The sequence below is a fragment of the Massilia psychrophila genome (assembly GCF_002760665.1).
Taxonomy (GTDB): domain Bacteria; phylum Pseudomonadota; class Gammaproteobacteria; order Burkholderiales; family Burkholderiaceae_D; genus JAFCUW01.
On record NZ_PDOB01000026.1, the window covers coordinates 1 to 55,667 of the forward strand.

At 62.9% G+C, this 55,667-nt stretch carries 55 protein-coding genes, 10 tRNA genes and 1 pseudogene (1 of these 66 running past the window's edge); 13 read left to right on the plus strand and 53 right to left on the minus strand.

What is annotated here, in order from left to right; translation table 11 throughout:
* Nucleotides 1-282 precede the first annotated feature (282 nt).
* Nucleotides 283-630: pseudogene (locus CR103_RS15250) on the plus strand (transposase); the annotation flags it as partial.
* A gap of 212 nt (nt 631-842) precedes the next feature.
* Here the strand turns inward: CR103_RS15250 and CR103_RS15255 are convergent.
* From CR103_RS15255 to CR103_RS15390, 28 genes are all read right to left on the minus strand, one after another.
* Complete coding sequence (locus tag CR103_RS15255; protein WP_143752638.1) at nt 843-1,085, minus strand: hypothetical protein; 243 nt, start codon at nt 1,083-1,085, stop codon at nt 843-845.
* Between the two features lie 354 nt (nt 1,086-1,439).
* A tRNA-Cys gene (locus CR103_RS15260) sits at nt 1,440-1,513 on the minus strand.
* Between the two features lie 93 nt (nt 1,514-1,606).
* Nucleotides 1,607-1,682 (minus strand) — tRNA-Gly (locus CR103_RS15265).
* Between the two features lie 46 nt (nt 1,683-1,728).
* A tRNA-Gly gene (locus CR103_RS15270) sits at nt 1,729-1,804 on the minus strand.
* Nucleotides 1,805-1,875: 71 nt separating this feature from the next.
* Nucleotides 1,876-1,951 (minus strand) — tRNA-Gly (locus CR103_RS15275).
* A gap of 70 nt (nt 1,952-2,021) precedes the next feature.
* The gene (gene pgsA, locus CR103_RS15280) at nt 2,022-2,606 is read right to left on the minus strand and encodes a CDP-diacylglycerol--glycerol-3-phosphate 3-phosphatidyltransferase (protein WP_099916825.1); all 585 of its coding nucleotides are present in this window, start codon (nt 2,604-2,606) and stop codon (nt 2,022-2,024) included.
* A 137-nt stretch (nt 2,607-2,743) separates the two neighbouring features.
* Nucleotides 2,744-4,633 carry an excinuclease ABC subunit UvrC gene (gene uvrC / locus CR103_RS15285; RefSeq protein ID WP_099916826.1) on the minus strand — a complete coding sequence of 630 codons (1,890 nt, stop codon included), beginning with the start codon at nt 4,631-4,633 and terminating at the stop codon, nt 2,744-2,746.
* An 18-nt stretch (nt 4,634-4,651) separates the two neighbouring features.
* Nucleotides 4,652-5,044, minus strand: coding sequence for a holo-ACP synthase (gene acpS, locus CR103_RS15290; protein ID WP_099916827.1), 393 nt, complete (start codon nt 5,042-5,044; stop codon nt 4,652-4,654).
* Complete coding sequence (gene pdxJ / locus CR103_RS15295) at nt 5,041-5,817, minus strand: pyridoxine 5'-phosphate synthase (RefSeq protein ID WP_099916828.1); 777 nt, start codon at nt 5,815-5,817, stop codon at nt 5,041-5,043. Before pdxJ ends, acpS begins: the two co-directional genes overlap by 4 nt.
* A gap of 18 nt (nt 5,818-5,835) precedes the next feature.
* Nucleotides 5,836-6,639, minus strand: coding sequence for a DNA repair protein RecO (gene recO / locus CR103_RS15300; protein WP_099916829.1), 804 nt, complete (start codon nt 6,637-6,639; stop codon nt 5,836-5,838).
* Nucleotides 6,640-6,667: 28 nt separating this feature from the next.
* Nucleotides 6,668-7,573 (minus strand): GTPase Era, encoded by a 906-nt coding sequence (era, locus tag CR103_RS15305; protein WP_099916830.1) that lies wholly within the window; start codon nt 7,571-7,573, stop codon nt 6,668-6,670.
* The gene (rnc, locus tag CR103_RS15310; RefSeq protein ID WP_229443158.1) at nt 7,570-8,433 is read right to left on the minus strand and encodes a ribonuclease III; all 864 of its coding nucleotides are present in this window, start codon (nt 8,431-8,433) and stop codon (nt 7,570-7,572) included. The genes era and rnc overlap by 4 nt, the downstream gene beginning before the upstream one ends.
* A 26-nt stretch (nt 8,434-8,459) precedes the next feature.
* Nucleotides 8,460-8,867 (minus strand): DUF4845 domain-containing protein, encoded by a 408-nt coding sequence (locus CR103_RS15315; RefSeq protein WP_099916831.1) that lies wholly within the window; start codon nt 8,865-8,867, stop codon nt 8,460-8,462.
* Between the two features lie 19 nt (nt 8,868-8,886).
* Nucleotides 8,887-9,801 (minus strand): signal peptidase I, encoded by a 915-nt coding sequence (gene lepB, locus CR103_RS15320; RefSeq protein WP_099916832.1) that lies wholly within the window; start codon nt 9,799-9,801, stop codon nt 8,887-8,889.
* Nucleotides 9,802-11,592 carry a translation elongation factor 4 gene (gene lepA, locus CR103_RS15325; RefSeq protein ID WP_099916833.1) on the minus strand — a complete coding sequence of 597 codons (1,791 nt, stop codon included), beginning with the start codon at nt 11,590-11,592 and terminating at the stop codon, nt 9,802-9,804.
* 307 nt (nt 11,593-11,899) lie between these two features.
* Nucleotides 11,900-12,259, minus strand: a complete 360-nt coding sequence (locus tag CR103_RS15330; protein ID WP_099916834.1) for a glutaredoxin family protein — start codon at nt 12,257-12,259, stop codon at nt 11,900-11,902.
* On the minus strand, nt 12,256-13,746 hold the full coding sequence (locus tag CR103_RS15335) for a DegQ family serine endoprotease (protein WP_099916835.1): 1,491 nt from the start codon (nt 13,744-13,746) through the stop codon (nt 12,256-12,258). Before CR103_RS15335 ends, CR103_RS15330 begins: the two co-directional genes overlap by 4 nt.
* A gap of 216 nt (nt 13,747-13,962) precedes the next feature.
* The gene (locus CR103_RS15340) at nt 13,963-14,292 is read right to left on the minus strand and encodes a sigma-E factor negative regulatory protein (protein ID WP_099916836.1); all 330 of its coding nucleotides are present in this window, start codon (nt 14,290-14,292) and stop codon (nt 13,963-13,965) included.
* A 56-nt stretch (nt 14,293-14,348) separates the two neighbouring features.
* Nucleotides 14,349-14,957: an RNA polymerase sigma factor RpoE gene (gene rpoE / locus CR103_RS15345; RefSeq protein ID WP_099916837.1), complete on the minus strand. Its 609-nt coding sequence runs from the start codon at nt 14,955-14,957 to the stop codon at nt 14,349-14,351.
* A 97-nt stretch (nt 14,958-15,054) separates the two neighbouring features.
* Entirely contained in the window at nt 15,055-15,654 is a 600-nt protein-coding gene (locus tag CR103_RS23490) for a protein YgfX (protein ID WP_229443160.1), read from the minus strand.
* A 44-nt stretch (nt 15,655-15,698) separates the two neighbouring features.
* Nucleotides 15,699-16,946 (minus strand): beta-ketoacyl-ACP synthase II, encoded by a 1,248-nt coding sequence (gene fabF / locus CR103_RS15355; RefSeq protein WP_099916838.1) that lies wholly within the window; start codon nt 16,944-16,946, stop codon nt 15,699-15,701.
* A gap of 28 nt (nt 16,947-16,974) precedes the next feature.
* Nucleotides 16,975-17,214 carry an acyl carrier protein gene (acpP, locus tag CR103_RS15360; RefSeq protein ID WP_018059410.1) on the minus strand — a complete coding sequence of 80 codons (240 nt, stop codon included), beginning with the start codon at nt 17,212-17,214 and terminating at the stop codon, nt 16,975-16,977.
* A 185-nt stretch (nt 17,215-17,399) separates the two neighbouring features.
* Nucleotides 17,400-18,137: a 3-oxoacyl-ACP reductase FabG gene (fabG, locus tag CR103_RS15365; protein WP_099916839.1), complete on the minus strand. Its 738-nt coding sequence runs from the start codon at nt 18,135-18,137 to the stop codon at nt 17,400-17,402.
* 35 nt (nt 18,138-18,172) lie between these two features.
* The gene (gene fabD, locus CR103_RS15370) at nt 18,173-19,129 is read right to left on the minus strand and encodes an ACP S-malonyltransferase (protein ID WP_099916840.1); all 957 of its coding nucleotides are present in this window, start codon (nt 19,127-19,129) and stop codon (nt 18,173-18,175) included.
* Nucleotides 19,130-19,181: 52 nt separating this feature from the next.
* Nucleotides 19,182-20,168 (minus strand): beta-ketoacyl-ACP synthase III, encoded by a 987-nt coding sequence (locus CR103_RS15375; RefSeq protein WP_099916841.1) that lies wholly within the window; start codon nt 20,166-20,168, stop codon nt 19,182-19,184.
* A 14-nt stretch (nt 20,169-20,182) separates the two neighbouring features.
* A complete protein-coding gene (plsX, locus tag CR103_RS15380; RefSeq protein ID WP_099916842.1) occupies nt 20,183-21,256 on the minus strand; it encodes a phosphate acyltransferase PlsX in 1,074 nt (357 codons plus the stop codon).
* A 187-nt stretch (nt 21,257-21,443) separates the two neighbouring features.
* On the minus strand, nt 21,444-21,626 hold the full coding sequence (gene rpmF / locus CR103_RS15385; protein ID WP_008449924.1) for a 50S ribosomal protein L32: 183 nt from the start codon (nt 21,624-21,626) through the stop codon (nt 21,444-21,446).
* A gap of 185 nt (nt 21,627-21,811) precedes the next feature.
* Nucleotides 21,812-22,309 (minus strand): YceD family protein, encoded by a 498-nt coding sequence (locus CR103_RS15390; protein WP_099916843.1) that lies wholly within the window; start codon nt 22,307-22,309, stop codon nt 21,812-21,814.
* Between the two features lie 198 nt (nt 22,310-22,507).
* Between CR103_RS15390 and CR103_RS15395 the strand changes: the two genes are divergently transcribed.
* Nucleotides 22,508-23,122 carry a Maf family nucleotide pyrophosphatase gene (locus tag CR103_RS15395; protein WP_099916844.1) on the plus strand — a complete coding sequence of 205 codons (615 nt, stop codon included), beginning with the start codon at nt 22,508-22,510 and terminating at the stop codon, nt 23,120-23,122.
* A 112-nt stretch (nt 23,123-23,234) separates the two neighbouring features.
* The gene (locus CR103_RS15400; RefSeq protein ID WP_099916845.1) at nt 23,235-23,981 is read left to right on the plus strand and encodes an SAM-dependent methyltransferase; all 747 of its coding nucleotides are present in this window, start codon (nt 23,235-23,237) and stop codon (nt 23,979-23,981) included.
* Nucleotides 23,982-23,995: 14 nt separating this feature from the next.
* On the opposite strand, the gene CR103_RS15405 is transcribed toward CR103_RS15400, so the two are convergent.
* From CR103_RS15405 to CR103_RS15450, 10 genes are all read right to left on the minus strand, one after another.
* Complete coding sequence (locus tag CR103_RS15405; protein ID WP_099916846.1) at nt 23,996-25,264, minus strand: EAL and HDOD domain-containing protein; 1,269 nt, start codon at nt 25,262-25,264, stop codon at nt 23,996-23,998.
* 141 nt (nt 25,265-25,405) lie between these two features.
* Entirely contained in the window at nt 25,406-26,554 is a 1,149-nt protein-coding gene (locus CR103_RS15410) for a 23S rRNA (adenine(2030)-N(6))-methyltransferase RlmJ (RefSeq protein ID WP_099916847.1), read from the minus strand.
* A 217-nt stretch (nt 26,555-26,771) separates the two neighbouring features.
* Nucleotides 26,772-28,070: an isocitrate lyase gene (gene aceA / locus CR103_RS15415; protein ID WP_099916848.1), complete on the minus strand. Its 1,299-nt coding sequence runs from the start codon at nt 28,068-28,070 to the stop codon at nt 26,772-26,774.
* Between the two features lie 380 nt (nt 28,071-28,450).
* The gene (rraA, locus tag CR103_RS15420; RefSeq protein ID WP_099916849.1) at nt 28,451-28,945 is read right to left on the minus strand and encodes a ribonuclease E activity regulator RraA; all 495 of its coding nucleotides are present in this window, start codon (nt 28,943-28,945) and stop codon (nt 28,451-28,453) included.
* Nucleotides 28,946-28,973: 28 nt separating this feature from the next.
* Nucleotides 28,974-30,182, minus strand: coding sequence for an MFS transporter (locus CR103_RS15425; protein WP_099916850.1), 1,209 nt, complete (start codon nt 30,180-30,182; stop codon nt 28,974-28,976).
* A gap of 88 nt (nt 30,183-30,270) precedes the next feature.
* Nucleotides 30,271-32,889: an ATP-dependent chaperone ClpB gene (clpB, locus tag CR103_RS15430; protein WP_099916851.1), complete on the minus strand. Its 2,619-nt coding sequence runs from the start codon at nt 32,887-32,889 to the stop codon at nt 30,271-30,273.
* A 95-nt stretch (nt 32,890-32,984) separates the two neighbouring features.
* Nucleotides 32,985-33,359, minus strand: a complete 375-nt coding sequence (gene crcB, locus CR103_RS15435; RefSeq protein WP_099916852.1) for a fluoride efflux transporter CrcB — start codon at nt 33,357-33,359, stop codon at nt 32,985-32,987.
* On the minus strand, nt 33,356-33,859 hold the full coding sequence (locus CR103_RS15440) for a molybdenum cofactor biosynthesis protein MoaE (protein WP_099916853.1): 504 nt from the start codon (nt 33,857-33,859) through the stop codon (nt 33,356-33,358). The genes crcB and CR103_RS15440 overlap by 4 nt, the downstream gene beginning before the upstream one ends.
* On the minus strand, nt 33,856-36,489 hold the full coding sequence (locus tag CR103_RS15445) for a DUF349 domain-containing protein (RefSeq protein ID WP_099916854.1): 2,634 nt from the start codon (nt 36,487-36,489) through the stop codon (nt 33,856-33,858). The genes CR103_RS15440 and CR103_RS15445 overlap by 4 nt, the downstream gene beginning before the upstream one ends.
* 218 nt (nt 36,490-36,707) lie before the next feature.
* A complete protein-coding gene (locus tag CR103_RS15450) occupies nt 36,708-37,307 on the minus strand; it encodes a hemerythrin domain-containing protein (RefSeq protein ID WP_143752639.1) in 600 nt (199 codons plus the stop codon).
* Between the two features lie 312 nt (nt 37,308-37,619).
* Here CR103_RS15450 and CR103_RS15455 point away from each other — a divergent pair, with 312 nt between their 5' ends.
* From CR103_RS15455 to CR103_RS15500, 10 genes are all read left to right on the plus strand, one after another.
* The gene (locus tag CR103_RS15455; protein WP_099916856.1) at nt 37,620-37,832 is read left to right on the plus strand and encodes a hypothetical protein; all 213 of its coding nucleotides are present in this window, start codon (nt 37,620-37,622) and stop codon (nt 37,830-37,832) included.
* Nucleotides 37,833-38,035: 203 nt separating this feature from the next.
* Entirely contained in the window at nt 38,036-38,614 is a 579-nt protein-coding gene (locus tag CR103_RS15460; RefSeq protein ID WP_099916857.1) for a hypothetical protein, read from the plus strand.
* Nucleotides 38,615-38,633: 19 nt separating this feature from the next.
* Nucleotides 38,634-39,821: a 50S ribosomal protein L11 methyltransferase gene (locus tag CR103_RS15465; protein WP_099916858.1), complete on the plus strand. Its 1,188-nt coding sequence runs from the start codon at nt 38,634-38,636 to the stop codon at nt 39,819-39,821.
* A 68-nt stretch (nt 39,822-39,889) separates the two neighbouring features.
* Nucleotides 39,890-39,966, plus strand: a tRNA-Met gene (locus CR103_RS15470).
* A gap of 101 nt (nt 39,967-40,067) precedes the next feature.
* Complete coding sequence (locus CR103_RS15475) at nt 40,068-40,304, plus strand: hypothetical protein (protein ID WP_099916859.1); 237 nt, start codon at nt 40,068-40,070, stop codon at nt 40,302-40,304.
* Nucleotides 40,305-40,400: 96 nt separating this feature from the next.
* Entirely contained in the window at nt 40,401-41,810 is a 1,410-nt protein-coding gene (gene dbpA / locus CR103_RS15480; protein WP_099916860.1) for an ATP-dependent RNA helicase DbpA, read from the plus strand.
* 102 nt (nt 41,811-41,912) lie between these two features.
* Complete coding sequence (tagH, locus tag CR103_RS15485) at nt 41,913-42,572, plus strand: type VI secretion system-associated FHA domain protein TagH (protein WP_099916877.1); 660 nt, start codon at nt 41,913-41,915, stop codon at nt 42,570-42,572.
* Nucleotides 42,565-43,356: a PP2C family protein-serine/threonine phosphatase gene (locus tag CR103_RS15490; protein ID WP_180279411.1), complete on the plus strand. Its 792-nt coding sequence runs from the start codon at nt 42,565-42,567 to the stop codon at nt 43,354-43,356. The genes tagH and CR103_RS15490 overlap by 8 nt, the downstream gene beginning before the upstream one ends.
* Nucleotides 43,353-44,981 carry a serine/threonine protein kinase gene (locus CR103_RS15495; RefSeq protein ID WP_099916862.1) on the plus strand — a complete coding sequence of 543 codons (1,629 nt, stop codon included), beginning with the start codon at nt 43,353-43,355 and terminating at the stop codon, nt 44,979-44,981. The genes CR103_RS15490 and CR103_RS15495 overlap by 4 nt, the downstream gene beginning before the upstream one ends.
* A gap of 16 nt (nt 44,982-44,997) precedes the next feature.
* The gene (locus CR103_RS15500; protein WP_099916863.1) at nt 44,998-45,411 is read left to right on the plus strand and encodes a TssQ family T6SS-associated lipoprotein; all 414 of its coding nucleotides are present in this window, start codon (nt 44,998-45,000) and stop codon (nt 45,409-45,411) included.
* 75 nt (nt 45,412-45,486) lie between these two features.
* Here the strand turns inward: CR103_RS15500 and CR103_RS15505 are convergent, their stop codons facing one another.
* The 15 genes from CR103_RS15505 to CR103_RS15575 form a co-directional block, all read right to left on the minus strand.
* Entirely contained in the window at nt 45,487-47,106 is a 1,620-nt protein-coding gene (locus CR103_RS15505; protein ID WP_099916864.1) for an amidase, read from the minus strand.
* 128 nt (nt 47,107-47,234) lie between these two features.
* Nucleotides 47,235-47,810, minus strand: coding sequence for an elongation factor P (locus tag CR103_RS15510; protein WP_099916865.1), 576 nt, complete (start codon nt 47,808-47,810; stop codon nt 47,235-47,237).
* Nucleotides 47,811-47,917: 107 nt separating this feature from the next.
* Entirely contained in the window at nt 47,918-49,108 is a 1,191-nt protein-coding gene (gene earP / locus CR103_RS15515; protein WP_099916866.1) for an elongation factor P maturation arginine rhamnosyltransferase EarP, read from the minus strand.
* 269 nt (nt 49,109-49,377) lie between these two features.
* Nucleotides 49,378-49,453, minus strand: a tRNA-Glu gene (locus tag CR103_RS15520).
* A 55-nt stretch (nt 49,454-49,508) separates the two neighbouring features.
* Nucleotides 49,509-49,584: transfer RNA gene (locus tag CR103_RS15525), tRNA-Glu, on the minus strand.
* A gap of 24 nt (nt 49,585-49,608) precedes the next feature.
* Nucleotides 49,609-49,684 (minus strand) — tRNA-Ala (locus tag CR103_RS15530).
* A gap of 83 nt (nt 49,685-49,767) precedes the next feature.
* Nucleotides 49,768-49,843, minus strand: a tRNA-Glu gene (locus tag CR103_RS15535).
* A gap of 55 nt (nt 49,844-49,898) precedes the next feature.
* Nucleotides 49,899-49,974 (minus strand) — tRNA-Ala (locus tag CR103_RS15540).
* 64 nt (nt 49,975-50,038) lie between these two features.
* Entirely contained in the window at nt 50,039-51,433 is a 1,395-nt protein-coding gene (gene gltX / locus CR103_RS15545; protein WP_099916867.1) for a glutamate--tRNA ligase, read from the minus strand.
* Nucleotides 51,434-51,585: 152 nt separating this feature from the next.
* A complete protein-coding gene (locus tag CR103_RS15550) occupies nt 51,586-53,265 on the minus strand; it encodes a 4Fe-4S binding protein (RefSeq protein WP_099916868.1) in 1,680 nt (559 codons plus the stop codon).
* The gene (locus CR103_RS15555) at nt 53,262-53,756 is read right to left on the minus strand and encodes a DUF3306 domain-containing protein (RefSeq protein WP_099916869.1); all 495 of its coding nucleotides are present in this window, start codon (nt 53,754-53,756) and stop codon (nt 53,262-53,264) included. The genes CR103_RS15550 and CR103_RS15555 overlap by 4 nt, the downstream gene beginning before the upstream one ends.
* A gap of 16 nt (nt 53,757-53,772) precedes the next feature.
* Nucleotides 53,773-54,216 (minus strand): DUF3305 domain-containing protein, encoded by a 444-nt coding sequence (locus CR103_RS15560; protein WP_099916878.1) that lies wholly within the window; start codon nt 54,214-54,216, stop codon nt 53,773-53,775.
* 14 nt (nt 54,217-54,230) lie between these two features.
* Nucleotides 54,231-54,710, minus strand: coding sequence for a hypothetical protein (locus tag CR103_RS15565; RefSeq protein WP_143752640.1), 480 nt, complete (start codon nt 54,708-54,710; stop codon nt 54,231-54,233).
* A 12-nt stretch (nt 54,711-54,722) separates the two neighbouring features.
* Entirely contained in the window at nt 54,723-55,070 is a 348-nt protein-coding gene (locus tag CR103_RS15570) for a hypothetical protein (protein WP_180279412.1), read from the minus strand.
* Nucleotides 55,067-55,667, minus strand: partial view of a formate dehydrogenase subunit gamma gene (locus CR103_RS15575; protein ID WP_099916872.1) — the 3' portion only. Its footprint extends 503 nt past the window's final position; only the last 601 of its 1,104 coding nucleotides appear in the window; its start codon lies off the right edge, out of view; its stop codon occupies nt 55,067-55,069. Before CR103_RS15575 ends, CR103_RS15570 begins: the two co-directional genes overlap by 4 nt.

Here is a 55,667-nt window from a genome sequence, read left to right on the forward strand (position 1 = left end):
GATTGCCGCGCTGGTCAAACAATACAAGGATCGCGTGATCGTCCATTTGTCGTCGTCATGCACCGTCAAGCATCTGCTGTGGACCGTCACCGAGCGCCTGCTCGTCGGCACAGCACGACGCGCGCCAAATACCTCCTGAGCACTCCACGTCCGGCCAGTCGAGAACGCGCCACCCACCCATTTTAATTACTGCTTAACAGGCTGTTGAAAAATCCCGCCGCCCTGTCAACTGGACGGCGGGGGTATACGTTGTACGAAGAGAACAACTTTTCACTTCGACCCATGCGCAAAACCGACGTCACCCGGCACGCCATGTTCAGCTACCGATCGCTGGAGGAGCGCATTCCTGAGACGCATCCGCTGCGCAGATTGCGCATTCTGGTCGACGGAATCTTGCAGAGCATGAGCGCCGAGTTTGCGCCGCCGTACTCGCGCCGTGGCAGACCGTCGATTGCGCCGGAACGCTTGCTCAGGGCCAGCCTGATCCAGACGTTGTTCACGATCCGCTCCGGGCGCCAACTGGTCCAGCACATTGAATACAACCTACTCTATCGCTGGTTTGTCGGCATGAATATTGACGAAGCGGTATGGAACCACTCGACCTTCAGCGCCAACCGCGACCGCCTGTTCGGCGGGCGTTCAATGAGTAGGTATCAAACCGGTAGGCGCCCAGAACGGGGACCAGGCCTGCCTGTTTGATTTCGTCGATCGGCGAGGTTTTTCCAGATCCGTTCGGGCCCGCGAATACCACCACGTGGAGTCCAAGCACCTTGTCTTTTTTTCGTCGGACATATAAAAAACGCAGTCAATACCGCGTTTTCAAATTGGGGGAGAAAGAAAGATTATTTGGCGCTGGCCAGGCGCTTACCGGCGCAACTGGCCAGGTCGAACGTGATGGCCTTGGAAGCATCGCGCTTGGGGCCGTTGCCCATCGCGCGCAGCTTGAACTCGGCAAGCGTCTTGTCCATGTTGCCAGTAATTGCTTTGTCCCATTGCTGGACGGTAGCGGCGAGAAACAGGGCATCGCCCTTCAATATTGTCGGGAAACTGAAGCTGCACGAGTTAATACGGACTTTGAATTTCATGATGGGTGTCGCTTCAACTGCCGGATGAGACCAGTTATAGTCCCATAGCGCCCGTTCACTTGAGAATGCGCCATGGCTTTCAACGGACTAACCGGCACATCATTGTTGCGGATGTATGCAGCGGGACGGTCCCTACCCGGAACGATTCCCTGGGCTTGCTATCTAGATTGTAGGTAACCCTGATCTGGGAGCTGCCGGAGCAAGTTTTTTTGATCGACGCCAAACTCCCATCGTCGTAACGGGACAGCGTGAAGATGATGGCCTGTTGGCCGTTTGGGGTGTGGCGCACCACACTTTTCGTGTGGTACGAACCCTGTTCAGACCAGCTGAAATTTCGCTAAGTCTTTGATTTTATGGAGGCGAGGATGGGAATCGAACCCATCTAAACGGCTTTGCAGGCCGCTGCATAACCTCTTTGCTACCTCGCCAGAGGAACTGCTGGTGCCAGACTGCCCTGGTGTGGGCTGCGCTGACAAACTTAAACTAACAAAAAGGGAAGCCAGGCTTCCCTTTTAAAATTCTGGAGCGGGAGAAGAGTCTCGAACTCTCGACCTCAACCTTGGCAAGGTTGCGCTCTACCAACTGAGCTACTCCCGCATTGGAGCCCCACATTTTACTACTTTCGCAAACCCCAGTGCAGCACTGGAGCGGAAGAAGAGTCTCGAACTCTCGACCTCAACCTTGGCAAGGTTGCGCTCTACCAACTGAGCTACTTCCGCATTTGCAAGACAATGATTATCGCAGAAAAGGTGCTCATTTTCAAGGATAACCTCACGACGTTTTCCATTTCTGGAGCGGAAGAAGAGTCTCGAACTCTCGACCTCAACCTTGGCAAGGTTGCGCTCTACCAACTGAGCTACTTCCGCATTCGTGTCACAACAGGCACGCATTATAGATCATCTGACCGGGTTGTCAAGGCGACGGGCTGACGATTTATCAATCGAATGCGGCGGCCTTTTCCTTGATCATCGGCCAGGCGCGGCGCATGTAATAAAACATCGACCAGACGGTCAGGACGGCGGCGATATACAGGAAGGCCTCGCCCAATAATTGCGTGTCGATGACGCCGAACAGGACGTCGTGAAACAGCAGCATCGGGATCGCCAGCATCTGGGCGACGGTCTTGATCTTGCCGAGCGAGCTGACGGCGACCGAACGCGAGGCGCCGATCTGCGCCATCCATTCGCGCAGCGCCGAAATGGCGATCTCGCGGCCGATGATGATGAAGGCGACGAAGTGGTCGACCCGGTCGAGGTGCACCAGCACCAGCAGCGCGCCGGCCACCATCAGCTTGTCGGCGACCGGATCGAGGAAGGCGCCGAATGCCGACGTCTGGTTCCAGCGCCGCGCCAGAAAGCCATCGAACCAGTCGGTGATGGCGGCGATGATGAAAACGAGGGTGGCGGCAAGGTCCTGGTCGGAGCGCGGCAGCCAGTGCAGCGGAAGATAATAGACGCCGACGACGAGCGGAATTAGCGCGACGCGCAGCCAGGTCAGGAGAATGGGTATGTTAATTGGCATAAAACAAGGACATAGGGTGTGGCATGGGGCGCTTGGGCTGGACTACCGTTAAAAATGATTGCGGCGCTAGTCTACCGCGCTATTGCTCATTAAACCAGTTAGCTTGAATGGAAGCGGGCGCGGCGCTGCGGCGGGAATCAATGCAGCTGCTTGTAGATTTCTTCGGCCAGCTGGGTGGAGATGCCTTCGACCGACATCAGGTCTTCGACGCTGGCGTCGACCACGCCGCGCAGGCCGCCAAAGCGCGCCAGCAGGCGCTGGCGGCGTTTGGCGCCGATACCCTCGATCTCTTCCAGGCGCGAGGTCTGGCGCGTCTTGGCGCGCTTGGCACGCATGCCGGTAATGGCGAAGCGGTGGGCTTCATCGCGGATCAGGGCGACCAGCATCAGGGCCGCCGATTCCTTGCCCAATTCCTGTTGCGCGCGGCCGTCGACGAACATCAGCGTCTCGAGGCCGACCTTGCGCCCTTCCCCCTTGGCGACGCCGACGATCAGGCCGGTGTCGAGCCCGAGTTCGGCGAACACCTGGCGTGCCATCTCGATCTGACCCTTGCCGCCGTCGATCAGCACGATGTCGGGCATCACGCCGTCGCCGTTGGCGACCTTTTCGTAACGGCGCATCAAGACCTGGCGCATTGCCGCGTAATCGTCGCCCGGCGTGATGCCGTTGATGTTGTAGCGGCGGTACTCGCTGTTTTGCATCGCGTGGTGATGAAACACCACGCACGAGGCCTGGGTCGCCTCGCCCATCGTGTGGCTGATGTCGAAGCACTCCACCCGCAGCGCCTCGAGGTCTTGCGGGTCTTCCATATTGAGCGCGAGCGCTTCGGCCAGCGCGCGCGTGCGCGACTGCTGCGAACCCTGTTCGGAGAGCAGCCGCGCCAGCGACAGCTCGGCGCCCTTCTGGGCCATCTCGAGCCACGCGCGGCGCGGCTCCTGCGGCTGGAAAATCAAATTGATGCGGTGGCCGCACTGCTCGGTGAGGGCACTGACCAGCGCCGGCTGATCGAATTCGATATTCAGGATCAACGTGCCGGGGATGAATTTGCCGCCGTAGTGCTGGGCCAGGAAGGCGGCCAGCACTTCGACTTCGATCGACGCTTCGGCAATCGCTTCGGCGACCTGGCTGGGAAAATAGGCACGGTCGCCAAGGTGGCGCCCGCCGCGCACCATCGCCAGGTTGACGCAGGCGCGCCCGCCCTGCACCACCACGGCGATGATGTCGACGTCGGCGTCGCCGGTCGTTTCCATGTTTTGCTGGTGCAGCACTTTTGCCAGCGACTGGATCTGGTTACGCACCGCGGCGGCCTGTTCGAACTTGAGCTGCTCGGCAAAGCCGTGCATTTTCCTTTCGAGTTCGGCCATCACTTCGGTCTGGCGCCCGCGCAAAAATTTGCCGGCGTTCTCGACGTCGATGCGGTAGTCCTCGCGCGTGATGGCCGACACGCACGGTGCGCTGCAGCGGCCGATCTGGTGCAGCAGGCAGGGACGCGTGCGGTTCGCGTAGACGCTGTCTTCGCAGGTGCGCAGCATGAACACCTTCTGCAGGATCTGCATCGACTCCTTGACCGCCCACGCGCTGGGGAACGGGCCGAAATACTGGCTCTTCTTGTCGAGCGCGCCGCGGTAATAGGCCATGCGCGGCACGTCCTGGCCGCTGATCTTCAGGTAGGGATACGATTTGTCGTCGCGAAACAGGATGTTGAAGCGCGGCTTGAGCGTCTTGATCAGGTTGTTTTCCAGGATCAGCGCTTCGGCCTCGCTGTTGGTGACGGTGGTCTCGAGGCGCGCGATGCGCTCGACCATCATGGCGATGCGCGGGCTCGACAAATTTTTCTGGAAATAGCTCGACACCCGCTTTTTCAGGTCACGCGCCTTGCCGACGTAGAGCACGCCGTCATTGGCGTCGAAATAACGGTACACGCCCGGCAGGTTGGGCAGCTTGGCGACCGTGTCATGCACCTGGGCGCGCGGCTCCAGCCCAGCGATGGCGGGTTCGGCGGGAACGACGGGGATGACTTCAGACATTGTTCTACCTTGTGTAACTCAGACGTCGCGGGTGACGATCACGAAGGCGACGCCGTAGTCGGCCTCGTCGCTGATGGTCACCTGCGCACCGAGCTTATTATCGCGCATGAACTGGTCGAGCGCGCCGCTGCAGACGATTTCCGGCTTGCCGCCGGGGGCATTGAGCATCTGTGCCGAACGCCAGGTCATCGGCATGCGCATGCCGAGCCCGATCGCTTTCGAGAACGCCTCTTTGGCCGCGAAGCGGGTGGCGAGGAAGCGCAGGCCGCGCACGGCGTTCTTGTCGCTGCGGGCACGGAAAATTTCCAGCTCCCGGGACCCTAAAATTTTTTCGGCGAAGCGCTCGTGGCGCGCCAGCGCCGCTTCGACCCGCGAGATCTGGACGATGTCGGTGCCGATCCCGTAGATCACTGGCGGTCCAGCGCAATCCCGAGGCGGGCGTCGACCATGATCGCCTTCATCTGGCGCACGGCGTGCTCGAAACCGATGAAGACGGCCTGGGCGACAATGGCGTGGCCGATATTGAGTTCGCCAATGTCGTCAAGCGCGGCGATGGCCTGCACGTTGGTGTAGTGCAGGCCGTGGCCGGCATTGACCCGCATGCCGCGCTCGACGCCGAAACGGGCGCTTGCGCGAATGCGTTCGAGTTCATGCGCCAGCGCCGCGTCGTCCCCTTCGGCTTCGGCATAACGGCCGGTATGCAGTTCGATCACCGGAGCGCCTACCTCAAACGAGGCGGCGATCTGCTGCTCGTCGGGATCGATGAACAAGCTCACGCGGATGCCTTCGCGCTGGAGCTGCCGGACGGCCGTCTCGACCTGCTTGAAGTAGCGGATCACGTCGAGGCCGCCTTCGGTGGTGACTTCCTCGCGCCGTTCCGGCACCAGGCAGACGTCCTGCGGCCGCACGCTGCAGGCAAAGTCGATCATCTCCTGCGTCACCGCCGCCTCCAGGTTCATGCGCGTCACCAGCAGCGGGCGCAGCGCAATCACGTCGGCGTCGCGGATGTGGCGACGGTCTTCGCGCAGGTGCAGCGTGATGGCGTCGGCGCCGGCCTGCTCGGCCAGCATGGCAGCGTGCAGCGGGTCCGGATAGACGGTACCGCGCGCATTGCGCAAGGTCGCCACGTGGTCGATATTGACGCCCAGGTCGATGACCGGGCCGGAGGGTTGCAGGAAGCTCATGATGGTCGAGGGGTCCGGTTATAACTGCAGCAGGTCGATCAGGATCTGGCGCGTGTTGAGTGGCACGCCGCCGAGCTGGTGCGCCAGCAAAAACCGCATCAGCTGCTTGCTTTGCAGCTGGGTCAGCGGGTCCGCATAGTCGCCACGCTCCATGTCGAGCAGGGTCTGGCCGTCGACGGCGGGCCAGGTGTCGGACCCGCGCGCCACGCGCGGGCCGCGCTCGGGATCGACGACGTATTCGACGCCCGGCTCGACCGGGTCGCCAGCACTGCCGCCCGACCCCGCACACCGGCCCAGGTCGGCGGCAACACCTGTCTCCTTAAGTAAGGCCTTTTCGAATTTTCTCAAGACGATTTGTGCCGGTTCGTTGTGCGCCAGCTGGTTGAGGGTGGCGACATACTGGTCGAACAATAGCGGATGCGGGTCGTCGCGCGCGATCAGCTTGACCAGCAGTTCGTTCAGGTAAAAGCCGCACAGCAGCGCGGTGCGTTCCAGCGGCAGCATGCCGCCGACCCACTCGGCATCGATCAGGGTGCGCAGTTCGGCGCGCCCGCTCCAGGACGAGGCCAGCGGCTGGAAGGTCTGCAGCACGCCGCGCAGCTGCGAATGGGGCCGCTTGGCGCCCTTGGCCACCAGACCGATGCGACCGAACTCGCGGGTAAACATGTCGACGATCAGGCTGGTTTCCTTGTAGGGATAGCTGTGCAGCACGAACGACGGCTGGCCATTGATGCGGTCGCGCGGCAGCGCGCGGCTACGCCGCGGCGCCGCCACGCTGGGCGCCGGCGGGGCGATGACGAGGTCGGCGTCGATGGTCGGCATGACAGCTGGCGGGAAGGCAGCGCCTTGCCTACTCGTAACCGTAAGCGCGCAGCCCGGCTTCGTTGTCGGCCCAGCCGGATTTGACCTTGATCCAGATTTCGAGGTAGACGGGACCACCAAACAGCTTTTCCATGTCGAGCCGGGATTGGGTGGAAATCTCTTTGAGGCGCGCGCCCTTGTTACCGATCAACATCGACTTGTGGGTGTCGCGCTCGACCAGCACGGCGGCGAAGATGCGGCGCAGGTCGCCTTCCTGTTCGAATTGCTCGATCAGTACGGTACTGGTGTAAGGCAGCTCGTCGCCGACCAGGCGGAACACTTTTTCACGGACGATTTCGGCGGCAAGGAATTTCTCGCTGCGGTCGGTGATGTCGTCCGGGCCGAAGATCGGCGCGTTTTCCGGCAGGTATTTCTTGATCTCGGCCTGCAGCGCATCGACCTGGAAGCGCAGCTTGGCCGACACCGGCACGATGGCGGTAAAATTGTGCTTGGCGGCGATCTGCTGGGCGAACGGCATCAGCGCGGCCTTGTCCTTGACCCGATCCGACTTGTTGATCACCAGGATCACCGGCACTTCTTTCGGCAGCAGGTCGACGACCTGCTGGTCGGCTGGCCCGAAGGTGCCCGCTTCGACCAGGAACAGGATGACGTCGGCCGAAACGAGCGTGTTGGTGACGGTCTTGTTGAGCGTCTTGTTGAGCGCGTTCGAATGGCGGGTTTGGAAGCCCGGCGTGTCGACGTAGATGAACTGGGCGTCCTCGACCGTCTGGATGCCGGTGATGCGGTGGCGCGTGGTCTGGGCCTTGCGCGAAGTGATCGACACCTTGGCGCCGATCAGCACGTTCATCAAGGTCGATTTGCCGACGTTCGGGCGACCAACGATGGCGATATAGCCACAGCGGAAATTTTCGGTGGTGTTGTTGGTGGTATTCATGCTGACTTTGTTTCCGGGTGCGTTTGTTTGGGGGCTTCGGCCTCGGCCTTGGCCCTGGGCTTGACGACAGGCGCGGCGACGGCCGCTTCAGCCTCGCCGCTGTCGTCGCTTTGGATGGTGGCGATGCCGGCCAGCTTGAGCTGGGCGGCGCGCGGCTTGGATTTGCGGGTGCCCGATGGCGTCTTCAGCAGCGCCTGTTCGGCCACGTCGAGCGCCAGCTTGGCAGCAGCCTGTTCGCCGGCGCGCCGGCTGCCGCCGCGGCCATAGACCTGGATGCCGAGCTTCGGCACCAGGCACTCAATTTCGAATTCCTGGCTGTGCGCAGCCCCATGGGTCGCCACGACGTTATAGGTTGGCAGCGAAATTTTCTTACTTTGCAAAAACTCCTGCAGCAAGGTCTTGGCGTCCTTGCCAAGGGTGCGCGGGTCGACCGAGTCGAGGATCGGGATGTAGAAGGCGCGAATGACGTCACGCGCGGCATTGAAGCCGGCATCGAGGAAGATCGCGCCGAGCAGCGCCTCAAGGGTATCGGCCAAAATCGACGGCCGGCGAAAGCCCCCTGACTTGAGCTCGCCTTCGCCAAGGCGCAAAAACTGCGACAGTTCGAGCTTCTGGGCGATCTCGTAAAGCGACTGCTGCTTGACCAGGTTGGCACGCAGGCGCGACAGGTCGCCTTCGTCGATGCTGGCGAAGCGCTCGTACAGCACCGAGGCGACGACGCAGTTAAGGATCGAATCGCCGAGGAACTCGAGCCGTTCATTATGCAGGCTGCTGTGGCTACGGTGCGTCAAGGCTTGCTGCAACAGGCCAGCGTCCTGGAACGTGTAACCTAGGCGAGACTGCAATAACGATAAATTCATGGGTTCAAAATGTCGGTTGTCCTGACTTACTTGGCCGCAGTGTCCGGCTTGAGCGCCACTACGCCGTCTTTGGCGGTGGTGCCGGCATAATCGATCAGCAGGCTGACGTTGCCGGCCATCGGGATGGTTTTTTGGTAGGCGAAGCTGATGTCGGTTTCGCCATTATCGCTGGTGAACACCAAATCTTTGCCGCTGATCGCGTCGATCCGGTTGATGTCGGCGTTCTTCAAAAAGGATTGCTGCATTTCCCGGATCGTGCCGCCGGTCGCCTTGGCGGCGGCGATGGCGTCTTTGGCGGCGCGGTATTCGATAAAAGTGGGGAACACTTTCAGTGCAAACACCGCCGCTATGCCGATTGCCGCCAGCACAAAGATGAGGCCGGAGAGCGAGACGCCGCTTTCGACGTTCGGGAAATATTGCTTTGATCCTTGCATGTGACTATCCCTTGGAGACTTAGTGTATGCCACCGATACGCTTCCAGTTACCCAAATTCATCCAGACAAAAAATGCCTTGCCGACGATGTTCTTATTGGGCACAAAACCCCAGTAGCGGCTATCCGCGCTGTTGTCGCGGTTGTCGCCCATCATAAAGTAATTGCCTTCCGGTACGATACAAGTAAATTTCTCGTACGAATAAACACATGCTTCGCGGTGAGGAAAGTTGTCGACCGAGCCCAAGTCGAGGGCGCGCTTGTTCTTGCTGTTAAGGATGCGGTGGGAGGAATCGGGCAGGTTTTCCGTGAACTGCTGATGGTATTCCAGGCTATCGTCCTCCAGGTAATCGTCCATCGAGGTGTACTGCACCGGCTTGTCGTTGACCGTCAAGCGCTTGTTTTCATACGTGATTTTATCACCCGGCACGCCGATCACGCGTTTGATGTAATCCTGCGCCAGGTCTTTCGGATATTTGAACACCATGACGTCGCCACGCTGCGGATCGCCGACTTCGATGATTTTCTTGTTCAGAATCGGCAGGCGCACGCCGTAGGTGAATTTGTTCACCAGGATCAGGTCGCCGATCACCAAGGTCGGCACCATCGACGACGATGGAATCTTGAACGGCTCGTACAGAAAAGAGCGCAGGACAAATACCAGTGCGATCACCGGAAAGAAACTGCCGGAATATTCGATCCAGGTCGGCTGGCGCAGCAGCGCTGCTTCGATCGCGTGGCGGCTGGCATTGTCGGTCTTGATGCCGTCGGCGGCCAGCGTGGCGTTGCGGTGGTCGAAGGCGACCAGCGCGGTGTCGGCCGCCAGGCGACGCTGCCTGGCAAAATAAAAGATATCGAGGAACCAGATGACCCCGGTGAGCACCATCGCCACGAACAGGATCAATGCAAAATTACTCAAAATGACTTGCAGGTTCATTTAACCGTCCACTTGTAAGATTGCCAGGAAAGCCTCTTGCGGGATTTCCACCGAGCCGACTTGCTTCATGCGCTTTTTACCGGCCTTCTGCTTTTCAAGCAGTTTCTTCTTGCGGCTGATGTCGCCGCCGTAACACTTCGCCAACACGTTCTTGCGCAAGGCCTTGACGTTCTCGCGCGAGATGACGTTGACGCCGATGGCGGCCTGGATCGCGACGTCGAACATCTGGCGCGGAATCAGTTCGCGCATCTTGGCGGCGACCTGGCGTCCGCGGTAAGTGGCGTTCGAGCGGTGTACGATAATGGCGAGCGCATCGACTTTTTCGCTGTTGATCAGCATGTCGACCTTGACCACGTCGGCCGAGCGGTATTCCTTGAACTCGTAATCCATCGAGGCATAGCCGCGCGACGTCGATTTGAGCTTGTCGAAAAAGTCGAGGACGATTTCGGCCATCGGCATTTCGTAGACCAGCTTGACCTGGCGGCCGTGGTAACTCATGTCCATCTGCATGCCGCGCTTGCCGACGCACAGCGTGATCACCGAGCCAACGTATTCTTGCGGCATGTACAGGTTGACCGTGACGATCGGCTCGCGCACTTCCGTGATCTTGGTCGTTTCCGGCATCTTCGACGGGTTGTCGACCTTGACGATGCTGCCATCGCGCATTTCAACCTCGTACACCACCGTCGGCGCCGTGGTGATCAGGTCCATGTCGAATTCGCGCTCGAGGCGTTCCTGCACGATTTCCATGTGCAACAGGCCGAGGAAGCCGCAACGGAAGCCGAAGCCGAGCGCCTGCGATACTTCGGGCTCGTACATCAAGGCGGCGTCGTTGAGTTTCAATTTTTCGAGCGAATCGCGCAAGGCCTCATACTGGTTGGCCTCGACCGGGAACAGGCCGGCGAACACCTGCGGCTGGACTTCCTTGAAGCCTGGCAACGGCGTACTGGCCGGCCTGGCGGCGTGGGTGACGGTGTCGCCGACCTTGGCGGCTTTCAATTCCTTGATGCCGGCAATGACGAAGCCGACCTGGCCGGCCGACAAAGCCGGCAGCGACTGCGAACGCGGGCTGAACACACCGACGCTCTCGACCAGCTGGGTCGACTCGGACGCCATCAGCAGGACTTTTTCCTTCGGCTTCAAGGTGCCGTTAATCACCCGCACCAGCATGACGACGCCGACATAGTTATCGAACCAGGAGTCAACGATCAAGGCCTGCAGCGGCGCGTCCGGATCGCCTTTGGGGGGCGGCACGCGCGCGATCAGGCGCTCGATCACGTCTTCGACGCCCAGGCCGCTTTTGGCCGAGCACTGCACCGCGTCGGTGGCGTCGATGCCGATAACGTCTTCGATTTCCTTGATCGCATTGGCCGGATCGGCGTGCGGCAAATCGATCTTGTTAAGCACCGGCACCACCTCGACGCCGAGGTCGAGCGCGGTGTAGCAATTGGCCACCGTCTGCGCTTCGACGCCCTGGGACGCATCGACCACCAGCAGCGCGCCTTCGCACGCCGACAGCGAGCGCGACACTTCGTAGCTGAAGTCGACGTGGCCGGGCGTGTCGATCAGGTTCAGGTTGTACACCTGGCCGTCGCGCGCCTTGTAATGCAGCGCGGCGGTCTGGGCTTTGATGGTAATGCCGCGCTCGCGCTCCAGGTCCATCGAATCGAGCACTTGCGCTTCCATGTCGCGGTCGGACAGGCCGCCGCAGATCTGGATGATACGGTCGGCCAGGGTCGATTTACCGTGATCGATGTGGGCGATGATGGAGAAGTTACGTATGTTGTTCATTAACACTCAAGACCAAGATGAAAAAGGCGACGTGGAAGTCGCGGCTCGCGGTGCGCACAAATGAAATGCCGGCGCAATAGAAAAAAGCGCTCCGAGGGGATAAAAGCAATCCCCAGATGAGCGCCCGATCAAGCGAGAGAAGCTGTTTGCCGGGACAGAAGCTTTTTCCGACAGTCGCATTTTACCGGATTTCAGGGTAGAAAGCCCGGTTTATGCTGTGCTGCGGCGGCGGGGATGTCCAAGTGCTGCCCGGTTTCGGCAGCGCGACACCGAAAAGCATTTTAAGTTTTGCATAAAAACAACATACTCAAGCGGTCAGGCCCCGATTTCCCCGCTCTGCGGGCGCCACCTCAAGCGGGGAACTTGGCGTCCTTGGCTCAGCGCCCGCGTCAGACCCTGTGCAAGCAAAACCGGGGTCTGACCCGAGGTAGGCGCGCACGACGTCGGGGTCAAGAAAATAATGGCACAGCTCGGGCGCTGCCAGGTCGGCGCCGAACAGCACCGGCACCAGCTCGTCGAAGCGCGCCACCAGCGCCGGGTCGGCGTCGATATCGATGACGTCGACCGTCAACGGCTGCGCGCCAGCCATCGCCTGCAAGCCGGCCAGCATGTCGTCGCAAAGGTGGCAGTAGCTGCGGGAATACAAAGTGAACTGCGGGGACCTCATTGTTGGCGCGGCCGGATCACCAGGTACTGGGCGGCGGCGGCGCCGTTCGCATTGTCGCGGCGCACCAGCAGGGCCACGGATTTTTTCGGGTCGAGCTTGGCGACCATGTCGTTGAACTGCCTGGCATCCTTGACCTCGACATTGTTGACCTGCAAGATCAGGTCGCCGGGCCGCACGCCGGTGCGGGCGGCAGCGCCTTCGCTGGCCTCGACTAGCACGCCATTGGCCTTGAGCTCCTTGCGCTGGGCATCGGACAAGTCGGTTACGTGCAGCCCGACAGCGTTCGGCGTAACGTCCGGTTTGGGCTTTTTCGGCACCGGTTTTACTGCGGCGGTCTTTTCCTCTTCCAGCGCGGCGATGCCGACCGTGATGTCCTGCTGCGCGCCGCGGCGCCAGACCGTGACGGCAGCGCGGCTGCCGATCGGCGTGGCGCCGACCAGGCGCGGCAGGTCGGCGCTGCGCTCGATTACGGTGCCATTGAACTTGAGAATGATATCGCCGACCTTGATGCCGGCTTTCTCGGCCGGGCCGCCCGGCTCCACCAGCGACACTTCGGCGCCGCGCTCCTTGCCCAGGCCAAGCGACTCGGCCACATCCTTGCTGACGTCACCGATCTGCACCCCAAGACGGCCGCGGGTGACCTTGCCGGTCTTGCGCAACTGGTCGGCAACGCGAATCGCCTCGTCGATCGGCACGGCGAAGGAAATGCCGTTGTAACCGCCGGACAAGGTGGCGATCTGGGAGTTGATGCCGACGACTTCGCCCTGCATGTTGATCAGGGGCCCGCCTGAATTGCCCGGGTTGACGGCAACGTCGGTCTGGATCAGCGGCAAATAGTCGCCGGTATCGCGCGCCTTGGCCGAGATGATGCCGGCCGACACCGAGTTCTCGAGGTTGAAAGGCGAACCGATGGCGATGACCCATTCGCCGACCCGGATCCGGCTTGAATTGCCGGTTTTCAGGAACGGCAGGTTGACCGCATCGACCTTCAGCACGGCGACGTCGGAGCGCTTGTCGGAACCGAGCACCCTGGCTTTGAATTCGCGGCGGTCGGTCAGCGTGACGGTGACCTCGTCGGCGCCCTCGACGACGTGGGCGTTGGTCAGCACGAAGCCATCGCTCGAGGTAATGAAACCGGAACCGACCCCGCGCTGGACTTCTTCATCCTGCGGCTGCGCGGGATTGCGCCTGCCGCGCGGCGACGGGCCGCGCGGCGCTTGCTGGCCGAAGAAGCGGCGCAGGAACTCCTGCATCTCCTCGTCACCCGGTGCGCCCTGCCCCAGCTTGACCTTTTCGGTGGTGCGGATATTGACCACCGCCGGCCCAACTTTTTCGATCAGGTCGGTAAAATCCGGCAGGTTGGTGACGACCGGGGCGGCAACCTGGCCGCCCGCGGCTGCCGGTGCCGCAGAGGCGGGCAAAACCCAGGCGCCGGCGAGCAACGCGGCGGACAAAACGAAACGGCCAGCAAATTGTGGAGTGGTCATGGGATCGGAATGGTCAGGTCGGCTATTGACGCAATGGTAAGCGAAAATCGGCGCGTTGTCGCGGGCTCGACGTCTTGCGCAACCGGCTGCGGCTTTGTAAGCCATGCTAGGCCGCGCAGCGCAATCGCTGCCTGGTGTAATGGGCCATACGCCGCGCTCGACACGCTCGACATGCTCACCGACGCCCCGGATGATTCGGGCGCGGTCAGCCTGTGCTCACGAGGTAGAAGTGGCAACCTTTTTCGTCTCGGCGCCAGACGCCGACGCCGACGGTGCCTGGGCTCTGGCTGCCGGCGCCGGCGATGGCGCGCGCCGGACGTGTGACGGTTCCGCGGCCAGCCGCGCGGCGAGGCGCGCGTTGAACTCGTCGGACAGGTCGGGGGTCGCCTCGGCGCGCAAGACGTCGCCGATGCGGTTATAGGTACTCCAGGCCTGCTCGCCGTCAGGGGCGCGCAATGCGGCAAACGCCAGCTCGAGGTCGGAAGCGGCCAGTTCGCCATCGCTCAGGGCAGAAATATGTTCGCGAATTTTTTTGTGTGTGTCCATCAGTCGTTACATCGCCATCTGTGTGATCAAACCATCACCACCTGTTACCATCATTGCTACGGCTGACGCCGCTTGTCAACCGGAAAATCAAGCAAAGGCCTCAGTTTCTCTGCAATCACTTCACGCGCCCGAAAGATCCGGCTCCGCACTGTCCCTATCGGGCAAGCCATGACTTCGGAAATTTCCTCGTAACTCAGGCCTTCAATCTCGCGCAGCACAATCGCCGTTCTCAGCTCGAGCGGCAACGCTTCCATTGCGGCGTTGACGGTGTAAGCGATCTGTTTGCTTGCCAATACCGATTCGGGCGTGTTGATGTCTCTCAGGCTGTCGGCATCGTCAAAGGCCTCGGCACGTTCAGCGTCGGCCTCGGTCGATGTCGGTGCGCGCCGGCCTTGCGTCACCAGAAAATTTTTCGCCGTGTTTATTCCTATCCTGTACAGCCACGTATAAAACGCGGAATCACCGCGGAAATGTCGCAGCGCCCGGTACGCCTTGATAAACGTTTCCTGAACAACATCTTCCGCTTCGGCGGGATCGTGCACCAACCGTGCGACCAAGCGCATCAACCTGCGTTGATACTTCGACACAAGCAGGTTGAATGCCTGCCTGTCGCCGGCTTGCACGCGCTCAACCAATAACTGATCACACTCTCGTTCTGTCGTCACTGAACCATATCCCGTTGATGGCAGCGGCGTTATCTCGTTACGTATAAGAGTTGGCGCGCTGCAATAAGTTCAAAGTTTTTTATTGATTTTCGAATATTTATTTTTTCCGAGCTGCAATATCGCGGATTGCCACAGATAAACGCCGAAACTGTCCAGGTTCCACGCTGTCCGGCAGCAACGCCAGCGCGCCGATGACACCGTCTGCGCGCCGCAGGCGCAACACCATGAGTGCTGGCCATACGGTCGAGCCGCGCAACAGCTCTGCGAGGTCGGTGCGCGTGTCATTCGAGCCGATCTCTTGTTGTACCGTCACGCGTAGCTGGCCGAGTCCAGAAATATCAATCCGGCGCACTTTTCGGCCGCGGGCCAGGGAAGCGCCGAGCGCCACGGCCGCCAGCAGGCACGCGCACGCTCCCGCCAGCGGCAGACGAAACGGGCCGGCCAGGCCGCTGCCGAGCGCTGCCGCCGCGCCGAGATTGGCCGCAGCGAAGCAAGCCGTCGCAAAGCGCAGCAGGCGTGACGGAATAATAACGGCGGACACCGCAATCGACATGACGACGACAATTTTCTGCAGGGGCGCCAACCGCGCGGGCCGGGCAAGGGAAGAGGCTGAAAGTCGAACGCCCATCCTTGAGACAAGGATGGGCGTGCTTAGTTCTGGTGCTTGGTTGACGTTCAGCGTGGCCGGTTCAACCACGCGTTCGCTTAGTTGCGAACGCTACTGATTGAAGGCGTTGCGCTTTAGCCCCTGCCGAACACCAGCGTGCCGTTGGTGCCGCCAAAGCCGAACGAGTTCTTCACCGCGATATCGATCTTCATTTCACGCGCCGTGTTGGCGCAAAAATCCAGGTCGCACAGCGGATCCTGGTTGAAGATGTTGATCGTCGGCGGCGATACCTGGTGATGCATCGCCAGCACCGTGAAGACTGCCTCGAGGCCGCCGGCGCCGCCCAGCAGGTGGCCGGTCATCGACTTGGTGGAATTGACCACCAGGCTCGACGCGTGCGCGCCGAAGGTCTTCTTGATGCCCTGTACCTCGGCCAGGTCGCCCTGCGGCGTTGAAGTGCCGTGCGCGTTGACGTAGTCGACCTGGTCGACGTTGATGCCGGCGTTGCTCAATGCCGAGACCATGCAGCGACTGGCGCCGGCGCCATCTTCGACTGGCGAGGTCATGTGATAGGCGTCGGCGCTCATGCCGAAGCCGAGCAGCTCGGCGTAGATTGTCGCGCCGCGTGCTTTCGCATGCTCGTACTCTTCCAGCACCATGACGCCAGCACCCTCGCCCAGCACGAAGCCGTCGCGGTCGCGGTCCCACGGCCGCGAGGCGGTGGCCGGATCGTCGTTGCGCGACGACAGCGCCCTGGCCGAGGCAAAACCGCCAAGCCCGAGCGGCGAGATGGTCGATTCGGCACCGCCGGCGATCATCACGTCGGCGTCGCCGTATTCGATCAGGCGGCCAGCTGCACCGATGCTGTGCAAACCGGTGGTGCAGGCAGTGACGATGGCCAGGTTCGGTCCACGCAAGCCATACTTGATCGACAGGTTGCCAGAAATCATGTTGATGATCGACGCCGGCACGAAAAATGGCGAAATGCGGCGCGGGCCGCGCTTGGCGTACTCTTCCTTGGTCTCTTCGATCAGCGGCAGGCCGCCAATGCCGGAACCAATGATGACACCGATGCGGTCGGCATTTTCTTCGGTAACCACCAGGCCGCTATCTTGCAGTGCCTGGATGCCCGCCGCCATGCCGAAATGGATAAACGTATCCATGTGGCGCGCTTCTTTGGCGGGGATGTATTGCTCGATATCGAAACCGGTGACTTCGCCCGCGAACCGGGTCGAAAACGCTGTTGCATCGAACTTGGTGATATTGGTGATGCCCGACTTGCCGGCCAGCGCGGCGCTCCAGCTATCGGCAATCGTATTGCCGATAGGTGAGACGCAGCCCAGGCCGGTAATGACGACACGACGGTTTCGTGAACGGCTCAAACGATTCTCCTGGATTCAATCAGAAGATTCAAGCCTTGACGTGCGCCGTGGCGTAGTCGATGGCTTGCTTGACGGTGGTGATCTTTTCGGCCTGCTCGTCCGGAATTTCCATTTCGAACTCGTCTTCCAGTGCCATTACCAGCTCGACCGTGTCGAGGGAATCGGCGCCCAGATCGTCAACGAACGAGGACTCGATCTTGATGTCTACTTCTGCAACACCGAGTTGCTCAGCGACGATTTTTTTAACGCGTTGTTCGATATCCGACATGTTATTGACTCCAAGGTGTGTATTACGGAAAGTGCGCGCATTTTATCAGGTTTGCGCGTCGGTAAATTATTTTCGGTGTCTGACACTAACTCAACCGAAGTTACTGCTAAAAGATGAGATTTTACGGGAATCGGAACTGGCGCTGTCGCTGTCGCCCAAATTTCCCCGATTCACGTGAACCTGCATCAGTTCATGAACATGCCGCCATTCACGTGCAAGGTGCTGCCCGTGATATAGCTGCCCTGAGGCCCCGCCAAAAACGCCACCGCATTGGCAATATCCTCCGGCGCGCCCAGGCGTGCCAGTGGGATCTGGGTCAGCAAGGCAGCGTGCTGGTCGGCACCAAGCCCTTTCGTCATGTCGGTATCGATAAACCCCGGCGCGACGCAATTGACGGTGATGTTGCGGCTGCCGATCTCGCGCGCCAGCGCGCGGCTCATGCCTTCGACACCGGCCTTCGCCGCGGCGTAATTCATCTGCCCCGGATTGCCCGACGATGCTACCACTGACGTGATGTTAATAATACGCCCATGCCTCGATTTCATCATGCCGCGCAGAACCGCGCGCGACAGGCGGCCGACGGCGTTCAGGTTGGTCGAGATGACGTTGTCCCACTCTTCGTCCTTCATGCGCATCGCCAACTGGTCCTGGGTGATGCCGGCATTGTTGACCAGAATCGACAGACTGCCGTAGCTGGCCTGGACGTCGGCGACCGCTGCGGCGCAGCCGGCGGCGTCGGTCACGTTCAGGACCACGCCCTTGCCGCCGAACTCGGCGAGATAGGCGCCGATGGCGGCGGCGCCTTGCTCGGTGGTGGCGGTGCCGACCACTTTCGCGCCCTGGCGCGCCAGCTCGATGGCGATGGCCTTGCCAATGCCGCGCGATGCGCCCGTTACCAGCGCTACTTGATTATCCAGATTCATTGTTGTCCTTGATGGTTGTCGTTCAGCGATGCGTGTCATGCCTGGTCAGGCGCATTGACCATGGCGAGCACGCGCTCGAGCGACGCCTGGTCGGCCAGCGCTTCGCCGGCAAGACGGACGTCGATCCGCTTGGCCATGCCGATCAACACTTTGCTCGGGGCGCATTCGATGACCTGTGCGACGCCAACGCTCGCCATGAATTGCATGGTTTCGACCCAGCGCACCGGACTGGCGGCCTGGCGCACCAGCGCCTCCTTGATCGCTTGCGGATCGCTAACGACGGCAACGTCGACGTTGTTGACAAGCGCAATGCCAGGGCTTGAGAACTCCAGCCCGGCCATGTAGGCGCGCAGGCGGTCCGACGCCGGCTGCAGCAGCGACGAGTGAAACGGCGCCGACACCGCCAGCTTCATGGCGCGCTTGGCGCCCTTCGCCTTGGCCAGTTCGCAGGCACGCTCGATGGCGCCGGTGTGGCCGGCGATGACGATCTGGGTCGGCTCGTTGAAGTTAACCGGCTCGATGACCGAGCCGGGCATCTCGGCGGCCGTTTCGAGGCAGACGGCACGCACCTGGTCGCCATCGAGGCCGAGGATGACGGCCATGCCGCCACGGCCGACCGGCACCGCTTCCTGCATCGCCTGGGCGCGAAAGCGCACCAGCGGCACCGCGTCCTTGAAGCTGATCACGCCGGCGGCGACCAGCGCCGAATATTCACCGAGGCTGTGGCCGGCCACCATGGCCGGGACCGGGCCGCCGGCGGCGATCCAGGCGCGGTACACCGCCACCGCGGCGGTCAGCATCACCGGCTGGGTGTTGGTGGTCAGGTCGAGTTCCTCCTTGGGGCCTTCGGCGATCAGGCGGCCGAGGTCGAAGGAGAGCGCGTCGGAGGCTTCGGCGACGGTTTGCGCGACCACGGCGTTGCCGGCGAAGCCGCCCAGCATGCCGACGGCTTGCGAACCCTGGCCGGGAAACAGGAATGCGAATTTACTCATTGAAACGGTGTGCTCCATGGTGTGATTGTGCAACGCGAACCGCTGGCGCCGCCTACATGCGCGCCAGCACGGCGCCCCAGGTAAAACCGCCGCCAACGCCTTCCATCAAGACAGTATTGCCCTGCTTGATGCGGCCGTCACGCACCGCTACGTCGAGCGCAAGCGGGATCGAGGCGGCCGAGGTGTTGCCGTGCTGGTCGACGGTGACGACCATCTTTTCCAGCGGCAGGTGGAGTTTTTTGGCAGTGCTTTTCATGATGCGAATGTTGGCCTGGTGCGGCACCAGCCAGTCGACTTCGGCAGCCGTCATGCCGGCGTGCTCCAGCACTTCATTGGCGACCTGTTCGAGTACCGACACGGCCAGCTTGAACACGGCCGGCCCATCCATGTAGAGAAAACCGCTGCCGGCGATGGCGCCGTTGGCGAGGTTGCCCGGCACGCTGAGGATGTCGGCATGGCTGCCGTCGGCGTGCAGCCTGGAGCCGAGGATGCCAGGCGTTTTCGACGCGCTCATGACGACCGCGCCGGCGCCGTCGCCGAACAGCACGCAGGTGCCGCGGTCTTCGAAATTGAGGATGCGCGAAAACACTTCGGCGCCGATCACCAGCACGTTCTTGTGGTTGCCCGCCTTGATGAAAGCGTCCGCCACCGACACGGCATAGACGAAACCGCTGCAGACTGCCTGGACATCGAACGCGGCGCTGTTGTTGTTCATGCCGAGCTTGCGCTGGACGACGCAGGCGGTGCTCGGAAAGCTGCCGTAAAAGTCGGGCGTCGAGCTGGCGACGATCACCAGGTCGATGTCGTGCGGCTGCATGTCGGCCATCTCGAGCGCTTTTTTCGCCGCCGCCACCGCCAGATCGGACGACAACTCGTCGGCCGCGGCGTAATGGCGCGCCGAAATGCCGCTGCGCGAAAAAATCCATTCGTCGGACGTTTCGATGCCTTTCGCCGCCAGCTGCGAGGTCAGGTCCCCGTTGGTGACGCGGCGCGCCGGCAGATAGCTGCCGGTACCGATAATCTTGCTGTACAAAGTCATTGCTGGCGTCTCGCTTAAATTGTTGAGCCTGGCGTTGCGGTATCGGCCGCGGCCCGCTCGGGCGTGCATGGCATCAGCTCGCCGATCATGGTCGAGAGCTGTTCCTGCACATTATATTTCGCCGCATCAAATGCGCGCTTGATCGCCCACTCGAAAGAATAAGAATCGGCGCCGCCATGACTTTTGAACACCAGCCCGCGCAAGCCGAGCAGGCTGGCGCCGTTGTAGCGTGACGGGTTGAAGCGATCCTTGATCCGTCGCATCGCACCACGTGCAATCAGGGCTCCGAGCATCGTCAGCGGGTTGCGGCGAAACTCCGTGTTCAGCACGTCTTTCATGAAGCGGCCCAAACCCTCGCTCGCTTTCAGGGTCACGTTGCCGACGAAGCCGTCGCACACCACGACGTCAGTGGTGCCCTTGAAAATGTCGTTGCCTTCGACGTTGCCGTAAAAATTAAGCAAGCCGCGCGCGTGGTCTTGCTGCAGCAGCCTGGCAGTCGCCTTGACCACTTCGTTGCCTTTGATTTCTTCGGTACCGACGTTGAGCAGGCCGATGGTCGGACGGGCAGTACCTTCCATCGCTGAAAACAGAACCGAACCCATCACTGCGAACTGATGCAGGTGGTGCGGCTCGCAATCGACGTTGGCGCCAAGGTCGAGCATGTAGGTCGGACCATTTTTCTGGTTCGGCATGATCGAGCAGATGGCCGGACGGTCGACCCCCTGCATGGTCTTGAGCACATAGCGCGAGACTGCCATCAGGGCGCCAGTGTTGCCGGCCGAAACGCAGGCTTTGGCCTTGCCGTCTTTTACCAATTCGACCGCGACACGCATCGACGAATCCTTCTTGCGGCGCAGCGCCACTTCGATCGGATCGTCCATCGTCACTACTTCGGAAGCGTGCTGCACGGTGATACGCGGATGGGTGTCGGCCTTCAGGCGCTTCAGTTCCGCGCTCAGTTCGTCCTCGAGGCCGACCAGGATCAGAAATGCTTCAGGCTCATGCTTGAGAAAAGAAATGGCTGCGGGAATGGTCACGGCGCTGCCGTGATCGCCGCCCATGCAGTCGATCGAGAGTGTAATTATCATCAGGTAGGTGCGTACCGCTGCCCGAACACGGCCGGCGGCAGGATGCGATCTGTAGGCGAGCGCCAGTCAGAGTCAGCGTAATTCAAAATGACGGGGTGCAATTCTTGCAACCAAGACAAAGAAAAAGCGGCGCCACGCAAACAAATACGTCGCACCGCCTTCGCCTTACTCAAAGAAAAAACGTCGATTACTCGTCGTTCTTGGTCTTGAGCACTTTACGGCCACGATAAAAGCCGTTCGGGCTAATGTGGTGACGCAGGTGGGTTTCACCGGTCGTAGGCTCGATGCCCAGTTGCGGCGCAACCAGGAAATCGTGCGAACGGTGCATACCGCGCTTCGATGGGGACTTCTTGTTCTGCTGGACTGCCATGATAACTCCTAAACCATAAGTTCTAAAATTCTAACACATTCGATTGGCAAATACATGCGAATCGAGTATCCCACCGGCAAATGATTCTTTACCGACATATTTAACGCTTTACTACATTTCCAAACCACATTGTCATACTCGATTGCCGCACGCGTCTGACACGTTCTTTACGCCCTGCTCATTACTTATTCTGTTTTGATATCCTTGAGGCTGGCGAACGGCGACGGCTTGACCGCCTTCAGTTCGTCGAGCAGCTTGCTGTCCGGGCAGACCTCGTGTTTCGGCACCTGCGGCAAGGCCAGCAGCGCTTCGTCTTCGACCAGCTCGCGCACGTCGGTGCTGCGGCTGCCGACGATGACGTCGATGCTCTCGTCGTCGAGGATATCTTCGATCTGGTCAGCCTCTTCGTCATCCTTGCCGAGTACCAGCATGGTCGACGAATTCATGTCGTAAGCGAACGGCGTCAGGCAACGCTGGCACATCAGCTGCACGGTGCCGCTGACCGACAACACCAGTGCGGGGTAACCCTCGGCGGTGACGGCGCCGTCGACGGCCCAAACGACCTCGCCGGACTGGTCGGCACAGTCCTTGCCAAGCCGACTCATCGATGCAACCGGCGTGACACCGTCGCGGTGGCCGTTGCTTCGACCGAATTCGAAAGCGTCGATGACAAAAGCACTCATATGAGAAATTTCCCCGGAAAACCTGCGATAATAGCAGGCTTGGCCCCATGAAGTCAAAGACTTGGCGGGTTTTTTTGCACCGGCGGGCGGCGACTGTTGCCGTACCTTTGCTCTATCTGTTTCCCCTATCTGCTACCGCATCTCTTGCCTGTTACACCGAGCGGGCGCATCATCCCTGACAACGCCTTCCAACTTCTGATGATACCAAATCCCGCCCTGCCCCGCCTGATTCTCGCGTCAAGCTCGTCCTACCGGCGCGAGTTGCTCGAACGCTTGCGCCTGCCGTTTGAGGTGATGGTGCCCGACATTTGGGAAGCCTCGTTGCCGGGCGAGCAGCCCGGCGCCACCGCGCTGCGCCTGGCGCGCGAAAAGGCGGCGGCGGTGGCGGCGCGCGCACCCGGCGCCATCGTCATCGGGTCAGACCAGGTCGCCACGCTAGACGGCGAACAGATCGGCAAACCAGGCGACCATGCGCGGGCGCTGGCGCAGTTGCAAAAAATGCGCGGGCGCACGATCGTGTTCCACACCGCGCTGTGCGTATGGGACGGCCGCGCCAGCGCACTGCCGGGGCCGGCACAACTGGAAAATGTTCAGACCGTCGTCACCTTCCGTAACCTGGCCGACGACGAACTGGACGCCTATCTGCATATCGAGCAGCCCTACGATTGCGCCGGCAGCGCCAAGAACGAAGGGCTCGGCATAGCCCTCCTCGAGCGCATCGACAGCAGCGACCCGACCGCACTGACCGGCCTGCCGATGATTGCCCTCACCGCCATGCTGCGCAAAGCCGGCGTGCGTTTTTTCGGCCTGTAAAATAAAATAGGGTCAGACCCGTTTGTTGTACGGCTCAGACATTGTTTTGCCAGTTATAAAACGGGTCTGACCCCATTTTTCCTACCCTGATTCATTCAAAAAGAAGAAGAACATGCCCGGCACTCTTTACCTGATCCCAAATACCCTTGGCAGCACCGGGGCCGCCGCCGGCGCCCTCGACCATATCATTCCGCTGCACGTGCAGGCGCTCACCGCGAAGCTCGACTATTTCGTGGCCGAGAACGCGAAGACCGCGCGCGGCTTCCTGAAACTGATCGCGATCGACCATCCGCTCGCTAGGCCGCTGCAGGAAATCGAGATTGCAGAACTGAACGTGAATACCCCGCCTGCGGCGCTGGCAGGCCTGCTGGCTCCCCTACTGGCCGGGCGTGACGCCGGGCTGGTGTCGGAAGCGGGGGTGCCGGCGGTGGCCGATCCGGGCGCCGACCTGGTGCGTCTGGCGCATCAGCACGGCATCACGGTCAAGCCGCTGGTGGGCCCGTCGTCGCTGCTGCTGGCCGTCATGGCTAGCGGACTCAACGGGCAAAGTTTCGCCTTCAACGGCTACCTGCCCACCGATGCAACGCTGCGCGCCAAGCGCATCAAGGAGCTGGAGGGGCGGTCAAGCCGCGAAAGCCAGACCCAGCTGCTGATCGAGACGCCCTACCGCAACGGCGCGATGCTCGAGGCGCTGGCGGCAACCTGCCAGCCGGGCACGCTGATCTGCGTCGCGACCGACCTCAGCCTGCCGACCGAATCGATCCGCACGCAAAATGGCGGCAAGTGGAAGAGTTTGCTTGCGGCCGGCAAGATGCCGGACTTTCACAAGAAGCCGACGGTGTTCTTACTGCTGGGGTAAGCCGATGAGCGACGCTAGTGCACGTCCTGCGCCAGCTCGTTGATCCATTCGAAAGCGGCCAACTCGATCTCGCGCAAGTCCTTGCTGGTCAGGTCGAGGTGGCGCAAGGCGGTGGCCAGCGGCTTGCCGCACTTGGCTTTTTCGAGCATTTCGACGACGTTGAGCATGTCGCCGTACTCGCCCTGCCGGTACAGCAGCGCGGCGCGGACGTCGTCGGCGACGTCGACAGTGTCGAGGATGTCTTCCATTGCCATCGAGAACAGCGCCTCGGTAAGCGACATGATGCCGACGGTGAAGCCGGTATCGGCGGCGTCTTGCTGGCCTGGATGCATCTTCAGGCTCATCAGCTCGAGCATCTTGCCGCGCGTGGTCGCCATCTGCAGCAACGGCAGGTTCAGTTCGACCTTGGCACCCGGCGTTGCATACAGCAGGATCTGCAGCCAGCGCTGCAATTGCTGGCGCCCCAGCACTTCGATGGCCTGGCCCAGCGTGTCGATCCTGCCGCGCGCGCCGGCGGCCGGGGTGTTGACGAGGCGCAGCAGGTTCAGGCTGATCAGCGCATCGCGCTTGACCGCCAGTTCGATGGTGTGGTTGTCGGCCTCCGAATTGACCAGCTCGAGCAGGTGCAGGATGGCCAGCTCGGACGGCGCAATTTTCTTGCCGCTGAGGATGGCGGGACGGGCAAAATAAAAGCCCTGAAAATATTCAAAGCCGAGTTCGAGGCATCGGCGGAACTCTTCCAACGTTTCGACTTTTTCGGCCAGCAGCGTCTTGTTGTTGCGCCGCAGCGACTGCGTCAGTTCCGGCAGCCGCGCCGGCGCCACGCCCTTGACGTCGATCTTGATGACGTCGACCAGTTCGACCAGGGCGCGGACATCGTCCGACTCGGCCACCACATCGTCGAGGGCAAACTTGAAGCCGAGCGCCTTCAGTTCGGCCAAGCGCGCCAGCAACTCGGGTGTGGCTTTGACGGTTTCGAGGATTTCGAGGATAACCTTGTCGGCCGGCAGGAAGCGCACGTAATCGCTCATCAGTGCAACCGCATTGACGTTGACGAACGCCAGTTGCGGACCGACCACCTGCTCCATACCCAGTTGCGACACGTGCGAAATGACGGCCGCGGTGGCGGCGGCGTCGTCGGTGACGTTCGCCTCGTTCGAGCCGGCTGTGCGGAACAGCAGTTCGAATGCAACCAGATGCTGGTCACGCCCGAGGATAGGCTGACGCGCCAGGAAAAAATCGTCAAAAGGCAATAACAACTGCGCTGCTGCGTCGGTTGACACGGAGCACTCCTGAAAATACCTGGCGCACCGGTTGCCCGGCTTGATAACCAATCCGGGCGGCGCCTACAGTCCAACTATACTACATATTCAGTTTCATTTGCATTTCGACATCGAAACCTGTACCCCTGATTTCAGCGTCGTTCAAGGCCGGCGCGATCCGGGAGGTTTCGGCCCGGTCGGGCGGCCGGTCGGACGCGCGCTGGTGCGGCGTGCACCCGGCGCGGCGGCAGGCTGGCGTAGACCCGCCGGGGCCACCGCACCCGCCGCACCGGGGGTGCCGGCGGGCGCCTGGCCCGGCAAGCGCAGGCTACCGGTGCCGGCGGTCGGGCTGGCGCGGCGTGCATTGCCGACCGGCACGCGGGCGCTGCCGTTAGCGCCGACCCTTGACGTCGACGAACCGGTCATCTGGGTACCGGATTCGATGACAAAGGTGGCGTCGGCGTTCTTGCCCAGCACCTGCACCAGGTACGGCATCACCTGGCGCAAGGTAGGCTCGAGGGTGTATGGCGGGTTGATGATGAACATGCCGCTGCTATGCAGTCCGAATCCATCCGGGCCCGGGGTCGACACCGTCAGTGTGACGTTCAGCCATTCCTTCGACGGCAAGCGCTTGAGCTTGTCGGCGAATTGGCGCGATTCCATGCGCTGCAGCACCGGATACCAGATCGCAAAAATGCCGCTCGGGAAGCGTTCGAGCGAACCTTCCAGCGCATCGCGCACCTTGCGGTAGTCCTGCTTGTCCTCATAGGGCGGATCGATCAGTACCAGCGCGCGGCGCGACGGCGGCGGCAGCAGCGTCTTGAGCGCCTGGAAGCCGTCGCCGCGTTCGATCAGCACCCGCTTGCCGCGCCCGGCCGGGCGTTCGCCCTGCTCGGCGGCGTGTTCAGCCACCTTGCGAAAGTTATCCGCCAATATCTTGCTGTCGGCCGGGTGCAGTTCGAACAGGCGCAGGCGGTCTTGCTCGCGCATGAGCTTGTCGGCGCAATACGGCGAGCCAGGGTAGTAACGCATCTTGCCGCTCGGATTCAGGCCCTTGACCAGGTTGACGTAAGCGGCCAGTTGCTTCGGCATGTCCTTGCGTTCCCACAGCGGGCCGATGCCGGTTTCGTATTCGGCGTTCTTGGCGGCGTAGCCGCCATCGAGGGCGTACACGCCGGCGCCCGAGTGGGTGTCGATGTAGGTATAAGCGGTGTCCTTCTGGTTCATGTACTCGTGCAACTGGATTTGCACGAAATGCTTGAGGACGTCGGCGTGATTACCCGCGTGAAAGGCGTGGCGGTAGCTAAGCATGGAATTTCCAAATAACGGGATCGGACGGCGCGCGGCATTGCAAAATGCAGCGCAAAGTTCCGATATTATCCACCACATTCGATAATCGGTGACGATTTTGGACTGGCCGCGCCTGGCCGCGCCCTCGACGCAGGCGCAAAAAAGCCGCACCGGCGGTTTGCCGGTACGGCTTTCAGCGCGTCGGAAAAGGGCTTGCGCCCTCCTCCCTGGCCCCCTTTTACGCCACTTTTTTCTCGTCGAAAAATTGTTCATCTTCGGTCGAGCCGTGCAGCGCCGTGGTCGAGCTCTGGTGTTGCTGGATGGTCTGGGTGACCGCGTCGAAGTAGCCGGTGCCGACTTCGCGCTGGTGCTTGACCGCGGTAAAACCCTTGTCGGCCGATGCAAATTCGGCTTCCTGCAGCTCGACGAAGGCGGTCATGTTGCGGCGCGCATAGCCGTGGGCCAGGTTGAACATGCCGTAGTTGAGCGCATGAAAACCGGCCAGCGTGATGAACTGGAACTTGTAACCCATCGCGCCCAGTTCTTTCTGGAACTTGGCGATGGTGGCGTCGTCGAGGTTTTTCTTCCAGTTGAACGAAGGCGAGCAGTTGTAGGCCAGCATCTTGCCCGGGAACTTGGCGTGCACGGCATCGGCGAACTGCTTGGCGAAGGCCAGGTCAGGCTTACCGGTTTCGCACCACACCAGGTCGGCGAACGGGCAATATGCGAGGGCGCGGGCGATTGACTGCTCGAGGCCGTTCTTGACGCGGTAAAAGCCCTCGACGGTGCGCTCGCCTGTGCAGAACGGCTGGTCGTTGGGGTCGATGTCGGACGTCAGGAGGTCGGCCGCCTCGGCGTCGGTACGGGCGATCACCAGGGTCGAGGTGCCCATGACGTCAGCGGCGAGGCGGGCGGCGGTCAGTTTTTCGACAAATTCGCGGGTAGGTACAAGCACCTTGCCGCCCATGTGGCCGCATTTCTTGACCGACGCCAGCTGGTCTTCGAAGTGCACGCCGGCCGCGCCCGCATCGATCATCGACTTCATCAGTTCGTAGGCATTGAGCACGCCGCCGAAGCCGGCTTCGGCGTCAGCGATGATCGGCGCGAAGTAGTCGATGTCGTCGCGGCCTTCGGACCACTGGATCTGGTCGGCGCGCTGGAAGGTGTTGTTAATTTTCTTGACGACCGTCGGCACCGAATTGACCGGGTACAGCGACTGGTCCGGATACATTTCGCCGGCCATGTTGGCGTCGCCCGCCACTTGCCAGCCCGACAAATAAATCGCTTTCAGGCCGGCCTTGACTTGCTGCATGGCCTGGTTGCCGGTCATGGCGCCGAGGGTGGCAACGAACGGCTCGGTGGCAAGCAGGTCCCACATCTTTTCGGCGCCGCGCTGGGCGATGGTGTGCTCGATCTGCAACGAGCCGCGCAGCCGGACCACGTCGGCGGCGGTGTAATTGCGGACCACGCCCGTCCAGCGCGGGTTGGTATCCCAGTCTGCCTGCAAAGCTGCCACTTGCTGTTCACGAGTTGCCATGGTTGTTCTCCTGATTGAAATATTGAGTTGAAAATCTAAATCCCTAGACAAATCATAGACTTTTTTGTGCACAGCAGCACACTCTTATATAAGACATATAACTAAATTAAATTAGTTAATAATCAGTGACTTATCGTTTTAATTTCGCAATGCGAAATTAGATTTCTTAAAATGGGAGCGCCGGACGCAGTTTTTCTCGCTAACATCTCACCATGCGAAATGACAACACCACCTGATGAAAACGCACAGTGTCCAGGCGCATGAACGGCCATGACCAATGGTAGAAGCGCGCTCCAACGTCGGGCTTGACGTGAGGCAACTAAAGCCGGGACAAGCCCGGCATCGCCGCGATCGAAGAAATTTCGGCTGGGGGCTGCAGCTCAGGCGAGCTGCTGTTGCGCCACAAGGACGCCGTCGGTGTCGGCATACATCCAGTCGCCCGGATTGACGGCCACGCCCTGGACGACAATCCGGGTGTTGTGCTCGCCGGTGCCGGCCTTGCTGCTTTTTTGCGGATGGGTGGCCAGGGCGCGCACGCCGATCTCGCAGCTGTTGATTTCGTCGCTGTCGCGCACGCAACCGTCGACGACGATGCCGCTCCAACCGTTGTCCTGGGCCAGCAGCGCCAGCTGACCGCCGACCAGCGCGCGCCGCAGGCTGGCGCCGCCGTCGATCACCAGCACGCTGCCGTGGCCCGGGCCTTCGAGCGTGGAGCGCACCAGCGCGTTGTCCTCGAACACCTTGAGGGTGACCGCCGGCCCGCTGAACTTGACGCGCAGGCCGAACAGGCGGAACACCGGCGGCAGCACCGCCAGCCGGCCTTGGGCCAGCAGCTCGGGGTGATTATCGCAAAGGTCGGTGGTGGCAAAGTCCATGGCGGCTCCTTGAAAAATGAATAAAATTTTATGCTTTTTGCAGCACCGGTGCGCGCTTGCTGCCGTTGATACCGACCGCGGTGATGATCGACAATGCCTGGAACAGGCCGATGCAGATGAATACCCAGGACGGGTGGTGGGCGTCCATCAGTGCGCCGAACAGCAGCGGGCCGACCGCCAGGCCGCTGTCGAGGCCCGAGTACACCACGCCGAACACGCGGCCGGTGGCGTTGGCCGGCGCCGCCGAGCGGATCAGGAGGTCGCGCGACGGCCCGGCCACGCCCGATGCCAGGCCGACGGCGCCCATCAGCGGAACCACCATCCACCCCGGCACCACCGCCAGCGCCAGCAGCAGCGCCAGGCCGGCCGCCAGCGCAAAGGCGATCATGATGGTGCGGTCATGACTGAGCGCGCGGGCGGCGATGAAGCCGCCGGCGGCCATGCCGCCGGCCGACGCCAGCATGTAGGCGGTGTAGGCGGTGGTGGCCGACGCCAGCGATACCTGGTACAGCGCCACCAGGCTGGTCGAGGCGAAGCTCTGGATGCCGCCGAGCGCGATCGACGACAGAAAAAAGAAGCCGAAGCACATCCACACCGTCGGCAGGCGCAGGAAGGCAAAGTTACCCTCCCGCGCCGCGCCGGCAGCCTTGGGGGCCACCGGGTCGGCTGCCAGGTAAGCGCGATTGAAAAATATCAGCAGCAGCATGATTACAGGAATGGCGCTTGAGGCCAGCACCGCGGTGCGCCAGCTAGACGCCGCTGCGACGCCGCCAAGGAACAGCGGCGCCGCGGCCCAGCCGAGGTTGCCGCTGATGCCGTGCACCGAAAACCCGTGCGCCAGCCGCGCCTTCGAGACGCGCTGGTTGAGCAGGGTGTAATCGGCGGGATGAAATACCGAATTGCCGAGGCCCGCGATGAGCGAGCCGATCATCAGCATCGGGTAACCGCGGGCGCCGGCCAGCACCAGCGCGGCGGTGGCGAGCAGCGCCAGGCCGCCGATCAGCACGCGGGTAGCGCCGACGCGGTCGACGACGAAACCGGCCAGCACCTGGCCGACGCCGGAGATGACGAAGAACACCGTCATCAACAGCCCGAGCTCGGCGTAAGTCAGGCCGAACGCCGGTTTCAGCCAGGGGAAGACGGCGGCGAGGATCAGGTGGTAGAAGTGCGACACCCCGTGGGCCATGCCAACCAGGCCGATGACGCGCGCGTCCTGGCGCAGGGGTGCTCGTTGCATAGGGTGGTCCCGCTGTGGTCAAGCAGGTATTGTAGCCACTTACTTACCTACCTACCTTCTTACCTACTTACCCACCTGCTTACCTGCTTCAACCCGGGATTTTTTCCAGCGCCACCGTTTGCGGTTCGCCGAACACCAGGCTGCCGCGTTCAACACCGACGGTAATCGTGTCCTTCGGGCCGAACTTGCCCGACAAGATCAGCTTCGACAACGGATTTTCGATCTGCTGCTGGATCGCGCGCTTGAGCGGACGGGCGCCGTACACCGGATCGTAGCCGGCTTCCGCAATCTTTTGCAGCGCCTCTTTCGACACCACCAACGCCATGTCCATCTTCTCGAGTCGCCCCTCGAGCTGGCGCAGCTGGATCTTGGCGATCGCGCCGATATTTTTTTCGTCGAGCGCATGGAACACGACGATCTCGTCGATCCGGTTGATGAACTCGGGCCGGAAATGGTTGCGCACCTCGGCCATCACGGCCAGCTTGACCACGCCCGGGTCGTCGCTCTCCATCGACTGGATCTTGTGCGAGCCGAGGTTCGAGGTCATCACGATCACCGTGTTCTTGAAGTCGACGGTGCGGCCCTGGCCGTCCGTCATGCGGCCGTCATCCAACACCTGCAGCAGCACGTTGAAGACGTCCTGGTGGGCTTTTTCGATTTCATCGAACAGGATCACGCTGTACGGCCGGCGCCGCACCGCTTCGGTCAGGTAGCCGCCTTCGTCGTAGCCGACATAGCCGGGCGGCGCGCCAATCAGCCGCGCTACCGAATGCTTTTCCATGAATTCGCTCATGTCGATGCGGATCATCGATTCTTCGGTATCGAACAGGAACGACGCCAGCGCCTTGCACAGCTCTGTCTTGCCGACCCCGGTGGGGCCGAGGAACATGAAAGAACCATACGGGCGGCTCGGGTCGGCCAGCCCGGCGCGCGAGCGCCGGATCGCATCCGACACCGCTTCGATCGCCTCGTCCTGGCCGACCACGCGCTGGTGCAGCCGGTCCTCGATGTGCAGCAGCTTTTCGCGCTCGCCTTGCATCATGCGCGACACCGGGATGCCGGTCGCGCGCGACACCACTTCGGCGATTTCCTCGGCGCCGACCTGGGTGCGCAGCAGTTTTGGCTTGGCACCGACGGCGTTGAGCGCGGTCGCGTCTTCCGCGTGCTTGAGTTGCGCTTCGAGTTCAGGCAGCTTGCCGTACTGGAGCTCGGACATCAACGCGTAGTCGCTCTGGCGCTTGGCTTCCTCCATCTGGTGGCGGATCCGTTCGATCTCTTCCTTGATGTGGGTGGTCCCCTGCACCATCGCCTTTTCGGCCTTGAGGATTTCCTCGTAGTCGTTGTATTCGCGTTCCAGGCGGGCGATCTCGTCGTCGATCAGGCCCAGGCGCCGCTGCGACGCTTCGTCCTTCTCCTTTTTGACCGCTTCCTTCTCGATTTTCAGCTGGATGATGCGGCGCTCGAGCCGGTCCATCACTTCGGGCTTGGAGTCGATTTCGATCTTGATCTTCGCGGCCGCTTCGTCGATCAGGTCGATCGCCTTGTCGGGCAGGAAGCGGTCGGTGATGTAGCGGTGCGACAGCTCGGCGGCGGCGATGATGGCCGGGTCGGTGATCTGCACCTTGTGGTGCAGCTCGTACTTGTCCTGCAGCCCGCGCAAAATCGCGATGGTCGCTTCCACCGTCGGCTCCTCGACCAGCACTTTCTGGAAGCGGCGCTCGAGCGCGGCGTCCTTCTCGATGTACTTGCGGTATTCGTCGAGCGTGGTGGCGCCGACGCAGTGCAGTTCGCCGCGCGCCAGCGCCGGTTTGAGCATGTTGCCGGCGTCCATTGCGCCCTCGGCCTTGCCGGCGCCGACCATCGTGTGCATCTCGTCGATGAAGACGATGGTCTGGCCTTCGTCCTGGGCCAGTTCCTTGAGCACCGATTTGAGGCGCTCTTCGAACTCGCCGCGGTACTTGGCCCCGGCCAGCAGCGCCGCCATGTCGAGCGAGAGCACGCGCTTGCCCTTGAGGGAATCGGGTACCTCGCCGTTGATGATACGCTGCGCCAGGCCTTCGACGATGGCGGTCTTGCCGACGCCAGGCTCGCCGATCAGCACCGGATTGTTCTTGGTGCGCCGCTGCAAGATCTGGATGGTGCGGCGGATTTCGTCGTCGCGCCCGATCACCGGATCGAGCTTGCCCTGGCGCGCCCGCTCGGTCAGGTCGAGCGTGTATTTTTTGAGCGATTCGCGCTGGCCTTCGGCGTCCTGCGAATTGACCGCCTCGCCGCCGCGCACCGCGTCGATCGCCAACTCGAGCGCCTTGCGCGTGAGGCCCGCTTCGCGCGCCAGCCTGCCACAATCGGATTTGTCTTCCGTCAGCGCCAGCAGCACCATTTCGCTGGCGATGAACTGGTCGCCGCGCTTCTGCGCTTCCTTGTCGGCCAGGTTCAGCACCGCCATCAGCTCACGGCCGATCTGCGTTTCGCCGCCGGTGCCGGACACCTTGGGCAAACGTTCGAGCGCGCTTTTCAAGGCGTTCGTCATGGCGCCGACATTGACGCCGGCACGCAAAAACAGCGAGCGGGCGCCGCCATCGTCCTGGTTCAGCAGCGCTGTCAGCAGGTGGACCGGCTCGATATACTGGTTGTCGTTGCCCACCGCCAGGCTTTGCGCATCGGATAGCGCTTCCTGTAGTTTGGTCGTGATTTTGTCTTGCCGCATGGTACTGCTCCCCGAATTTGACTTACCGAGCATTTTGGGGCGATGGCATGGTTTTCAAGACAAGCACCAGAGAGCGTGCGCTCGACGTCAGCGCCTCAGGCCGCCAGCGCGCGCCAGGTGGCGAAGCCGGCGATGCAGCAGGCGATCGAGCCAAGCAGGTGCAATGCCGAATGCGCCAGCGCCCAGCCATAGTCGCCGCGCTGCATCAGCAGCACCGATTCGCCTGAAAAAGTGGAAAACGTCGTCAGCCCGCCGAGAAAGCCGGTGACGGCGAACAGCCGCCACTGCGGCGAGATGTGCGGGTAGGCGCTGAAAAAGCCGAGCGCCAGGCCCACCAGATAGCCGCCGCCAAGGTTGGCCGCCAGGGTTCCCAAGTTCAGCCTGCCGTGCACACCGCCCAGCCACAGCGCCAGGCCCCAGCGCAGCCAGGCGCCGCAAGCTGCGCCCAGCCCCACTGCGAGCCAGCTCAAGGGCTGACCGGGCTGGACGGGTTGGCCCATTTGGCCATCGCAGCCTCGTCGGTGACGCGGGCGTCGACCCAGCGCGCGCCGCTTGGGGTCTGCTCCTTCTTCCAGAACGGCGCGTCGGTTTTCAGATAGTCGATGATGAACTCGCAGGCGGCGAACGCTTCGCCGCGGTGCGCCGCGCCGCAGGCGACCAGCACGATCTGCGCCATCGGCTTGAGCGGGCCGACCCGGTGGATCACCAGGGCGCCCGACAAAGGCCAGCGCGCGCAGGCCTGGTCGACGATCCCCTTTAGCGACTGTTCCGTCATGCCGGGATAATGTTCGAGCTCCATTTCGGCCACGTTCGCGCCGTCGTTCATGTCGCGCACCGTGCCCACAAAAGTCACCACGGCGCCGACCCGGGGGTCGCCCGCGCGCAGCCGCGCCACTTCGGCGGACAGGTCGAAATCGTCCTGCTGCACCCTGACCTGCCTGAACTGCGCGATCGGTTCGATCTGCGTCATCCTGGATCCTTGCCGGTGTCTTTGCCGATGTCTTTGCCGATGTCCCTGCCGATACTGGCGAACAGCTGGTCGATGCGCGACGCGGTACGGTCGTCGGCCAGGGCCGGCATCGCGCACAACTGGCGCAACTGGGCGGCCTGGCTCAACGGCTTCTGGCCGGACTTGAGCGAGGACTGCAGCACTTCGACCTGCAGCTTGAGGCGCTCGCGGGCGAACTCGCTGCCGCTGTCGATGCCGGCGGCGATTTCGAGGCGCAGGATTTCCTGCAGCAGTGTCGGGCGATTCTGTTCGAGCAGCCGGACGTAGACGGCGCGCGCATCGTCGGCCGCGGCCAGTACCGCCTGCGCGGCCTTGAAACGCGCCGCCAGCACCGCTTCGTAGTCGGGCTGCAAGGCCGGCAGCGCCGCCCAGCGCGCATCCCAGTCCCCGCTGTCATCCGACGGCGGCACCAAAGGTCGAGCCAATTCGGCTTCGAGCCGCTGGCACAGGCGCAGCTTGTCGCGCAGGGCGCCGGCCTGGGCCGCACCGGCGGCGCGGCGGGCGTTCTGGGCCTGCTGCTGGACGGCGGCGATGGCCGCCTGGTAACGTTTGTCGACTTTCGCTTCGGCCGCGCGCGGCACCGGCCCGATCGCCTGCCATTCGGCGGCCGCTTCGCGCAGCAGGCATGATAGTGCGGTCGCATCGACGCCGGCCCGGTTCGACGCTTCCAGGCGGGCGGAAACCGCATCCTTGGCCGCCTGGTGGGTGCGGCGTTCGGCGTCGGCCGCGTGGGCGCTCTCCTTGCGCTTGGCGAACACGGCGTCGCAGGCGGCCCGGAAGCGATGCCACATCGCCTGCTCGGCCTTGCGTTCGAGCGGCAGCGCGCGCGCCAGTTCCTGCCAGCGTTCCTGCGCGGCGCGCAAGGCGTCGAGCGCGTGGCGGTCAGAAGCGTCGAGGGCGGCGACCTGCTCGATCAGTTCCTCGCGGTGCGCCACTTCCGACTTGCGCTGCTGTTCGAGCGGCGCTTGCAGGACGTTGAGGACATCGGCGAACTGCTGGTCGAGGCGTTTTTTATCCTTGCGGTCGATCGCGCCCAGATGGCTCCAGCCCAGGCGCAGCCGCTGCACGGTGACCGCCATCTGCTTCCAGTCGACACTGTCGGCGCCGGCCAATCCGGCCGCTTGCGCATTTGCTTCCGCGATCAGCGCCTGCGCCTTGGCGGCGTTGGTGTGGCGTTCTTCGGCCAGGTGCTTGAAGTGGGCCGCGGCCGGCGCATAGGCGGCGCCGCAGGCGGCGTCGAAACGCTCCCACAGGCTCTTCGGCGCGGCGCCGGACAGGGTATCGAGCGCCTTCCAGCGCTCGCGCATGCTGCCGACCTTCTTGGCCAGCTCGCTCATCACCAGCGACTGCGTGGTCAGGTTTTCGACCGCCTTGATCAGTTCTTCGCGCGAGACATTGCCGCCCCAGCGGGCCCAGTCCGACAAGCGTTTCAGTTCGCCGCGGGCGTGCGCCAGCCGCTCCGACTGGGCCGCCGTCAGGCGCATGCCCTTGCTGTCCTTGAGGGCCTTGTCGTGTTCGGCGGCGCTGCCGAGCGAACCTTGCTGCAGCGCCGCTTCCATCGCCGCCAGCTCATCGAGGAAGTGCTGGTCGGCGCCCGGCGCGGACGGACGGGCTGGTCCGGCCGAGCGGGCCGGGTCAGCCCCGCTTTTTGATTCCGCCGGGCGCGCCTCCTTCGGCTTACGCACTTCCTGCGGCACGCTCGCCAGCAGCGCGTCGAAACGCTGCTGCAGGCCGGCGGCGGCGTCGCCCGGGGGCCCTGGCGGCAGCTTGCTCCATTCTTTTTTCAGGGCGTCAACATTGAGCGTGGCGGTCGCTTGCGCCTGCCAGAGCGCCAGCATCGCTTCGCGGCCGGCGAGGGCTGCCTCGCCCTGCTCGAGCGCGCCGATGCTGGAGGCCAGGCGCGCGCGTTCGGCGGCAAATTCAGTGACCAGGTGGCGCGGCAGCGATGCGTACTCCGGGGCGACGAGCGCGGCGGCGTGAAGGGCGTCCAGCTGCTCGAGCGAGGCCGCAACCTCGGCCACCGGCAAAGCGCTGGAGGCCAGCTTGCGCAGCGCGGTTACGCTGTCGATGACGCCGCGCTGCAGCACGACCTGTGCCTCGAGGCGGCGCGCCAGCGCGGTGCGCACGAGGTCGAATTCACCCATCAGTTCGGGCGCGGCGATCACCGCCCAGCGCCGGTCGAGCTCGGCGACCTGGTTGGGGGTCAGTTTTTCGTCCGCCAGTAACTGCCTGGCATGGTCGAGGCAAGCCTGGCCACGCTGCAGTTCGGATTGGTGGTGGCGGATTGCGTCGAGACGCGACTGCATCAGCTTGGCGACGCGCCGATCGGTATTGCGGATCGCGGCGTGCACGCGCTCGAGCTGGGCCGGGGTACGGACGAACTCGGCCGCAGCGAGGCGCAGCTCGGAAAAGTCGCACTGCAGGATGAAGTCGGCGGCTGCTACCTCGTTGCCCGCAAGCTGCTTGACCTTTTCGGCTTGAAGCGCGCGTTGCGCGCCGGCTGGGGCGGCAGCCGGGTCCGACTTCGCAGCCTTGCCGGCCGGCATATCCCCGGGCTTGTCGTCGGGTCGCTTGAAAAGGAATTCGAACATGGCGTCGGCTCAATCGCTCAAAACCGCCATGATAGCAAGAAGGCAGCTAAAGGGTAGCGGGAACCGAGCAAGAATGAAGCAACAGCGCAGCGGACGGCGAAATTGGCGACGGTGCGCCGGGCGACGATGCGCCGGGCGACGATGCGCCGTTGTCCGCGCTGGAACCTGACTCAGTAAGCCGGTACAGGTTCCTGGACGCGCAAGGGGGGGCTGTAAAATTAGTGCGTCAACGTGATGCGGGCGGCGCGCTGATCGGCCAGCCGGCCATTGGCCGGCACCGCGGCCGGGGCGGGGCCGGGCCGCACCGGCCTGGTTTCCTGTACGTAGGCTTCATGCGCCAGCATCTTGTTGGCGATCGAGAACCACGCCTCGCCCGAGATGACCGTGCGGGCGACCGGGAACAGCTCCTGCTCTTCGCGGGCGAGGCGCTGCAGCAAGGCGTTGCAGAAGGCGTCGACCGATGCGCAAAATTCGGTCACACGGTCGGCCGAATCGATCGACAGGCCGGCGAAGCGTTCGGCGACTTCGCCCATCGCCACGGCAGCGGCGTTGTTCAGGCGCTCGAGATCGAGCAGCAGCTGGTCTGCATCGTGAGTCGCCCGGTGGATGGCCGGAATAAGGAATTTTTCGATCTTGCGCCAATGGCAGGTATCGTACAGACGGCGCAAGGCATTGCACGCGTAATCGACCTGGCCGGGGGTCAGCGCGCGCTGTTGGGCAAAATTGTTGTAAAGAACTTTTTGAAGGGACTGCAGACTGACGCGGACGCTGGCTTGCTCGACCGATAGTGCAACGAGGGTATATGTCGCAGTTAGCATTCGTTCTCCTAAGTGACACCTAGCAGGGGGCCTGCCCACTTGTCGGGGAGCCTTGGCGTCTGCGAGGATTGAGTGAAAGAAACAGGCCGGGAGAAAGTTCTTTTTGTCATCAGCCCGAGGAACTAGTGTAAAGAGGCTCGGCAGGTCAGTGTTTGATCTAGCGCAAACTCGGCGGCTTGCACTACGGAAAGTAAAATTGTCGGCTTTCAATCGGCGGTGTCTTGATTCACTCGTTACTGGGCCAGCCGCCAGCCGCGTTTCGATGCGTTGCGGATGATAAAATGGCCGCCTTGCCACCCACCCGTTTCCACCATGTTAAAACCAGCTCGCATCCTCACGTTCAAATGCGCCAAGTGCGCAAAAGCGGTCAAAGTCTTCCTGCAAAAAGTATCTGCCTGCTCGCATATCCAGCCCTACCAGGGCATCTGCGCTTGCGGCGAAATCAAACGCCATGCCACTGGCAATCAGGCTGCCGTAGCGTCTTACTTGGCTTCCGACGACGGGGGCTGGATGCATCACCATTAAAAAATATCAAAAAAACAGCTAAAGCATTTAAACAAGACGTCGTTAACCTATTTACGCTCATCCAGAAAGATGCAGGCTAACAACATGTCCAATCCCGTCGCCTTGGGTTCACGCCCGGTTTATTCCCCCTCGTTCCAGATCGCACAGGACAGCAAGCCTGAGGCGCGCAATACGCCTCGGCCAACGGCAAGGCGGCGGCGCGGATGCCAACGGTCGATCCGGTAACGTCGCCGTCGTCGAGCAGCATCACGCTGTCGCAGCAGGCGCTCGACAGCCGGCTCGGTCAATTGGGCGACAAGACGGTCGAGGCGGCGCAGCGCTTTATTGGCAACATCGCTGCAATCTTGTTCGGCGACGCCGCCAATGGAGCGGCCGTCCAGCTCGACACGATGAGCGTGGCGGCCGATACCGGCCGCTCCGCCTTGGTCGAGTCCGGCTCGAATGCAGGCGTCAAGCTTGACTTGGCAGCACTGCAAATGAACGCCAGCGCAGCGTTCGTTGGCCGCGCCACCATTGCCACCGCCGACGGCCAGTCGTTCGAGGTCGAGATCGCAATAGAGTACGCCGCCTCGGTCGGGGTGAGTTACAGTTTTGCGAACAGCGCTGCAAACAGCAACGCCGTCCAGCCGCCGCTGAAGGGGCCCGATGCGCTTGCCCTGACCGGCAGGCAGTTGCCGGCGATCGAGTGCCGCGCCGGCCGCGTCCGGCCCAATTACCACCGCCTGAGCCGACCGGGCCGCCCTGGCCCGCATGCATGGCGTGCGCATATAATGACGGATTAACCTTTCCGATCGCCCCACCATGCCAGTTACTCCCGCTTCCGATACACCAAGCCGCATTCACTGGAGCGAAGGCGAAGTGGCGCACTCGGCGCGTTGGCGCTCGGAAAGCGGGATGCCGGCGCCGAAAAAAGTGGTGGTCGTCAACGACCAGACCCCGGCCGACACCGCCTACCGCCTCGCTTGCGAAGGCACCGCGCTGCTGTGGCGGGGCGACTTCCAGAACGCGCGCCAACTGCTGCAGGCGATGGCCCGCCGGGCCGACACCAAGGGCAGCAAGGACACTAAAGCGAAGCGCGCGAAGCCGGCAAATGCATCTGCCGCGGTGGCGCCCTCGCCGGCGGCGGCCTTCCACCTGCACCGCCAGGCCCAGTCGCAGCGCGCCCGCACGCTGGCCATGCTGTTAATCCCGTTCGACGCCGATTACACCATCCCGCTGCGCCGTGCGCCAAGCGTGACGCAAGCCTGCAACGAAGCCTATGGCCGCCCGGACGCGCCGTTCGTCGCTTCGCTGCGTGAGCTGCTAGGCCTGATCGGCGCCCACGAGTGGCGCAAGAACGGCGTCGACATCCCGGCCCTGGGCGCGAAAATCCACCCGCACTACGGCGTGTTCTCGCCGATTCGTGGCGAATACCTCGAACTGGTCAACCAGGCGCCGCTGCCGCCCGGCGCCACGCTGGCGTTCGACATCGGCACCGGCACCGGCGTGCTGGCGGCAGTGCTGGCGCGCCGCGGCGTTGGCAAAATCATCGCCACCGACATGGATCCGCGCGCGCTGTCGTGCGCGCACGACAATCTGTACCGGCTGGAACTGCTGGAGCGCGTCGAGGTCGTCCAGGCCGACCTGTTCCCGGAGGGCCAGGCGGCGCTGATCGTATGCAATCCGCCGTGGCTGCCGGGCCGGCCCAGTTCGTCGATCGAATACGCGATCTACGATCCGGACAACCGCATGCTCAAGGGTTACCTTGGAGGCCTGGCGCGCCACCTGGCGCCCGGCGGCGAAGGCTGGCTGATCCTGTCCGACTTGGCCGAGCACCTCGGCCTGCGCCCGCGCGAACAACTGCTGGCGCTGATCGAGGCAGGCGGGCTTACCGTCGTCGCCCGGCACGATGTCCGTCCCACCCATCCGCGCGCAAGCGATGCGGGCGACCCGCTGCACGCCGCCCGCGCGGCTGAAGTGACGAGCTTGTGGCGCCTTGCCGCACGCTAAATCGCAGCTCGCCACACACTAAAAATTAGGCCATTGCGCGCGCGCCCGTTTGTCCGTATAATCTTTCCTGCGGGGTGGAGCAGTCTGGCAGCTCGTCGGGCTCATAACCCGAAGGTCACAGGTTCAAATCCTGTCCCCGCAACCAAACATTGTTTTAACATCGAGCCCGACTCTTGCAGCCGGGTTTTTTGTTTTCTGGGGCGGCATTTTGCGCGCCGCGGGAAACAGGCAGCGAACCCTGGCGCCATGAGAGACAAAAAAGACAACGCGACACACGACCTGGTCGGCTTCGATAGCGACCTGGTGCCTGCAGCGTCGCAACCGGCGATGCCGGCGCCAAAACGCGCAAGCCGCAACCGCCTCGCCGGCATCCGCCAGCACCAACTTTCACTGCTCGAAGAAACCGATACCAGCGGCTTGCCGGTCTGGCGCCAAGAAGAAGGCTTCGACCAGACCGGCCTGCCGATGTGGGCCGCCGCCTGATAAACTAGGTGTTTTCCCTGCCCTGATCCGGTAGCGTCCTGACGCGATACTCGCCGTCCTCCTGCTGTTCCCTGCCACCTTCCTATCGGCCTTTTCATGACCCCCAACGCCTTTTCCACGCTGCCGCTCTCGCCTGCCCTGCTGGCCAATCTCGACACCCTCGGCTACCACGAAATGACGACGATCCAGGCCGAGAGCCTGCCGCCGGTGCTGCACGGGCGCGACCTCATCGCGCAGGCCAAGACCGGCAGCGGTAAAACGGCGGCCTTCGGCATCGGCATCCTGCACCGGCTCAATCCGGCCTGGTTCGCGATCCAGGGACTGGTGCTGTGCCCGACGCGCGAACTGGCCGACCAGGTGGCGAACGAATTGCGCCGGCTTGCCCGCGGCGAAGGCAACATCAAGGTCCTGACCCTGACCGGCGGCGCGCCGATGCGCGCGCAGATCGCCTCGCTCGAACACGGCGCCCACATCGTGGTCGGCACGCCGGGGCGCATCCGCGACCACCTCGGGCGCGGCACCTTAAATTTGGCCAACGTGCAGACGCTGGTACTCGATGAAGCCGATCGCATGACCGACATGGGCTTCTACGACGAAATCGCCGGCATTGTCAGCGCCTGCCCGAAGCGGCGCCAGACCTTGCTGTTTTCGGCCACCTACCCGGACGATATCCGCCGCGCCACCGAGTTGTTCCTGCGCGATCCGGTTGAGGTGAAGGTCGAGGCCCAGCACGATGCCAGCCAGATCGAACAGCGCTTCTATGAAGTCGGCTTCGATGAGCGCGACCAGGCAGTGGGCAAGCTGCTCAAGCATTTCAAGCCGGTGTCGACCTTGGCATTCTGCAACACCAAGGTGCACTGCCGCGAACTGGCGGACGAGCTGCGGGCCCAGGGTTTTTCGGCGCTGGCGCTGTACGGCGAACTCGAACAGCGCGAGCGCGACGAAATCCTGATCCTGTTTTCCAACCGCAGCTGCTCGGTACTCGTTGCCACCGACGTCGCCGCGCGCGGCCTCGATATCGCCAACCTGGGCGCGGTGATCAACGTCGACGTCTCGAAAGACACCGAAATCCACATCCACCGGGTCGGGCGCACCGGCCGCGCCGGGGAAACCGGGCTGGCGCTGTCGCTGTGCGCGCCCAACGAAAAAAAATGGGTGCGCCTGATCGAACAGTACCAGGGCGCCCCTGTAGAGTGGCACGACGTCAAGGCACTCGACGACGAGGACCTGGCGGCGGTGCCGGCGCCGATGGTCACCCTATGCATCATGGGCGGCAAGAAGGACAAGCTGCGTCCGGGCGACCTGCTTGGCGCGCTGACCGGCGACGCCGGCCTGGACAAGGAACAGGTCGGCAAGATCAACGTCACCGAGTTCATGACCTACGTCGCGCTCGAGCGCGGCATTGGCGAACAGGCATTCAAGCGCCTGAACGCCGGCAACAAGCTGGGCCCGGACTTCGGCAATATCAAGGGGCGCAGCTTCAAGATGCGGTTTATCGACGCTTAAAGCAACGCTGAATCGACACGCTGCACGTTTGGGCGTGCACTCCGGTTCCAACTCTGGCATTATTGCTGAGGATAAATGTACGACCTTGGCCGACTGGACCCTATGACAACGCCCGCTCCCGCCGCCCCCGATCAGGCAGCAGCCGACGTCTTGGCGCTGAAGCAGGCTTTCCTGCGCGGCGCCGGCGTGCCCGCCGAAGCAATTTCGGCCGACCTGACGCCCGAGCTGATGGAATTGCTCGGCAAGCTGATGGCCCACTCGCTGCAAGGCGCGATCGACATGCTGGCGCTGCGCTCGCTGGTCAAGCAGGAAGCCAAAGCCGACGTCACGATGGTGATGTATCGCAACAACAATCCGCTGAAGTTCTTCCCCGACAGCCAGACCGTCATGACCCAGATGCTGCGCAAGAAAATGCCTGGCTTCATGGAGCCGCTCGAGTCGGTGGACGACGCCTGGCACGACCTGCGCGCCCACCAGATGGGCCTGTTTGCCGGCAACCGCGCCAGCATGCAGGCGCTGATGGCGCGCCTGGAACCGTCCAGTTTCGAGTCTCAACTGGCGCCGGCCGGCGTGATCGACAAACTGCTGCCGTCGCGCCGCGCGGAAGCCTGCTGGGACCTGTTCGTGCGCCAGTACGGCGTCATCGCCGGCCAGGCCCAGGACCAGTCCAAGGCCCTGTTCGGCGCCGATTTCCTGGCCGCCTACGAACAGGAAGTGGAACGCTTCAATGGCGTACAGCGTGGCGAGCAGCGCCATGACTAGACCAGCGGCGCACGCCAGCGGGCCGCTGCGGTTGTCGTGGGCGCAGGCAAGCGACATCGGCGCGCGCGCGGCAAACCAGGACACCATCGGCGCGGCGCGCGACGGCGACCTGGCCTGCTTCGTGATTGCCGACGGCACCGGCGGCCATCGCGGCGGCGAAGTGGCGTCGCGCGTTGCGGTCGATGCGATCGTGGACGCCTTCCGCGCCGCGCCGGCGTTCGGCGCGCCGGCCCTGCTATCGTACGCCGCCCAGGCAACAATCGAAGTGGCCAAGGCCAGGCGCGCCGACCCGCAACTGGCCGACATGAGCACCACCGTCGCCGCGCTGCTGATCGACGAGCGTTCGGCGCGCGCGGTATGGGTGCATCTGGGCGACAGCCGCATCTACCTGTTTCGCTCCGGCCGCGTGGATGCGGTCACCATCGACCATAGCCTGGCGCAGCAACTGGTCGACGCCGGCTATGCCAGCGCCGGCAAACTGCGCCAGCACCCGCAGCGCAACATCCTGTTGGCCGCGGTCGGCGCCGAAGGCGATTTTGCGGTGACGGCGAGCGAAGAATTCGCGTTGGAAGCGGGCGACGCCCTGCTCGCATGCAGCGACGGCCTGTGGGAATGGGTGCTGGAAGACGACATGGAACAGGCTTTGGCGGCCACCACCGGCAGCGAAGGCTGGCTGGCGGCGCTGTGCGCGAACGCCGATGCCGCCGTCACAGCGGCCGGCAAGGCACGCGACAATTACTCGGCGTACGCGATCCGCGTGCTCCGGCAGGAGGCGCCAGCATGAGCACGCCTGTGCCGGCGGGGAAAGATGGCGTTGGCGCCGATTTGCCGGAAGGTGTGCCAAACACGGTACCAAACAACGCACAAAACAGCGCGGTCGGCGGCGGCTCCGAAAACTGCCTGCCGACCGGCACCCGCCTGGCCGACTTCGAGATCATCGGCGTGCTCGGCGAAGGCGGCTTTGGCATCGTCTACATCGCCTACGACCATTCGCTGCAGCGCACCGTGGCGATCAAGGAATACATGCCCGGTGCGCTGGCGATGCGCGGCCCTGACTTCAGCGTGTCGCTGCGCGCCGAACGGCACCAGGAAACCTTCAAGCTCGGGCTGAAAAGCTTCATTAACGAAGCGCGCTTCCTGGCGCAGTTCGACCATCCGTCGCTGGTCAAGGTGTACCGTTTCTGGGAACAGAACCACACCGCCTATACCGCGATGCAGTATTACGAAGGCCGCACCATCAAGGAAATCGTCGCAAGCAGCCCGGAACTGATCGACGAGGCCTGGTGCCGCAAAATCCTGCGCCAGATCCTGCAGGCGCTGGAGATGCTCTATACGGTCAAGATCCTGCACCGCGACATCTCGCCCGACAACATCATCGTGCAGGAAAACGGCGACGCGGTGCTGCTCGACTTCGGCTCGGCGCGCCAGATCATCGGCGATATGACCCGTGGCCTTACCGTCATCCTCAAGCCCGGCTACGCGCCGGTCGAACAGTATGCCGGCGACGCCTCGCTCGAACAGGGTCCGTTCACCGACATCTACGCGCTGGCCGCCGTGATGTATTTCGCCATCCTCAAGCAGGCGCCGCCAAGCTCGATCGCCCGCATGATCAAGGACCCGGTCACGCCGCTGCAGCTGCAGGCGCCGCCCGGCTACAGCCCGTCTTTCCTGGCCGCCATCGACAACAGCCTGGCCGTGCTGTCGCAGGACCGGCCGCAGTCGATCGACCAGCTGCGCGAGCTGCTCGGCATCGTTTCGCTCGGACCGCCGCCGCCGGCGCGCATGATTGGCGCCGGCCTGCGCGGCGCGCCGCCCGCGCCGCCCGACGATGCGCCGCAGCTGCTTGAAGAGGTCGCTGCGCGGGTCGCTGACCCTGGTTTGCCGCGCGCGGCCAGGCGCTGGCAGTTGATCGCCATCGCCGCGGCCCTGCTGCTGATCGCCGGCGTCGGCCTGTATGCGCTGGTGCGCGACGCCGCCGACGAAACAATCATGCTCGCACTGCCGCAATCGCCGGCGCCGGCGCCAGACCGCGTGGCCGAAACACCGGCGCCGGCAGCTGCGGCAGCGGCTGCCGCGCCCGCCGCCGAAGTTACCCCGACGGTTGCCCCGGCGGTTACCCCGCCAGTTACCCTGGCGGCCCCGCCAGCGCGGCCCCCGGCCGATATTAAATCAGCCGCCCCCGCGCTCGAAACGGTAACCTACAGACTGGCGATCAAGCCGTGGGGCACCGTGTATGTCGACGGCCGCGAACGCGGCGTCAGCCCGCCGATGAAACGGCTGGTGCTCGCCCCCGGCAAACACAGGATCCGCATCGTCAACCCGCGTTTTGCGGATCGTTTGATCAATATCGACTCGACTAAAAACAAGTCCGGCACGCTTGAACACGACTTCACGTCGGCAAAAAAATAACCGCATCAGGACTTTCATGACCAGTAGCCGTCTCCTTCTTGCCCTCCTTTGCTGCGCGCTGGGCGCCACCCTGGCGACCGGTTGCGCCAACAAACCGCCCGCCGACAGCGCCGGCCGTATGGCGAGCCCGGCGGCGCTGGCGGCATTGTCCCCAGGTCTGAAGGAAGGCATCGCCCTGTACGACAATGGCGACTATAACGGCGCGATCAGGCGCCTTGGCGCCGCCGACGTCGCCAGCGCGCCAAAAGCGGTCCAGCTCGAGGCGCTGAAATACGCCGCCTTCAGCTATTGCGTGACGTCGCGCCAGACCCTGTGCCGCCAGCAGTTCGACAAGGCGCTCAAGCTCGATGCCTCGTTCGACCTGGAACCGGGCGAACATGGGCACCCTCTGTGGGGACCGGTTTTTGTCAAGGCGAAGAAGAGCCGGTAGGCGTCCCCGCACTCGATGACGATTCGATCGCCACGGCTTGTGTCCGGCTTTTAGCCGTGTGCTCCCTGTTTCGCCTCAGGCCGTACGGTTGACGGTCGCCGGGAAGCGCGGTGCACGGCGGTGCAGCGTTGCCTGTTCGTAGGCATAAGCCATGCCGATCAGCGCAGATTCGCTGAAGGCGGCGCCAACGAACGACAGTCCGACCGGCAGGCCGTTGGTGTACCCGGCCGGCACCGTGATGTGCGGATAGCCGGCGACGGCGGCCGGCGACGAGAAGCTGCCGCCGTAATGGTCGCCGTTGATAAAATCGGTGAGCCAGGCCGGCCCGCCGGTCGGCGCCACCAGCGCATCGAGCCTGTGCTCTTTCATAACCTGGTCGATGCCCTCCTCGCGCGCGTAGCGGTGGTTGTTGGCCAGCGCGTCCTTGTACTTTTTTTCCCCGAGCCCGGCCGTGGCCTGCGACTTCACCAGGTGTTCCTGCGCGAAGAAGCCCATCTCCTTGTCGGCGTGCCTGACGTTAAACGCCACCAGGTCGGCCATGTTCTTGATCGGCGCATGCGGCGCGTAGCCGGCCAGGTAGGCTTCCAGCCCCGGCTTGAATTCGTACAGCAGCACTTCGGTTTCGCTGTCATCGTATTTGTCGGCGTTGGGCAACTTGACGTCGACCAGGACCGCGCCTTGCGCCCTCAATACCGCCAGTTGCTTCTCGATGAGGGCGTCGACGGCGTCGCTTTTGCCGAAAAAATTACGGGCAACGCCGAGCCGTTTGCCCTTCAAGCCATCCTTGACGAGCGCAGCGGCGTAATCGGTGGCTTTGCCGGCGCCGTCCTTGGTGACCGGGTCGCTGGCGTCGAAGCCGGCCATTGCCGCCAGCATCAGGGCGGCGTCGGTGACGGTGCGCGTCATTGGACCGGCGGTGTCCTGCGAGTGCGCGATCGGGATAATGCCGCTGCGGCTCACCAAGCCCAGGGTCGGCTTGATGCCGACCAGCCCGCAGGTCGATGCCGGCGACACGATCGAGCCGTCGGTCTCGGTGCCCACGGCCAGCGTGGCCAGGCTGGCGGCAATCGCCGCGCCCGAGCCGGAACTCGAGCCGCTGGTATTGCGATCGAGCGCATAGGGATTTTTCGTCAACCCGCCGCGTCCGCTCCAGCCGCTGGTCGAACGGGTCGAGCGCATGTTGGCCCATTCGGAGAGGTTGGTCTTGCCGATGATGACGGCGCCGGCCGCGCGCAACTGCGCCGCGACGTGGGCGTCGCGGCTGGCGCGCACGCCAGCCAGCGCCAGCGAACCGGCACTGGTGCTCATCTTGTCGCCGGTAGCGATATTATCCTTGAGCAGAACCGGGATGCCGTGCAGCGGGCCGCGCACTTTTTTGGCGGCGCGTTCGCGGTCCATCGCGCCGGCGATGGTCAACGCATCGGGATTAATTTCGATGACCGAATTGAGGCGCGGGCCGCGCTTGTCGATGGCGGCGATGCGGGCCAGGTACTGCGACACCAATGCATGGGAGCTGAGCTTGCCGGCTTCCATCTGCGCCTGCTGTTCCAGCACGCCGGCGTCGAGGATGCTGCCGGCCACCGAAACGGTGGCAGCGGTGGCAGCGGTGGCAGCGGCGGCGGCCGTCACGGGGGAAGCAGCGCCAGCCACCGCGGTTGTAGCCAAGCCAAGTCGAACGAAGTCCCTGCGATCCATGCCATCTCCAGATGTAATTAATGAAATTTCATGAGAGCATAGCAGCGCTGGGCTCGCCCGTGGAGAAATGCCGGGCAAAAAAAAGCTGCCAACAGGCAGCTTTCTTAAGTACCGCGTATGCAGTCGACTTAGTTGCGCACGACGCGCTTGTACTCGTTGGTGCGGGTGTCGATTTCGATAACGTCGTCCTGGGCGACGAACAGCGGCACTTGCACAGTGTGCGAGTGGGCTTCGACGGCGTTTTCGATCTTGGCTTCCTTCAGGACGTTGCCCGAAGTGTTGCCCTTGACCGCAGGCTCGGAGTACACGACCTTGCGCGCGATGGTCGTCGGCAGTTCGACCGAGATGGCCTTGTCGTTGTAAAAAACCGCTTCGCATTCCATGCCGTCCTTGAGGTAATGGATGGCATCGCCGAGGTTCTCTTCTTCAATTTCGTACTGGTTGTATTCGGTGTCCATGAACACGAACAACGGATCGGCGAAATACGAGTAAGTCACCGGCTTCTTGTCGAGAACCACGACGTCAAATTTATCGTCACCGCGGAAAACGTTTTCCATCGGGGTGTCGGTCAGAAGATTTTTCATCTTCCATTTGTACGTGAAGCCCGTGCGGCTTGAACCATTGACATCGGAACGCAACACGATCATAGGCTTGCTGTCGACCATAATGATGTTGCCAACACGAATTTCTTTTGCAGGTTTCATAGAGAGTGTACGTAAAAAGTGGGTTGCATGAAAATCATCTGTCGCCTTGGCAAAACCGCCGCAAGCTTACGTTTGATCGAATAAAAATACGCTAAATTAACCGGGCATTATACCTGACTTTGACCCGCTGCCGACCTCAGCGAAGCTGCGAACTTCAGCAAGTTGCCGGCGAGATCGCCGTTTGCCGCCATGTCGGCTTGCCAGCCAACCGCCCGGCGCACCAGGTGCGCCAAGTCGGCGTGCAAGGACGGCCATAACATGGCCCAGTCGGCATGCTCTTCCAACTCCCCCGCACCATTCCAACGCAAGGAAAACGCATTGACGCTATCGACCCCGGCATTGTAACGCTGCAAAAAAGCCCGCAATTTTACATGGTGCAGGTTTTCGTCCTGCGGATAGATATGCCAGATAAAGGGTTTTCCGGCCCACTGGGCACGCACGAAAGAATCCTCGCCGCGGACAAAATTAAGGTCGCACGCCCACAGCAGTTTGTCGTAATCGGGCTGGGCAACGAAGGGCAGCACGCGCACCGTCAATGCGCCACGGGTGCGCGCGGCGCCGGCAACTGCCGGCATGCCAAGAAACTGCTCAACTGCCCCGTCCGCCACCCCCTCGGGCACCAGGCAGGTCAGCGCCGCGGCGCCGCCTTGCCAGGCCCCGAACAAGGCTGCAACCGGCGCGTCCGGATAACAAAACAGCGATACTTTCAATGCCGCGGCCTCACGCGGCGCGACGCCCAGTTGCGCCAGGAAAGCGACCATCTGCGCCGGGTCGGATTGAAATTGCCGGCGCTGTTCGTCGAGCACCGACTCGCGCAACAGGCCGCCGGTGCTGGCGCTAAAACCCGGGAAGAAAAAGTGCTTGGTCAACGGCAAGCGCGGGTGCGGCGACGGCAGGGTGTGGCAACCTTCCACCCACTTCTCGGCAGTCAAACCTTCCAGGTTCAGCCACACCGGGCGCGGTTCGCACTGCGCCATCGAGGCGATGTAGCCGGGCGGGATATCGCAGGCAAAAAATTCGATGACAATGTCGGCTACTTCGAACGTCGAAAACTCCCCGTCCTGGTCGCGCCAATGGCGCACCGTAACGCCGTCGACCTGCTGCGCATCGACGTCGAGTGCAACGATGGGGCAGATCCGCTGGAAGCTGTGCAGGTTATCGACCCACAAGGTGACTGCGATACCGTGTTCGCCCCGCAATTGCCGCGCAAGCCGCCAGCAGATGCCGATGTCGCCGAAATTGTCGACCACTTTGCAGAAAATGGCCAGGGTGGTGGCAGGGCTTCGATCGAGGGACATGGTCGGTGGCTGGCGTGCAGCGGTGGTTGCAGTGGTTGCGATGGTTGCAGTGCGGGCCGCAAGCCGAACGGCCGTGGACCCAATATTTTAACCGATTTCGCGCCGCCCTCGCCCGGCCGGAGTGTGATTCACGTAGCTTACCGACTGATTACCGGCTTACTGCTTCGACCACGGGCTGCCATGCCACACCTGGGCATAAAACGTTCGGCCATAAAAAAAACCGAAGCACCTGTACGCGCATGCGCGTTGGTTTGCTCCGGCTTTTCAACTGGCGTCCCCAAGGGGATTCGAACCCCTGTACTCACCGTGAAAGGGTGATGTCCTAGGCCTCTAGACGATGGGGACAGAAATCTGTCCTGGGCGGCATAATACCACCCTGACCTGTTACTACTGTAAATCCTGGCGTCCCCAAGGGGATTCGAACCCCTGTACTCACCGTGAAAGGGTGATGTCCTAGGCCTCTAGACGATGGGGACCCGTACTACAACTACTACAAAACTTGGTGGAGGTAAACGGGATCGAACCGATGACCTCTTGCATGCCATGCAAGCGCTCTCCCAGCTGAGCTATACCCCCCAAACTTGCAGTGCAAAAAAAATCCCTGGCTGATCAGGGTTGTTTAACAAACCTAAACTTTTTTTTCCGCACTACTCGAATCCTGGCGTCCCCAAGGGGATTCGAACCCCTGTACTCACCGTGAAAGGGTGATGTCCTAGGCCTCTAGACGATGGGGACCATGAACTTATTTTCTACTAATTACCCCTCATTTACTGCCAACTTCTCTTCAACGTGGTGGAGGTAAACGGGATCGAACCGATGACCTCTTGCATGCCATGCAAGCGCTCTCCCAGCTGAGCTATACCCCCGTCCGGTGAAGAAGCAAAATTATAGACTACTCTCTTGCATTGCGCAAATGCCAGACGCGAGTATTTAAAGATATTTCCTGATGCGGGCCAGGATGACGTCACGATCGAACAGCTCAAGCACCGCATCGATGGCCGGCGTCTGCAACTGGCCGGTGACGATCAGGCGCAGCGGCATGGCGATCTGCGGCATCTTGATGCCGTTTGCTGCCAGTACTTCCTTGATCATCGCCGCCAGCGCGGGACGATGCCACTCGACCGTTTCGCAGCGCTCGGCGAACTGCGCCAGTGCCGGCTTGACGACATCGTTCAGGTGCTGCGCCAGCAATGCCGGGTCGGGCTGTGGATCGCGGTAGAACAGCAGGCACGCATCGGCCAGCTCGATGACAGTGTTGGCGCGCTCTTTCATCAGCGCCAGCACGTTTGCCAGCGGCGGGCTGCCGTTGAACTCGGCGCCTTCGGCCAGCATGTGCGGGCGCGCCAGCGACGCCAGGCGCTCGTTGTCGGCCTGCTTGATGTAATGGTTGTTGAGCCAGTTGAGTTTTTCCGGATTGAACTGCGCCGCCGAACGCGTCAAGTGGTCGAGGTTGAACCATTCGCAGAACTGCTGCATCGAAAACACTTCGTCGTCGCCGTGGCTCCAGCCCAGGCGCGCCAGGTAGTTGAGCATCGCTTCCGGCAGGTAACCCTGGTCCGGGTAGTCCATGACGCTGACCGCGCCGTGGCGTTTCGACAGTTTCTCGCCATCGGCGCCGAGGATCATCGGCAGGTGGCCGTACTGCGGCAGCGGCGCGCCGATCGCGCGCAAGATGTTGATCTGGCGCGGCGTGTTGTTGACGTGGTCGTCGCCGCGCAGCACATGGGTGATCTGCATGTCCCAGTCATCGACGGCGACGCAAAAATTATAGGTCGGCGTGCCGTCGGCGCGCGCGATGATCAGGTCGTCCATCTCCTTGTTGGCGATGGTGATGGTGCCCTTCACGACGTCGTCCCAGCTCACCTCGCCGTCTAAGGGATTTTTGAAACGCACCACTGGCTTACGCTCGCCTGGTACCGGCGGCAACTCCTTGCCCGGCTCAGGGCGCCAGGTGCCGTCGTAGCGCGGTTTCTCGCCCGCGGCGCGCATGCGCTCGCGCATTGCCTCGACTTCTTCCTGCGAACTGTAGCAATGGTAGGCGGTGCCGGCAGTGAGCATCTGGCCGATTACCTCGCGGTAGCGGTCCATCCGCTGCATCTGGTAGAACGGACCTTCGTCGTGCGTCAATCCCAGCCATTGCATGCCATCGATGATGGCCTGCACCGCCTCCGGCGTCGAGCGCTCGAGGTCGGTGTCTTCGATGCGCAAGATGAAGGTGCCGCCGAAGTGGCGGGCATACGCCCACGAATAGAGCGCGGTGCGGGCGCCGCCGAGGTGGAGGTAGCCGGTCGGGCTGGGAGCGAAACGGGTGCGGACGACGGTCATGGCGGTCAATGTGCGAAAGTAAAGAAGTCCATTTTACAGCGTTGCTTAGGGATCAAACCGCGGTTGCGCTTGCGCCTGCATTTCCGGGCACTCGACGTCCCCGTTAAACAACCGGGGTCAGACCCTAACAAAACAAAACCGGGGTCTGACCCCTAAGTCACCCTGACGCTGTCGCCGCTTTTCATGATGTCGATGACGCGGCAGTCGCCGCACATGCGGATGCGCTCCAGGTTGCCGGCAAACGCGGGATGTCCACCCAGCCGGCCCAGCATGTTTTCAACCATCTTGAGCGTGCCGAACGGCTTGCCGCAACGGATGCAGCAGAACGGCGCCGATTCGTTCAGCACCACCGGCGCGTTGCGCGTATCGGCGAACGACATGCGCGGCACCAGCACGATGGCATCTTCCGGACAGGTGGTGGCGCACAGGCCGCACTGGACGCAGTTCTTTTCGACAAGGCGCAGCTGCGGCAAGCTCGGGCTGTCCATCAGTGCCATCGCCGGGCAGGCGCCGACACAGGCCATGCACAGGCTGCATTTGGCGCTGTCGACCTCGACTGCGCCGAACGGCGCGCCGGCCGGCAGCGGCACGTGATCGGGCTTGAGCGGCGCATGACGGGCCAGGTGAGTTAAGGCGAGCTCGAGCGTGTTGCGCTTGTCGGCCATCACGTGGAAGCGGGCCGCCTCGGCCACCAACGCGCTTTTCGTCATGCCGGCGCCCGGCAGTGCCTGCATTGCCCGCAACTGCTGCGCATCGCCCGCCGGCAGCAGGCGGCACAGCTCGCGCCCATAGCCGAGAGCGTCGAGGATGGTGTTGGCGATGCGCATCTGCGCGGCGATGGCGGTGCGGTATTGCGGCGCTTCCTCGTCCGTCATCAAGACCAGCACGGCACCAGCGCCATACGCCAGCGCGGCCAGCCAGACGTCCAGGCCGACCGACGCGGTATGCTGCAGTTCGACCGGGATGACGTGGGCCGGTACGCCCGGGGCGCCGGTTTCGAGCGCGCCGATCAGCTCCTTGCCGTGTTCGCCGCTGTGGAACAGCAGCACGGGCGCTCTGCCGTCCATCGTGCCGCCGGTCTCGCGGTAGGTAAAAACCAGCGTGCGCAGGCGCTCGCCGGTATAGGCCGCGCTCGGGTAGGCATACGACAACGCGCCGGTCGGGCACACGGTCGTGCAGGCGCCGCAGCCGGCGCACAGGTTCGGGTTGACCTTGATGCGATCGCCGCTACCGGCGATTGCCTGGGCCGAGCAGATCTCGATGCAGGCATTGCAGCCGAGCTGGCGGTTGCGGCTGTGGGCGCACAGCCGTTCCTTGTAGCTGAAGTATTTTGGCTTTTCGAATTCGCCGATCATGTCGGCCAGTTGCGCCACCGCCTGCGCGCGTTCGGCCAAGCCCGGGCTTGGTGCAAAATAGCCAGGCGGGTTCTGATGGCGGGCCAGGATTGGCGCCGGCGACAGGTCGAGCACCAGGTCGAACTTGCCCGCCCGGGCCAGGCTGGCTTCGCCCTCCTCCCATGTCAGCTCGAAGGCGCCGAGCCAGCCGTCGATGCGGACCTTGTGGCCGTACGCGACCGCATACGGCCGCGCAGGCTTGGGGCCGCCGTGCTGCGGCGGATCGAGCGGCGGATCGGTCAGCAGCACCGTCAATTCGAGCTGGGCGGACAAGCCTTGCGCCCATGGCGTGACGTCGGCTGCGCTGCCGATCATCACCGTCTTGCCGGCGCAGTGGTAGGTGACCACCGGCACCGGGTCGGGAGCGGGCAGCGCGGTGGCCGCCTCCAGCGCTGCAATCTTTGCGCGTTCGTGGCTGGACGGGTCGGGTAAATTCATGCGGATTCCTCGCTTGGCGGTGGCAACTCCGGCATGCCGGTAGCGTCTGCGGCCGGCCCTGCCGTGGTGTTCGAAGGCGCGTGTTCGAGCAGCTCGTCGATGCGCGCGAACACGCTGCGCGCGTGGGACAGCGAGGCCAGCATCTCCGGGCTGACCGGCGAAGGGAGGTTGTAGTCGCCCATGTAGATGTCGAGGCCGTCGATGACGTTGAAGTGGGGATCGGCAAACAGTTTTTTCATGGCCAGCCGACGCACGTCGGCATCGACGCCGCGCGCGACGAAGGCGGAGTAATCGGAGTCGGCATTGAGCACGGCGGCGTCGGCGAGGGTCGGCAGCGGCGTTGCAGGCACAGTTTCGGTTTCGGTTTCTGGTACGGCGCGCAGCGCGCCGGCTGCCGGCACAACCGGCACAGCCGGCACTAATGGCGGCAGCGGCGCTTCGGGCACGGTTTTCAGGCGCGACCAGCGCTGCAGGAATGATTCGTCAGGCATGACGTCCCCTTATAACTTAGCTGCGCGCGCGCTTGCCGTAGCGGCGTTCGCCGCCCGGTTCGCGCGGCTGGTAATGCGCGCGCAGGTAGCGCGCCAGCCAGCTGTGGATTTCGGCAGGCATTGCCACGCCATCGGCCGGATCGCCCGAATCGAACATGCGGGTACCCTCGGCGTAGCTGACCGAAGCTTGCAGCGGCATCGCGCGGCCGCCCTGCATCCGCCACATGATGAACACCTTCGGTTCGGCTGCGATCCAGTTTTCGAAATACCCTTCGTTTTCGTCCGGGTACAGTTGCAGCTCGAGTCCGGACACCAAGTAGGACTCGCCTGCCGCGCTCTGGTTCAGCGGCTGCACCGGCAGCAAGTCCCCGCGGTCGGCCATCACTGCCACCGCGGCCCACACCTCGTCGGCCCAGCGGTGAACGATGACGCGCCGCTGCATGATGACGGCGATAGGCATGCTGGCGAGCCGCGTCACCGCGTCTTCACCGTGGTGGCGGCAGGCGACGGCGCCGGCTTGACATCGGCGCTGGGCGCAGCCGTGCCGGATTTTTCGCTCCTTATCGGCGCGTTTGCCCCGGTCGTGGTCAACACTCCCGCCGGCTGGCCGGACGGCCCGGATTGCGTCGCCGGCGCGCTGATCGCGGCCATGCCGGCTGCCGCAGCACCCCCCGCGTCAGTGCCCACTCCCGGCGCCGCGAGCGCCGTCGGCGGGTTCAGTTTCCACCCATTCGCACCGGCCTTGTCGCGCCAGGCATTGCTCAAGGCATCCATCCTGGCCAGCAGCAGCAGCTTGTCTTTTTTCGATTGCGCATCGGCAGCCGCTTTCTTGGCCGCTTGCGCCTGCGCTTGCGCCGGTGTCGGCGGCGGCAGCACGGCCGACGCCGCGCCGGCCCACGCCGCCAGGGTCGCGAATGTCGCCATTGTTGCTGCCCTCATCACTATATTGGTCATGCCGCCCTCCTCTTATTGGCCGCTCGGGGTCTGCCTCGCCGCCGGCGGCGCCGTGTTGCCAGATGGACCCTGGCCGGATTCCTGCACCGTGCCGCCGGTGGCGGTGCCGCCGGTCGTGCCGCCAGCGCCACCGGCAATGCCCGGCGTGCCGCCCGCATAACTGCCGTCCGTAACCGGCTTCCCGCTGCGCGCGATGACTTCGCCGCTGGTGCCGCCGCCTGCCGTCACCATGCCGGGAAAGCCGGTCTTGCGGATGCCGGCGTCGGCCGGCTCGTCGCGCGTGCAGGCGCTGGCGACAACAAAGGCCGCGCTCACAACCAGTATCCGCAACGATTTATGAAAAAATAACGGGGAAATCATGGGCGCCTCCCGCCGGCGTTGCCTGGCCGCGCAGGCTGCGTCGGTGACGGCGGCGTGATGTTCGCCACCTCGTCATACCAGATTTCATGATGGGCCTTGGCCCAGTTGGCGTCGACCGTGCCTTCGCGCATCCCCCGGTAGGCGTCCGGCGAGCCGAGCGTGCCGAGGTAGATATGCCCCATGGCGGCGACCATGTACAGCGTAGCGCCGACCAGGTGCAGGTAATTGGCAATCTGCAGCGTGTAGCGGGTCTGGCCGAAATTGACGAAGTCGAGTAGCAGGCCGGTAACCGACATCAGCAAGCCGAGCAGCACCACGCCGCCCCAGAACCAGATTTTTTCGCCGGCGTTGAAATAGCCGGCGGGGATTTTCTCGCGCGACAAGAGGCCGCCCGCGCCCTTGATCCATTGCCAGTCCCAGCGCCGGAACACATTGTCCCGCACGAAGGCGACGAACATGATGACCGAGCAGACGATGAACAGCGGCCCGACAAAATTGTGAATCAGTTTCGACAGCATGGCGACAAAGTAAAACACGTCGTGCCCCATCCACGGCAACATCACCTTCTTGCCGAACAGGATGACGACGCCGGTGACG

What these genes read in the sequence shown, in the direction of transcription:
- CR103_RS15255 (WP_143752638.1), bottom strand. Translation starts at nt 1,085, where the DNA reads ATGAAATTCAAAGTCCGTATTAACTCGTGCAGCTTCAGTTTCCCGACA.
- pgsA (WP_099916825.1), bottom strand. Translation starts at nt 2,606, where the DNA reads ATGCCAATTAACATACCCATTCTCCTGACCTGGCTGCGCGTCGCGCTA.
- uvrC (WP_099916826.1), bottom strand. Translation starts at nt 4,633, where the DNA reads ATGTCTGAAGTCATCCCCGTCGTTCCCGCCGAACCCGCCATCGCTGGG.
- pdxJ (WP_099916828.1), bottom strand. Translation starts at nt 5,817, where the DNA reads ATGAGCTTCCTGCAACCCTCCGGCCCGGTCATCGACCTGGGCGTCAAT.
- recO (WP_099916829.1), bottom strand. Translation starts at nt 6,639, where the DNA reads ATGCCGACCATCGACGCCGACCTCGTCATCGCCCCGCCGGCGCCCAGC.
- era (WP_099916830.1), bottom strand. Translation starts at nt 7,573, where the DNA reads ATGAATACCACCAACAACACCACCGAAAATTTCCGCTGTGGCTATATC.
- rnc (WP_229443158.1), bottom strand. Translation starts at nt 8,433, where the DNA reads ATGAATTTATCGTTATTGCAGTCTCGCCTAGGTTACACGTTCCAGGAC.
- CR103_RS15315 (WP_099916831.1), bottom strand. Translation starts at nt 8,867, where the DNA reads ATGCAAGGATCAAAGCAATATTTCCCGAACGTCGAAAGCGGCGTCTCG.
- lepB (WP_099916832.1), bottom strand. Translation starts at nt 9,801, where the DNA reads ATGAACCTGCAAGTCATTTTGAGTAATTTTGCATTGATCCTGTTCGTG.
- lepA (WP_099916833.1), bottom strand. Translation starts at nt 11,592, where the DNA reads ATGAACAACATACGTAACTTCTCCATCATCGCCCACATCGATCACGGT.
- CR103_RS15330 (WP_099916834.1), bottom strand. Translation starts at nt 12,259, where the DNA reads ATGAGGTCCCCGCAGTTCACTTTGTATTCCCGCAGCTACTGCCACCTT.
- CR103_RS15335 (WP_099916835.1), bottom strand. Translation starts at nt 13,746, where the DNA reads ATGACCACTCCACAATTTGCTGGCCGTTTCGTTTTGTCCGCCGCGTTG.
- CR103_RS15340 (WP_099916836.1), bottom strand. Translation starts at nt 14,292, where the DNA reads ATGGACACACACAAAAAAATTCGCGAACATATTTCTGCCCTGAGCGAT.
- acpP (WP_018059410.1), bottom strand. Translation starts at nt 17,214, where the DNA reads ATGTCGGATATCGAACAACGCGTTAAAAAAATCGTCGCTGAGCAACTC.
- fabG (WP_099916839.1), bottom strand. Translation starts at nt 18,137, where the DNA reads ATGAATCTGGATAATCAAGTAGCGCTGGTAACGGGCGCATCGCGCGGC.
- fabD (WP_099916840.1), bottom strand. Translation starts at nt 19,129, where the DNA reads ATGAGTAAATTCGCATTCCTGTTTCCCGGCCAGGGTTCGCAAGCCGTC.
- CR103_RS15375 (WP_099916841.1), bottom strand. Translation starts at nt 20,168, where the DNA reads ATGACTTTGTACAGCAAGATTATCGGTACCGGCAGCTATCTGCCGGCG.
- plsX (WP_099916842.1), bottom strand. Translation starts at nt 21,256, where the DNA reads ATGATAATTACACTCTCGATCGACTGCATGGGCGGCGATCACGGCAGC.
- rpmF (WP_008449924.1), bottom strand. Translation starts at nt 21,626, where the DNA reads ATGGCAGTCCAGCAGAACAAGAAGTCCCCATCGAAGCGCGGTATGCAC.
- CR103_RS15390 (WP_099916843.1), bottom strand. Translation starts at nt 22,309, where the DNA reads ATGAGTGCTTTTGTCATCGACGCTTTCGAATTCGGTCGAAGCAACGGC.
- CR103_RS15395 (WP_099916844.1), top strand. Translation starts at nt 22,508, where the DNA reads ATGATACCAAATCCCGCCCTGCCCCGCCTGATTCTCGCGTCAAGCTCG.
- CR103_RS15400 (WP_099916845.1), top strand. Translation starts at nt 23,235, where the DNA reads ATGCCCGGCACTCTTTACCTGATCCCAAATACCCTTGGCAGCACCGGG.
- CR103_RS15410 (WP_099916847.1), bottom strand. Translation starts at nt 26,554, where the DNA reads ATGCTTAGCTACCGCCACGCCTTTCACGCGGGTAATCACGCCGACGTC.
- aceA (WP_099916848.1), bottom strand. Translation starts at nt 28,070, where the DNA reads ATGGCAACTCGTGAACAGCAAGTGGCAGCTTTGCAGGCAGACTGGGAT.
- rraA (WP_099916849.1), bottom strand. Translation starts at nt 28,945, where the DNA reads ATGGACTTTGCCACCACCGACCTTTGCGATAATCACCCCGAGCTGCTG.
- CR103_RS15425 (WP_099916850.1), bottom strand. Translation starts at nt 30,182, where the DNA reads ATGCAACGAGCACCCCTGCGCCAGGACGCGCGCGTCATCGGCCTGGTT.
- clpB (WP_099916851.1), bottom strand. Translation starts at nt 32,889, where the DNA reads ATGCGGCAAGACAAAATCACGACCAAACTACAGGAAGCGCTATCCGAT.
- CR103_RS15440 (WP_099916853.1), bottom strand. Translation starts at nt 33,859, where the DNA reads ATGACGCAGATCGAACCGATCGCGCAGTTCAGGCAGGTCAGGGTGCAG.
- CR103_RS15445 (WP_099916854.1), bottom strand. Translation starts at nt 36,489, where the DNA reads ATGTTCGAATTCCTTTTCAAGCGACCCGACGACAAGCCCGGGGATATG.
- CR103_RS15450 (WP_143752639.1), bottom strand. Translation starts at nt 37,307, where the DNA reads ATGCTAACTGCGACATATACCCTCGTTGCACTATCGGTCGAGCAAGCC.
- CR103_RS15455 (WP_099916856.1), top strand. Translation starts at nt 37,620, where the DNA reads ATGTTAAAACCAGCTCGCATCCTCACGTTCAAATGCGCCAAGTGCGCA.
- CR103_RS15460 (WP_099916857.1), top strand. Translation starts at nt 38,036, where the DNA reads ATGCCAACGGTCGATCCGGTAACGTCGCCGTCGTCGAGCAGCATCACG.
- CR103_RS15465 (WP_099916858.1), top strand. Translation starts at nt 38,634, where the DNA reads ATGCCAGTTACTCCCGCTTCCGATACACCAAGCCGCATTCACTGGAGC.
- CR103_RS15475 (WP_099916859.1), top strand. Translation starts at nt 40,068, where the DNA reads ATGAGAGACAAAAAAGACAACGCGACACACGACCTGGTCGGCTTCGAT.
- dbpA (WP_099916860.1), top strand. Translation starts at nt 40,401, where the DNA reads ATGACCCCCAACGCCTTTTCCACGCTGCCGCTCTCGCCTGCCCTGCTG.
- tagH (WP_099916877.1), top strand. Translation starts at nt 41,913, where the DNA reads ATGACAACGCCCGCTCCCGCCGCCCCCGATCAGGCAGCAGCCGACGTC.
- CR103_RS15490 (WP_180279411.1), top strand. Translation starts at nt 42,565, where the DNA reads ATGACTAGACCAGCGGCGCACGCCAGCGGGCCGCTGCGGTTGTCGTGG.
- CR103_RS15495 (WP_099916862.1), top strand. Translation starts at nt 43,353, where the DNA reads ATGAGCACGCCTGTGCCGGCGGGGAAAGATGGCGTTGGCGCCGATTTG.
- CR103_RS15500 (WP_099916863.1), top strand. Translation starts at nt 44,998, where the DNA reads ATGACCAGTAGCCGTCTCCTTCTTGCCCTCCTTTGCTGCGCGCTGGGC.
- CR103_RS15505 (WP_099916864.1), bottom strand. Translation starts at nt 47,106, where the DNA reads ATGGATCGCAGGGACTTCGTTCGACTTGGCTTGGCTACAACCGCGGTG.
- CR103_RS15510 (WP_099916865.1), bottom strand. Translation starts at nt 47,810, where the DNA reads ATGAAACCTGCAAAAGAAATTCGTGTTGGCAACATCATTATGGTCGAC.
- earP (WP_099916866.1), bottom strand. Translation starts at nt 49,108, where the DNA reads ATGTCCCTCGATCGAAGCCCTGCCACCACCCTGGCCATTTTCTGCAAA.
- gltX (WP_099916867.1), bottom strand. Translation starts at nt 51,433, where the DNA reads ATGACCGTCGTCCGCACCCGTTTCGCTCCCAGCCCGACCGGCTACCTC.
- CR103_RS15550 (WP_099916868.1), bottom strand. Translation starts at nt 53,265, where the DNA reads ATGAATTTACCCGACCCGTCCAGCCACGAACGCGCAAAGATTGCAGCG.
- CR103_RS15555 (WP_099916869.1), bottom strand. Translation starts at nt 53,756, where the DNA reads ATGCCTGACGAATCATTCCTGCAGCGCTGGTCGCGCCTGAAAACCGTG.
- CR103_RS15560 (WP_099916878.1), bottom strand. Translation starts at nt 54,216, where the DNA reads ATGCCTATCGCCGTCATCATGCAGCGGCGCGTCATCGTTCACCGCTGG.
- CR103_RS15565 (WP_143752640.1), bottom strand. Translation starts at nt 54,710, where the DNA reads ATGACCAATATAGTGATGAGGGCAGCAACAATGGCGACATTCGCGACC.
- CR103_RS15570 (WP_180279412.1), bottom strand. Translation starts at nt 55,070, where the DNA reads ATGATTTCCCCGTTATTTTTTCATAAATCGTTGCGGATACTGGTTGTG.